The 57,671-nt window shown below is 39.2% G+C and carries 47 protein-coding genes (2 of these 47 running past the window's edge); 21 read left to right on the top strand and 26 right to left on the bottom strand.

The genetic code is table 11. The features are described from left to right. The 3 genes from EL17_RS17615 to EL17_RS17605 form a co-directional block, all read left to right on the top strand. Positions 1-464 carry the 3' portion of an ABC transporter ATP-binding protein gene (locus EL17_RS17615; protein WP_035077058.1) on the top strand. Its footprint begins 166 nt before the window's first position, so 464 of the gene's 630 nt are visible here — the last part of the coding sequence; the start codon falls outside the window, past its left edge; the stop codon is at positions 462-464. Then, on the top strand, positions 461-1,534 hold the full coding sequence (locus tag EL17_RS17610; RefSeq protein ID WP_035077056.1) for a hypothetical protein: 1,074 nt from the start codon (positions 461-463) through the stop codon (positions 1,532-1,534). The genes EL17_RS17615 and EL17_RS17610 overlap by 4 nt, the downstream gene beginning before the upstream one ends. Before the next feature lie 382 nt (positions 1,535-1,916). Continuing rightward, positions 1,917-2,705 carry a tetratricopeptide repeat protein gene (locus EL17_RS17605; protein ID WP_035077054.1) on the top strand — a complete coding sequence of 263 codons (789 nt, stop codon included), beginning with the start codon at positions 1,917-1,919 and terminating at the stop codon, positions 2,703-2,705. Here the strand turns inward: EL17_RS17605 and EL17_RS17600 are convergent. Then, positions 2,702-3,580, bottom strand: a complete 879-nt coding sequence (locus EL17_RS17600; protein ID WP_035077052.1) for an ATP-grasp domain-containing protein — start codon at positions 3,578-3,580, stop codon at positions 2,702-2,704. The genes EL17_RS17605 and EL17_RS17600 overlap by 4 nt on opposite strands. A 95-nt stretch (positions 3,581-3,675) precedes the next feature. Between EL17_RS17600 and EL17_RS17595 the strand changes: the two genes are divergently transcribed. Further along, positions 3,676-4,416 (top strand): polyprenol monophosphomannose synthase, encoded by a 741-nt coding sequence (locus EL17_RS17595; protein WP_035077050.1) that lies wholly within the window; start codon positions 3,676-3,678, stop codon positions 4,414-4,416. Here EL17_RS17595 and EL17_RS17590 read toward each other — a convergent pair. Then, a complete protein-coding gene (locus EL17_RS17590) occupies positions 4,403-5,620 on the bottom strand; it encodes an ABC transporter permease (protein ID WP_035077048.1) in 1,218 nt (405 codons plus the stop codon). The genes EL17_RS17595 and EL17_RS17590 overlap by 14 nt on opposite strands. A gap of 41 nt (positions 5,621-5,661) precedes the next feature. On the opposite strand from EL17_RS17590, the gene EL17_RS17585 reads away from it, so the two are divergent. The 5 genes from EL17_RS17585 (at position 5,662) to EL17_RS17565 (ending at position 11,684) form a co-directional block, all read left to right on the top strand. Continuing rightward, a complete protein-coding gene (locus EL17_RS17585; RefSeq protein ID WP_035077046.1) occupies positions 5,662-6,855 on the top strand; it encodes an exo-beta-N-acetylmuramidase NamZ family protein in 1,194 nt (397 codons plus the stop codon). An 84-nt stretch (positions 6,856-6,939) separates the two neighbouring features. Next, positions 6,940-7,860, top strand: coding sequence for a methionyl-tRNA formyltransferase (gene fmt, locus EL17_RS17580; RefSeq protein WP_035077045.1), 921 nt, complete (start codon positions 6,940-6,942; stop codon positions 7,858-7,860). 650 nt (positions 7,861-8,510) lie between these two features. Beyond that, complete coding sequence (locus EL17_RS17575; protein WP_035077043.1) at positions 8,511-9,005, top strand: dihydrofolate reductase; 495 nt, start codon at positions 8,511-8,513, stop codon at positions 9,003-9,005. Positions 9,006-9,036: 31 nt separating this feature from the next. Continuing rightward, entirely contained in the window at positions 9,037-10,293 is a 1,257-nt protein-coding gene (locus EL17_RS17570; protein WP_035077041.1) for a competence/damage-inducible protein A, read from the top strand. A gap of 83 nt (positions 10,294-10,376) precedes the next feature. Next, positions 10,377-11,684: a dihydrolipoamide acetyltransferase family protein gene (locus EL17_RS17565; protein ID WP_035077039.1), complete on the top strand. Its 1,308-nt coding sequence runs from the start codon at positions 10,377-10,379 to the stop codon at positions 11,682-11,684. 38 nt (positions 11,685-11,722) lie between these two features. On the opposite strand, the gene EL17_RS17560 is transcribed toward EL17_RS17565, so the two are convergent. From EL17_RS17560 to EL17_RS17540, 5 genes are all read right to left on the bottom strand, one after another. Next, positions 11,723-14,575, bottom strand: a complete 2,853-nt coding sequence (locus tag EL17_RS17560; RefSeq protein WP_164675140.1) for a PAS domain-containing hybrid sensor histidine kinase/response regulator — start codon at positions 14,573-14,575, stop codon at positions 11,723-11,725. A 22-nt stretch (positions 14,576-14,597) separates the two neighbouring features. Continuing rightward, complete coding sequence (locus tag EL17_RS17555; RefSeq protein WP_035077037.1) at positions 14,598-15,602, bottom strand: cache domain-containing protein; 1,005 nt, start codon at positions 15,600-15,602, stop codon at positions 14,598-14,600. A gap of 27 nt (positions 15,603-15,629) precedes the next feature. Further along, positions 15,630-15,869 (bottom strand): hypothetical protein, encoded by a 240-nt coding sequence (locus tag EL17_RS17550; RefSeq protein ID WP_035077035.1) that lies wholly within the window; start codon positions 15,867-15,869, stop codon positions 15,630-15,632. Then, positions 15,866-16,279: an OsmC family protein gene (locus EL17_RS17545; RefSeq protein WP_035077032.1), complete on the bottom strand. Its 414-nt coding sequence runs from the start codon at positions 16,277-16,279 to the stop codon at positions 15,866-15,868. The genes EL17_RS17550 and EL17_RS17545 overlap by 4 nt, the downstream gene beginning before the upstream one ends. An 87-nt stretch (positions 16,280-16,366) precedes the next feature. Further along, positions 16,367-19,747, bottom strand: coding sequence for a methylmalonyl-CoA mutase family protein (locus EL17_RS17540; protein ID WP_035077023.1), 3,381 nt, complete (start codon positions 19,745-19,747; stop codon positions 16,367-16,369). Positions 19,748-20,305: 558 nt separating this feature from the next. On the opposite strand from EL17_RS17540, the gene EL17_RS17535 reads away from it, so the two are divergent. From EL17_RS17535 to EL17_RS17525, 3 genes are all read left to right on the top strand, one after another. Continuing rightward, positions 20,306-21,388 (top strand): site-2 protease family protein, encoded by a 1,083-nt coding sequence (locus EL17_RS17535; RefSeq protein ID WP_035077021.1) that lies wholly within the window; start codon positions 20,306-20,308, stop codon positions 21,386-21,388. A gap of 73 nt (positions 21,389-21,461) precedes the next feature. Then, positions 21,462-22,751 (top strand): acetyl-CoA hydrolase/transferase family protein, encoded by a 1,290-nt coding sequence (locus EL17_RS17530; protein WP_035077019.1) that lies wholly within the window; start codon positions 21,462-21,464, stop codon positions 22,749-22,751. Positions 22,752-23,260: 509 nt separating this feature from the next. Beyond that, positions 23,261-23,938 carry a PAS domain-containing protein gene (locus EL17_RS17525; protein WP_205623576.1) on the top strand — a complete coding sequence of 226 codons (678 nt, stop codon included), beginning with the start codon at positions 23,261-23,263 and terminating at the stop codon, positions 23,936-23,938. Positions 23,939-24,056: 118 nt separating this feature from the next. Here the strand turns inward: EL17_RS17525 and EL17_RS22750 are convergent, their stop codons facing one another. From EL17_RS22750 to EL17_RS17495, 6 genes are all read right to left on the bottom strand, one after another. Beyond that, on the bottom strand, positions 24,057-24,644 hold the full coding sequence (locus tag EL17_RS22750; protein WP_051720094.1) for a DUF3347 domain-containing protein: 588 nt from the start codon (positions 24,642-24,644) through the stop codon (positions 24,057-24,059). Between the two features lie 102 nt (positions 24,645-24,746). Then, positions 24,747-26,513, bottom strand: coding sequence for an efflux RND transporter periplasmic adaptor subunit (locus tag EL17_RS17515; RefSeq protein ID WP_035077015.1), 1,767 nt, complete (start codon positions 26,511-26,513; stop codon positions 24,747-24,749). A gap of 30 nt (positions 26,514-26,543) precedes the next feature. Further along, on the bottom strand, positions 26,544-28,022 hold the full coding sequence (locus EL17_RS17510; protein WP_240486014.1) for a TolC family protein: 1,479 nt from the start codon (positions 28,020-28,022) through the stop codon (positions 26,544-26,546). Between the two features lie 24 nt (positions 28,023-28,046). Next, a complete protein-coding gene (locus tag EL17_RS17505) occupies positions 28,047-31,919 on the bottom strand; it encodes an efflux RND transporter permease subunit (RefSeq protein WP_035077013.1) in 3,873 nt (1,290 codons plus the stop codon). Between the two features lie 94 nt (positions 31,920-32,013). Continuing rightward, positions 32,014-32,400, bottom strand: coding sequence for an HYC_CC_PP family protein (locus EL17_RS22745; RefSeq protein WP_051720091.1), 387 nt, complete (start codon positions 32,398-32,400; stop codon positions 32,014-32,016). A gap of 170 nt (positions 32,401-32,570) precedes the next feature. Then, positions 32,571-33,404, bottom strand: coding sequence for a 1,4-dihydroxy-2-naphthoyl-CoA synthase (locus EL17_RS17495; RefSeq protein ID WP_035077011.1), 834 nt, complete (start codon positions 33,402-33,404; stop codon positions 32,571-32,573). Between the two features lie 189 nt (positions 33,405-33,593). Between EL17_RS17495 and EL17_RS17490 the strand changes: the two genes are divergently transcribed. The 3 genes from EL17_RS17490 to EL17_RS17480 all read left to right on the top strand — a co-directional run bounded on the left by EL17_RS17490 (position 33,594) and on the right by EL17_RS17480 (position 35,966). Next, the gene (locus tag EL17_RS17490; protein WP_035077658.1) at positions 33,594-34,676 is read left to right on the top strand and encodes an AMP-binding protein; all 1,083 of its coding nucleotides are present in this window, start codon (positions 33,594-33,596) and stop codon (positions 34,674-34,676) included. Then, positions 34,673-35,092, top strand: a complete 420-nt coding sequence (locus tag EL17_RS17485; protein WP_035077009.1) for a DUF2141 domain-containing protein — start codon at positions 34,673-34,675, stop codon at positions 35,090-35,092. Before EL17_RS17490 ends, EL17_RS17485 begins: the two co-directional genes overlap by 4 nt. 355 nt (positions 35,093-35,447) lie before the next feature. Next, positions 35,448-35,966, top strand: coding sequence for a hypothetical protein (locus tag EL17_RS17480; protein ID WP_051720089.1), 519 nt, complete (start codon positions 35,448-35,450; stop codon positions 35,964-35,966). Between the two features lie 22 nt (positions 35,967-35,988). Here EL17_RS17480 and EL17_RS17475 read toward each other — a convergent pair whose 3' ends face one another. Beyond that, on the bottom strand, positions 35,989-36,861 hold the full coding sequence (locus EL17_RS17475) for an SDR family oxidoreductase (protein ID WP_035077007.1): 873 nt from the start codon (positions 36,859-36,861) through the stop codon (positions 35,989-35,991). 147 nt (positions 36,862-37,008) lie between these two features. On the opposite strand from EL17_RS17475, the gene EL17_RS17470 reads away from it, so the two are divergent. Next, positions 37,009-37,776 (top strand): hypothetical protein, encoded by a 768-nt coding sequence (locus tag EL17_RS17470; RefSeq protein WP_035077005.1) that lies wholly within the window; start codon positions 37,009-37,011, stop codon positions 37,774-37,776. Between the two features lie 54 nt (positions 37,777-37,830). Here EL17_RS17470 and EL17_RS17465 read toward each other — a convergent pair whose 3' ends face one another. The 6 genes from EL17_RS17465 to EL17_RS17440 form a co-directional block, all read right to left on the bottom strand. After that, positions 37,831-39,234 (bottom strand): TolC family protein, encoded by a 1,404-nt coding sequence (locus tag EL17_RS17465; RefSeq protein ID WP_035077003.1) that lies wholly within the window; start codon positions 39,232-39,234, stop codon positions 37,831-37,833. Positions 39,235-39,236: 2 nt separating this feature from the next. Then, a complete protein-coding gene (locus EL17_RS17460; RefSeq protein WP_035077001.1) occupies positions 39,237-40,589 on the bottom strand; it encodes an HlyD family secretion protein in 1,353 nt (450 codons plus the stop codon). A gap of 7 nt (positions 40,590-40,596) precedes the next feature. Next, positions 40,597-42,300, bottom strand: coding sequence for a peptidase domain-containing ABC transporter (locus EL17_RS17455; RefSeq protein WP_035076999.1), 1,704 nt, complete (start codon positions 42,298-42,300; stop codon positions 40,597-40,599). Between the two features lie 5 nt (positions 42,301-42,305). After that, positions 42,306-42,977 (bottom strand): TetR/AcrR family transcriptional regulator, encoded by a 672-nt coding sequence (locus tag EL17_RS17450; RefSeq protein ID WP_035076988.1) that lies wholly within the window; start codon positions 42,975-42,977, stop codon positions 42,306-42,308. A gap of 263 nt (positions 42,978-43,240) precedes the next feature. After that, complete coding sequence (gene ahcY / locus EL17_RS17445) at positions 43,241-44,560, bottom strand: adenosylhomocysteinase (protein ID WP_035076986.1); 1,320 nt, start codon at positions 44,558-44,560, stop codon at positions 43,241-43,243. A gap of 74 nt (positions 44,561-44,634) precedes the next feature. Continuing rightward, a complete protein-coding gene (locus tag EL17_RS17440) occupies positions 44,635-45,393 on the bottom strand; it encodes a biotin--[acetyl-CoA-carboxylase] ligase (protein WP_035076984.1) in 759 nt (252 codons plus the stop codon). Positions 45,394-45,486: 93 nt separating this feature from the next. Between EL17_RS17440 and rsfS the strand changes: the two genes are divergently transcribed. The 3 genes from rsfS to EL17_RS17425 all read left to right on the top strand — a co-directional run bounded on the left by rsfS (position 45,487) and on the right by EL17_RS17425 (position 49,370). Further along, positions 45,487-45,834, top strand: coding sequence for a ribosome silencing factor (gene rsfS, locus EL17_RS17435; protein WP_035076982.1), 348 nt, complete (start codon positions 45,487-45,489; stop codon positions 45,832-45,834). A gap of 63 nt (positions 45,835-45,897) precedes the next feature. After that, on the top strand, positions 45,898-47,940 hold the full coding sequence (ftsH, locus tag EL17_RS17430; RefSeq protein WP_035076980.1) for an ATP-dependent zinc metalloprotease FtsH: 2,043 nt from the start codon (positions 45,898-45,900) through the stop codon (positions 47,938-47,940). 176 nt (positions 47,941-48,116) lie between these two features. After that, on the top strand, positions 48,117-49,370 hold the full coding sequence (locus tag EL17_RS17425; protein WP_035076978.1) for a metallophosphoesterase: 1,254 nt from the start codon (positions 48,117-48,119) through the stop codon (positions 49,368-49,370). Positions 49,371-50,209: 839 nt separating this feature from the next. On the opposite strand, the gene EL17_RS17420 is transcribed toward EL17_RS17425, so the two are convergent. Then, positions 50,210-51,352 carry a DEAD/DEAH box helicase gene (locus EL17_RS17420; protein ID WP_035076976.1) on the bottom strand — a complete coding sequence of 381 codons (1,143 nt, stop codon included), beginning with the start codon at positions 51,350-51,352 and terminating at the stop codon, positions 50,210-50,212. Positions 51,353-51,545: 193 nt separating this feature from the next. Here EL17_RS17420 and EL17_RS17415 point away from each other — a divergent pair, with 193 nt between their 5' ends. After that, entirely contained in the window at positions 51,546-52,019 is a 474-nt protein-coding gene (locus EL17_RS17415; protein ID WP_035076974.1) for a hypothetical protein, read from the top strand. Here the strand turns inward: EL17_RS17415 and EL17_RS17410 are convergent. The 5 genes from EL17_RS17410 to EL17_RS17390 all read right to left on the bottom strand — a co-directional run bounded on the left by EL17_RS17410 (position 52,016) and on the right by EL17_RS17390 (position 57,253). Next, positions 52,016-52,234, bottom strand: coding sequence for a hypothetical protein (locus tag EL17_RS17410; protein ID WP_035076972.1), 219 nt, complete (start codon positions 52,232-52,234; stop codon positions 52,016-52,018). The two genes, EL17_RS17415 and EL17_RS17410, sit on opposite strands and share 4 nt — an antisense overlap. A 162-nt stretch (positions 52,235-52,396) precedes the next feature. Further along, positions 52,397-54,457 carry a methionine--tRNA ligase gene (metG, locus tag EL17_RS17405; RefSeq protein WP_035076970.1) on the bottom strand — a complete coding sequence of 687 codons (2,061 nt, stop codon included), beginning with the start codon at positions 54,455-54,457 and terminating at the stop codon, positions 52,397-52,399. 97 nt (positions 54,458-54,554) lie between these two features. Next, complete coding sequence (locus tag EL17_RS17400) at positions 54,555-55,268, bottom strand: hypothetical protein (RefSeq protein WP_164675138.1); 714 nt, start codon at positions 55,266-55,268, stop codon at positions 54,555-54,557. 325 nt (positions 55,269-55,593) lie between these two features. Continuing rightward, positions 55,594-56,142, bottom strand: coding sequence for a hypothetical protein (locus EL17_RS17395; protein WP_035076966.1), 549 nt, complete (start codon positions 56,140-56,142; stop codon positions 55,594-55,596). 277 nt (positions 56,143-56,419) lie between these two features. Then, complete coding sequence (locus tag EL17_RS17390; RefSeq protein WP_051720087.1) at positions 56,420-57,253, bottom strand: mechanosensitive ion channel family protein; 834 nt, start codon at positions 57,251-57,253, stop codon at positions 56,420-56,422. Between the two features lie 169 nt (positions 57,254-57,422). On the opposite strand from EL17_RS17390, the gene EL17_RS17385 reads away from it, so the two are divergent. Beyond that, on the top strand, positions 57,423-57,671 hold the beginning of the coding sequence (locus tag EL17_RS17385) for a DUF4394 domain-containing protein (protein ID WP_035076964.1). 1,275 nt of this gene lie beyond the right edge of the window; 249 of the gene's 1,524 nt are visible here — the first part of the coding sequence; its start codon is at positions 57,423-57,425; its stop codon lies beyond the right edge, outside the window.

The following is a 57,671-nucleotide window of genomic DNA, read 5'->3' as shown; positions in this document are numbered from 1 at the left end:
TAATCTTAGATCATATAGATCTTAAAAAACATCCTCTACCCTATCGGCAACAGGTAAATTTTTCCGAAGCTGAACCTCTTTTTCCAGGTTTCCTGAGTCTTGACGATTTGATTATATTTGTTTCTAAAGCTAAAAAAGCTACTGAAAATCAAATTAAAGTGCTAAAAGAAACCTTTCAGGTCTCCTCTTTCTCGGCTAATCCTATATCAACATATTCTTCAGGAATGCTTAAAAAGACCTCTCTTTTACTGGCATTTTTGGGCGAACCGAAACTGATTATTTTGGATGAACCATTTACTACAATAGACACTGGATCTCAAGATTTTCTCATAAGGCTAATCGAACAGAAATCTGCAGATGGGGTCAGCTTTTTACTTTCCACTCATCAAAAAGCATTTGTCGATTTATTGTCCTTTAAATCAGTGCATCGGCTTTTACATGGGACGATGATATCACACCAATGAGAAACCTATTGATTAGGGCATTTGTAGCACCTTACTATAAAGCATTTTTAGGATTTTTTATCCTGATCTTTATTGCTTTTGGGCTGCTGATGGAAGTGCGCCAACACATCATCATTGGAACAAGAATCTTGGAGCATCCGCTAGCCTTTTTGACATTGCTTTTTATGTTTTTAATATATGGCTGGGTACAATTCAGGTTCCATATACATCTTATCAAGCATGGCGCATATCAAGTTTTTCATCAGATGGCACTATTTAAATCATCCGATTTTTCCAGTTATCAGCTGGTGATATGGGTATATAATCACCTGCTATTAATAATATATGTTATATTTTTATCATTCCTATCTGTGAAGATTGGATATTGGTTTCAGCCTGTCCTGCTATGGGTTACTTTATCCGGAATGGCTTCCGCCCACAGGATTTTTCTATATTATGCTTTAGCTAGGCCGCTTCCGGATCATGGAAGTAACCTATTGAAGAAATTCACGCGGAAAAGCTACTCCATCAGTAGCGTGTATTGGCTAATCATGCATTTAAAAGAAAACAGGCTATGGCTCCTGTTAGCTTGTAAACTTATGGTGCTCATTTTACTGAAAATGTTTTATTATTCTTATTCCACCGGTGCCTACGATGCACGGTGGATACATTTCAGTGTACTTTGTGCGGCCTTTATCAATTTGCCCATATGGCTGGAAAAAAAGGAGTTTGAAAGGTCTCCATTAAAAATATTTCTAAACCTTCCCCGCCCCATCTTTATCAAAGCTGGGGTCCACTTGGTAAGTACACTCCTGATCATTGCTCCTGAAATAATGTATGTAATCTTTCAATATCCTTACCTCTCTAATATACAGCAGTTATTGTCCATACTCCTCCTTAGTCTTTCATTAAATCTTGGGATTATAGCCCTCATTAACTTCACAAAAGAAGCATCACATTTATCCAGAAATGTAACCATAAAATTTTTTACCCTGTTTTTATTAATCATCTTCGGATTTCCTGTAATTTTTGTTTCGCTGATGGCTATAGTTATATTCATTTTTTCCATACGGTCTCCCTATGTCTATTAAGTAGTATAAATATTAATTTTAGTAGATGACAATTTTATAAAGTTAAAACTGCAAATCTTTCACCCAATTGGTAATGGTGTATTTAGGCCCATCATTTATATCATAAGCCTGCATGATTGTTACTGGGTCTTTTCTGAAAAAATGACCGAATCATGGAAAGACAGTGATTTCCTTTTGGGAACTGATTAACTGATCTACTTCTCCTATGGCATAAACATAGTGATATCCAGATTTTCAAATAGAAGTTCAAAGTTTCTCCTTTATTCAAAAGAAATTAACGTTAATGAACTCATTACACCTGACCATAATTTTTTTAATAAAATCAGGTTTAAACTTTTAATTTAAAAACTTATTCATTAGTTTTATAGACAACCTATAGACTATGAGACATTTATTCATTTGCTTAGCGGTAATGCTATCCTTGTCCTGCTCGACTTCTTTTGAAAATGGAGAAGTATATTATAAAAACGGTGATTTTGAAAAAGCCATCTCTACCTTCAATAAGGTCCTGTTTATAAATGTAACCGATGTAAAATCGCTCCACCTCCGCGCCAGATCGTATGAGGAAATGGAGGAGTACGACAAAGCTTTACAAGATTATAAAACAATCATCAAATACAAACCTACCTATGCCCAGGCCCATGCCGGTATAGGAATGGTAGCTTTTAAATTAAAAGATTATCAAACAGCTGAAAAGCATTTACTCCTAGCGTCACTGCATGATTATAAAGACTTTGATATCCTTTTTTACTTGGGTAGGGCCATGGTCATGAATGAAAATTATCAGTCAGCCGATGAATTTTTCCAACTTGCCAGAGAGCTGAAGCCGGATGAACCAATGACTTATTATTACCAGGGCATAGCCAGGGCAAAATTAGGCGATCCTCTGGGTACAGCGGGATCTTTTAATATGTATGTCACTTTAAGTCCCGATAAAATAGAAGGCTTGTACAACCGTGGATTTGCTTTTATGATTATTGGATATACTGATTGGGCTATTGAGGATTTTGATTCTGTATTGAAAAAAAATCCCACACACTATGAAGCCATGGCAAGAAGGGCCGCATGTCTCTTAAAAACCGACCCAGGAAAATCCTGCCATGACCTCAGGCTTGCAGCACAACATGGCAGCAAGTATGGTAAAGAAAAATTAGCACAGTTCTGCAACTAAGCCAGTTTTTCCAATATAGCAGTCATATAATTATGTTTAGCCTTCGGATGGGTAAACAAAAATAGATAAGGTTCTATAAGTTCCAGCTCCATAAGGTAAAATACTCCTTCAATCAATACACCATCCACACGGGCATATAAACAGCCAGCGGCAAAATCATTTATAATTCGTTGGGCATCTGCCAATATTCCGGGCTCAGGCTTAATAGAAGTGATCCTGCCCCCAAAAAAATGCTGAACACGGAAATCCCCTGCCCTAGGTTGTTTCAATACGGCATGGGAAAATTTCCCTCCAAAAAATATAAAGCTGTATTCCCCTTCTTCCACTACCTCTTTGATAAATGGCTGAAGAAGAAAATCCTCCTCTTGGACAAGTTCTTTTATTTGGTCTTCATATCTCTCCCAATTTGATTTTATTATGTGTAGCGTGTTCTTAGCCCCACCGCTTACGGAAGGTTTGAAGATAAGGGAATCTGTATCAAATTTTTCAAATGCATCATTTAAGGATACATTTTGGGATTTTGAAAGGTATTGAGTAGGAATCACCCGATGGCCTTTGGACTCAATATCAAACAGGTATTTTTTATCAGCATTCCAAATAACAGTACTTATGTCATTATATACGGGTATCCCGGTAAGGATGATATCGCTGCACCAAGTGGTAAATTCCTTATACCTATCAAAATAGTCCCAGGGTGATTTTATTATTATATGGGTGTACTGTAGCCAATTTACACTTTTATCAGACCAGATTTCAAATTTGAAAGATAATTGGTATTGGGTTAAAAGTGCAGCAAGTATCTGATCTTCACTTTCTGCATTATTATTATAATCACCCATGGACTCACAGGTGACAATGGCAAGTTTCTGAAGCATTCGAGAGAGTTTTATATTATAAATTTGGGGATTTTTTTAAATTAAAAGACATAAAATAATCATTAAGTTCTATTTTTGATCTTTTAATAAAGACTGTGAAGGACAAATTAGTAATAGTACCTACATATAATGAGATAGAAAACATCCAGGATTTGGTTTCCGAGGTCATGGCATTAACAGGTGAATTTCACCTTCTGATCATAGATGACGGAAGTCCTGATGGCACCGCTATGGAGGTAGAAAAGCTTCAACTGCTCTATCCTGATCGGCTTTTTTTGATTAACCGGGAAAAAAAACTTGGATTGGGTACTGCCTACATAGCCGGGTTTAAATTTGCTTTGGATGCTGGCTATAATTATATTTTTGAAATGGATGCCGATTTTTCACATGATCCAAAGGATTTGATAAAATTATATAATGCCTGCCTAAAAGAGGGATATGATATGGCTATAGGTTCCCGGTACATTAAAGGTGTCAATGTGGTAAATTGGCCCATGGGAAGAGTCCTGATGTCATTTTTTGCAAGTAAATACGTACAGTTTATCACAGGGCTTCCTGTCAAAGATACCACTGCCGGATTTAAATGCTATAACAGAAGGGTATTGGAAACTTTAGAATTGGATAAAATCAAATTTATAGGCTATGCATTTCAAATAGAAATGAAATTTACCGCTTGGAAACTGGGCTTTAAAATCATCGAAATTCCCATTATCTTCACTGACCGCACTAAAGGAAGCTCCAAGATGTCCAAAAACATATTCAAAGAGGCAGTTTTTGGGGTCATATACATGAAAGCCATCAGCCTCTTTAGAAAATACCCCACTAATCAAACTTAATGGCTTTGATGGGCTTTACATTACTGATCACCATGGCCGGTAAGAATAGCACCGTGATGGTGACAACCAAGATCAATAAGTTAATGCTGATGATAGCAATCCAATCCCAATGAATGGGAACTATGTCCATGTAATAGTTTTCCGGATCCAATGCAATGAGCCTGAAACGTTCTTGAATAAAACCGAAACCCAGTCCGAGAATATTACCAAACAACATTCCCCTTCCTATAATCCGTATCCCATTCCAGACAAAAATACGACGGATCAAGGCATTCTTAGCGCCCAACCCTTTTAATATGCCTATCATCTGGGTTCTTTCCATAATAAGGATGAACAGGATAGCCACCATATTAAATGCCGCTACAAACAGTATTAGGACCAAAAACACATAGACATTATTATTGAGCAACAGCAGCCAATCAAATATCTGTATATAACGGTCAGTTACCTTGATGACATTGAGGTCATAATCTACCAGATCATAAAGCTCCTCTTCATATTCATCTATTTTATCGGGATTCGTCAAAAAAACCTCAAAACCACCGACTTTATCACTTCCCCATCCATTTAAATTTCGGATAGTCTGAATATCTCCAACTATAATCCTCTCATCAAAGTCTTCCAAAAAAGTCTCATAGATGCCCACAATGTCAAACCTCCTAAACCTGGGCGGCTCTTGGACAAAATACATGGTTACCCTATCGCCTATGTCGAGCAGCAGTTTATTGGCTATGGTGCTGCTGAGAAGGATTTCATTAGAAGCTCCTTCTTCAGAAAAGGATATAAACCTACCCGATTTCATAGAAGCGGCGAATGCTAGTGTATCAAAACTTGGCCCTACTCCTTTTAATATCACCCCTTCCACTTCCTCGTCTCCTTTTAACAGGCCAGGCTTGTTAGCATATTCCTGGACATGGCTGATAAAGTCATAATCTTGGAAATTGGTATAAAACTGACTGTTTTTGGAAGCTGGGGATTCTTCTAACATGTTTCCAGCCGAAAATCGCTGCACCTGAAAATGACCTGTAAAGGAAAAAACTTTATCGGCAATTACGTTCTGAAAACCTCCAAGGATCAGAAAAGAAATAATCAGTATGGCCAAACCTATGGAAATACTCGCCACTGCTACTTTATGGATCGTCCCGGTAAAACCACCGGTTCTTTGAAAGCTAATTCTTTTGGCTATGAAATAGGAAAGGTTCAAGGAAGTATCTTATTTTTGTTTAAATTCTATCGCAAATTAACATGAAGCATTTGAAATTAATATTTATCCTTACTTTTTTCCTGCACTCCCTGGCGTTTTGCAAAGCTCCGGATGCTAATGCATTAAAGTCTACATCTGAACCTATAGCCAAAACCGGTGCAGATAGATCTGAAGCTTACCTGCATTTGGTAGAAGGAAAAAACATAGGGTTGGTGGTTAACCAAACTTCCATATTATCACAAAAAAACAATCTGCACCTCGTGGATTTCCTCCTTCAATCCCAGCAGAAGGTAAAGAAAGTATATGTGCCGGAGCATGGGTTTAGAGGGGATGCGGATGCTGGTGAAGTGGTCAATAATGAAATTGATAAAAAAACAGGCCTTCCCGTAATTTCTCTTTATGGTAATAATAAAAAACCCTCTAAAGAAGCACTTTCAGGTATAGATATCATGATATACGACCTGCAGGATGTAGGTGTAAGATTTTATACCTACATCAGTACACTCCACTATGTAATGGAAGCCTGTGCCGAAAATAATATTCCGCTTATAATCCTGGATCGACCAAACCCAAATGGTGATTATATAGATGGCCCCGTCTTGGAAAAAGGTTTTACCAGCTTTGTTGGCATGCACCCTATACCGGTAGTACACGGCCTCACAGTGGGTGAATTAGCTGGAATGATCAATGGGGAAGGCTGGCTGAAAAATCAGGTAAAAGCAGACATAACTGTAATCAAAACAGAAAACTGGAACCCTAAAATGGCTTATTCCCTACCCATCAAACCTTCTCCTAACCTGCCAAATGACGTATCCATAAGACTTTACCCTTCTTTATGTTTTTTTGAAGGTACAGACGTAAGTGTAGGCAGGGGTACCCTCTTCCCTTTTCAGGTTTATGGCTATCCGGATCAAGGGTTTGGTAATTTTAGCTTTACCCCAAAAAGCATTGAAGGAATGTCTAAAAACCCTCCCCACCAGAACAAAACCTGTTATGGCAGAGACCTCAGGGAAATTTCTTTGGACCACAGATTCAGCTTATCGTATCTGCTGGATGCCTTTCAGAAATCAGGTAAATCTGATAAATTTTTCAATAACTTCTTTGATAAACTGGCCGGTACGGATAAACTGAGAAAGGATATTTTGGCAGGAAAATCAGAAGAGGAAATAAGACAATCATGGCAAAATGATCTTACCGTTTATAAGACTATGCGTGAGCAATATTTAATTTATTAGATTTCAATTCAATTTAATTTACCTTCAAAATCAAATTTATCTTTTAGATTTTGTAGGCTTACTTTTATTAGACCAAAGACATTAATGGATAAAAACCTGAGAATTATATTTATGGGTACTCCAGAATTTGCTGTACCCTCACTTGAAGTTCTTGTAGAAAACGGATGGAATGTAGTCGCAGTGATTACCGCTCCGGATAAACCTAAAGGCAGGGGGAAAAAGATGATCCCCTCACCTGTAAAGGAAGCTGCTGCGAAGCAGGGGATACCGGTTCTTCAACCTGCCAATCTAAAAGACCCAGCGTTTATCGACGAACTGGCAGGATATAAAGCCGATATCCAGGTGGTGGTAGCCTTTAGAATGCTTCCTGAGGCAGTGTGGAATATGCCTTCTAAAGGGACATTTAACCTTCACGCATCGCTGCTGCCCAACTATCGCGGTGCAGCACCTATCAACTGGGCCATCATTAACGGTGAGAAAGAAACAGGTATTACTACATTTTTTCTGAAACATCAAATAGATACCGGAAGTATTATTTTTCAGGAAAAAGAACCTATTCATCCTGATGATAATGTGGGTTCTCTCTATGAAAGATTGATGGCAAAAGGCGCAAAACTTGTAGTAAAGACTATCCAGGCCATAGATGAAGATCAGGTTCAGCCTATAGAGCAGGATGAAGGTAAGGCTATACATGAAGCTCCAAAGCTATTTAAAGAAACCTGTAAAATAGACTGGAGCAAACCTGCGGAAAGTATACATAATTTCATAAGAGGCCTTAGCCCTTACCCTGCTGCCTGGTGCATCATCGGTGACAGATTGCTGAAAATTTACAAAACCGAACCCGTTAAAGAAAATAAACACCTCCAAATAGGAGAATATGAAACTGACGGTAAATCTTATCTGCATTTTCAAACCGGAAATGGGGCCTTATCCATTTTAGAACTTCAGCTGGAAGGAAAAAAAAGAATGCAAATCGAAGATTTTTTGAGAGGAAATAAAATATAGTGAAGGAATCATTATATTTTTTTTGACAATAGTCAAAAGATGCATGTATAGATGTTTTAAATGATTTTAGAAAAAATTACAGATCGTATAGGTATCACGTGGATATAAGTGGTTAAGGTACCGAAATCCAAGGAGAAAGGTGGAACAATAAAGGGTTTTCCGGTTATTTACAGCAGATTTAAGTGCAATGAAAATGGCTGAGGTAGCGTGGCATTTACATAGGAGCTATTCCCAATAATTACAATATTGCCATTTTGATATTTCCAGAAATATAATGACATCACTGCCTCTCAATAGCTTACCGGAATACTGAAAATATCCTCCTAATGATCCAAAAACACAGGCAGTGGGAGATCAATAGTGGAAGCAAAACCAACACCTGGTTTTAAAAGTACCATCTTCTGTGGTAGAAGCTGATCATAATAATTTTCAATACCATCCATAAGGCTATGGTAAAATCAAAAACAATTGAGCCCAAATGGTAAATGTTCGACATCAGGTTTTTAAATCTCTGATAAAATTTGAACAGCTGCCGCATAATATACGGGGATAAGCAAATTAAACCACTAAATTTTCATTGTCCCTTTTACTTTGGGGATCTTTTTGTAGTAAAACCAAATCTTGGTATCTTGTAACGAAATAAAAAGATTTTGAAAATATCCTTAATAGTAGCAAAAGCTCAAAACAACGTAATCGGTAAAGACAACTCACTGGTATGGAAACTATCAGCTGATCTTCGCCACTTTAAAAGCACCACTACCGGCCACCACCTGATTATGGGCCGTAAAACTTTTGAATCCACTGAAAAGCCGCTACCGAATCGCACATCTGTGGTGATCACCAGAAACAAAAAGTATACTGTACCGGATGGACATCATGTGGTGACAGATTTAAAGGAGGCCATAGCAATCTGTAAAAAAAAGCAGCTGGAAAAGATATTTATATCAGGAGGAGGAGAAATCTATAAAATGGCTCTACCGCTGGTAGATGAGATGATCATCACTGAAGTCAATGCCCAGCCAGATGGCGACACCTATTTTCCGGAGATAAACTGGAGTGAATGGGATATTGTTTCCAGTGTCCACCATGATGCAGATGAAAAAAACGAATTTAGCTTTGACATCAATACCTATATAAGAAAATAAACCTATCCATACCAGAACGGTACTTTTACTTATGAAAGAAATCAAAGCAGAGATATTGGCTATAGGAGATGAACTCCTTTATGGTCAGATTATAGACACAAATAGTCTCTGGATCAGCCAAGTGCTAACACTGATCGGTGTAAGCGTCATACACAGGACTACCATAGGGGATGATGAAGCATCTATTCTTTCAGCTTTTAGGGCAGCAGAGCACCGGGCTGATATCATACTTATCACCGGAGGATTGGGACCTACCAGTGATGATCTTACCAAGCCATTACTTGCCAAATACTTCAACTGTGAATTGTCCCTAGTGCCTGAAGCTTTAGAAGCTGTTTCTGCTTTTTTTTCTAAAAGGGGAAGAGAACTTACTGAACTCAACAAGCTACAGGCACACCTACCCACCAAATGCCAATATGTACCCAACCTGATGGGCACAGCCCCCGGGATGTGGTTTGAAGAAAACGGTGCATTATGGATGTCTATGCCCGGCGTCCCCCATGAGATGAAGCACCTGATGGAATCCTTCGTACTACCTCAAATCAAAGAACGCTTTAAATTACCCGTAATTTATCATAAAATAATTCAGACAACAGGTATAGGTGAAAGCTGGCTCTCAGACTTGATACATGACTGGGAAAAAAGCCTACCTGCCCATATTAAATTGGCATACTTACCATCACTGGGACAGGTCAGGTTAAGACTTACTGCTTTCGGAAAAAATCTGGATACACTACAGGAGGAAGTAAATCATCTGATAACTAAATTATTGCCTTCAATAGAAAAATACGTATTTGGATATGATGACGAAACTTTAGAAGAGGCGGTAGGTAATTTATTATTAAACAGAAAATCCACACTGGCAATAGCAGAAAGCTGCACAGGAGGATATGTTTCTCACATGATTACCCGCATACCTGGGTCTAGTGCTTATTACCAAGGAAGTATCATTCCCTATCACAACGGGTTTAAGACTACTCTCTTGGAAGTGAACCAGCATACACTAGACCTATCTGGAGCAGTAAGTGAAGAAACTGTGATAGAAATGGCACAGAATGTAAGAATGAAATTCGGGGCAGATTTCGGGCTGGCCAGTAGCGGGATCGCCGGCCCTGATGGAGGTACCGCTGCCAAGCCAGTAGGAACTGTCTGGCTAGCCTGTGCATATAATGATAAAGTGGTCACTAAAAAACTACAACTGGCCAGTGACAGAATGCTGAACATACAGATTTCTGCACTTTCTGCATTAAATTTATTAAGAAACTGCATTTTGGAAATCAACGAATGAAAATTTTATTAAAATGATTTTGTAAACACCTAATTAAAATTTAATTTTAAATTTCGGAGATAAACCCAATTAAATAATAAATTATGGCAACTTTTGAAATGGTAATGCCCAAAATGGGGGAAAGCATCATAGAGGGAACTATCCTCACTTGGCTTAAAAGTGAAGGTGATGCTATAGAGCAGGATGAATCGGTACTGGAAGTTGCTACTGACAAAGTAGATACGGAAGTACCTGCCACCCATGCAGGGGTGCTCAAACAGATATTGGTAAAGGAAGGTGAAGTCGTAGCAGTAGGCACTCCTATAGCCATTATCGAAACAGAAGGATCAGTAGAAACTGAATCAGAACAGGCTGCCGCTACCGAAGAAAAGGAGGCGCTCATAGCATCTGCACCTTCGGGGACTGATTCACTACTATCCAATGTTGGAATACCATCATCGGAAGGAGACGACCGTTTTTATTCACCGCTCGTACTATCCATAGCTAAGCAGGAAGACATTGATAAATCAGAACTTGCACAGATTTCCGGCACAGGTAAAGATGGAAGGGTGACCAAAAATGATATGTTAGCCTATCTTAAAAATCGTGGATCACAGCCACAGAAAATTGATATGGATAAGCCTGCCACTTCAACTGCAGCTACTTCCTCCGCTCCGCAAAAAGTAAATGTAAGTGTAAATGCAGGGGATGAAATAATAGAAATGGACAGAATGAGAAAGATGATTTCTCAAAGAATGGTAGATTCTAAACGTATTTCTCCTCATGTTACCTCTTTCGTAGAAGCGGATGTCACCAATATAGTACTTTGGAGAAACAAAGTAAAGGAAAGCTATAAGCAAAAACATGGTGAAGCGCTTACTTTTACCCCTTTCTTCGTAGAAGCTGTATCCAAGGCAATACAGGATTTTCCGATGATAAATATCTCCGTTGATGGTGACAAAATCATTAAGAAAAAAAACATCAATATCGGAATTGCGGTAGCTTTACCTTCCGGTAACCTCATTGTTCCTGTCATACGAAATGCAGACCAGCTTAACCTTGCTGGTTTATCCAAAAAAGTAAATGACCTGGCCCAAAGAGCCAGAACCAACAAACTTTCACCAGATGAACTGAACGGTGGTACCTATACAGTATCTAACGTAGGGTCTTTTGGCAATGTAATGGGAACTCCTATCATTATGCAGCCTCAGGTGGCCATTTTAGCCGTAGGAGCTATCACTAAGAAGCCAGCTGTGGTAGAGACACCCACAGGTGATGTCATAGCTATAAGACATAAGATGTTTCTATCACATTCCTATGACCATCGTGTCGTAGATGGATCACTTGGTGGCATGTTTGTCAAGCGGGTAGCAGAATATTTGGAAGGATATACTCTGGACTCCACTATCTGATTAAGATAAAAGCCGAAGAATATTCTTCGGCTTTTATCTTAATCAGGATAATTTTTTAGATAACTTGATTTGATCTTGTTTGATATCTGATTCAGGTTTATGGGTTTGGTAAGGTAATCATCCATACCTGCTTCATATGCTTTATCGATCTCTTCCTGAAAGATATTGGCAGATAAGCCAATAATAACCGGCCTATGGCCATCAGGTAATTTCCTTATAGCTTTAGTAGCTTCGAGCCCGTTCATCTTAGGCATTTGATTATCCATAAAAATTAGGTCGTAGGATTTTGACCTGCACTTATCTACGGCCTCCATACCGTTTTTGGCAAGGTCAGGACGGTACCCCATCTGTCCAAAGATTATATTCATAAACTGAATATTGATCTCATTATCTTCAGCCATAAGTATTGATAAAGGGTATCTGTTAGATAGATTTTTCAATTCTTCTTCTGGCAATGCTAGGCTTGATGTGCTGGGTGAGGGCACCTCATCTACGATAGGTTCAGCTGCAGAAGTAACAAATAATGTAAAAGAAAAACAAGAACCTTGCCCTGGAGCACTTTCTATGTTCAAAGTACCCCCCATTAATTCTATGAGCTTATGGGCAATAGCAAGCCCCAGTCCAGTACCGGCATATTCCCTCGTATTGCTGCCATCCACCTGGGTAAATGGCTCAGTAAGGTTGGGTATTTTTTCTAAAGGTATACCTATTCCATTATCCTTTACTGTAAAGTAAAGCATAAAGTTTTTATTCAAAATGGCTTCAGCCTTTATATTAACTGAGATATCACCTTCCTCCGGTGTGAACTTAACGGCATTCCCCACTAGGTTGAACAATATCTGAAACAACTTATCCCTATCCAGTAATAGCCACCTAGGCGTATCATTATCAATATCTAATGACAAATGAATTTTTTTCTCATTTACTAATCCAGAAAAAATATTTATTATTTTATAAATCTGGTCCCTGAAATTAACGATTTTAAGGTCCAATTCCAGTTTACCTGCTTCTATCTTACTGTAATCCAATATATCCTTTATAATGGTCAGCAATGATTCTCCAGAATCCTGAATGACCTGTATATAATTCTTTTGCTGTTGATTTAGTGCTGTCTTAGACAATAAGCCTATCATTCCCAACAGACCATTCATCGGTGTACGGATTTCATGACTCATATTGGCTAAAAATTCACTTTTGGCCCTACTTGCAGATTCAGCTGCATCTTTTGATTCCCGTAAACCATTTTCCAACAGTTTTTGGCTAGTGGTATCCCTGGCCAAGGACATGACTTTATTATGGTCCAGTTTTATAAACCTTACTTCAAAAGTCTTTTTGCCACTCCGAAGCATTAGCTCCAGTTCTTCTGTCTGCATCCTATTGGTATGCACAGCCCTTTCAAATGCCTTCATCATCACCACGTTCATGGGTGAGGGTATTACTTCCATGATAGTCTTACCAATCGAATTCTGGGGAGGTTCCAGAAGTAATATTTCCTCTTTAACATGATAATCAATATATACACCTGTAAGGTCATATATAAAAATGATATCCGGCAAACTGTCCAAGACCAGTCTGAGTGTATTTTCACTGTTTATCAAAGATTTTTCTGCTGAATATTTATCCTGGATATCTGTACATATGCCCACTCTGCCTGAAAATTCACCCTCTTCTGTATAATATAGCTTCTCAAAATTTTTTGTCCTGATAACTTCCCCTGATTTTTTTATCAGATCCAGTTCAAATGTCTCATTGTCTTTTTTGGGTAAATCAGTTTGAGAGGATTTTTCATTATCCACTTCTTGCCTCTCCCCTTTTATAATTGTTTCTACATTTTCGATAAACTCTTCTTGAGAGTAGCCCAGGACTGATGATATGTTATCACTTACTCTAATATATCTTCCATCCTGGTCTAAATAGTAAACAAAACTATTTGATTCCTGTAACAGCATAGTCTGCTGCCTGAAAAGCCTATCCAGTTCTTGAGAAGCATCCGATAGCATTTGATTATTGGTAGCATTTTGCTTAGAAAATTTAAATAATAGGATCAGAACTATACATAATAATAGGAATAGAAATCCAAACAGGTAAAAATAGGCACTGTATATCCCTGAGATTATCTGGCTCTTTTCCAAGGTAAAAATAAAAGCCATTTGATTGTTCAATTGTCTTACTTTAAATGGGTACTGAGCTATAATCACTTGGGATTTTTCTCCATCCTGAAAGAATGAACCTTCATAATTACCTTTTAGCCCAGCTGCAATGTCCTGATTTATCTGTTCTAAGATAGCGGCTGAAAAAACAACCTCCCCATCTCCACCATCAGATAAGTATAATAGCTCATTCTGGTTAAATAGCAGTTTATTCCCATAGGGACCTATATAATAATCCCGTACATGGACAGAGAGGTATTCTTGAAGATTCAGATGAATGGATACCCGCACTTGTTTATTGGGACCATATACGGCAAAATTAGTTTGGGGATTAAAGTCCATATGATCATTCACTACAATCCTTTCAAAATCATCCTGATTTACCAGATTATAAACTATCATACCATTCTCTCCCGGGTGCTGAATGATGAGTCTTTTTATAATGGGGGCATAGGTGTTTAAAAGCCTCTTAGTCCTGATATCATTGGCCGGGCTGTGAATCATTGCATCGGAAGAGGCCTCCATGACCCCTGTAAAATATATCAGGTCCTCTTCCAAAGAATTCAGCCTTCTTTGGGCTTCATTTGCTGCCAGTTCAGTTTGCTTGGCCAGCTCGTGGGTTCGGGTGGTGATGAGGTTATCTGAAAGTGCAGTATAAAATAAAAAACCCAAAAACACTAACATGAGCACAAAGACCAAAGATAGCCCTGTCAACATCCAATAAGTGTTGGACTTTTGCACTATACCTCCACTTTTTCCCACCTTATATTTTATCTAATGCTATCAAATACCAATTCATCAACGTCATTTTTTTACAATGCACGGTATGGTTTTCGCCATTCACATTGAGTATATATTTATTATCCTGCTCTAAAAGAAACTTGGACACCATTCGCCTTACTTCCCTGTTTTTAGATCTAAAAAGATTGAATTCCTGAGTTTGAAAATTATCAGCCTGAATGGTTTTATTATAGGTATATTTATTAATAGGGGGCATATCCAATGTTTCCATTGCCCTGGCTTTGCTTGCTACGATCATACCATCAGAATTTACTATTAAAAGGTCTTTATCCGACTTATCAAGAAAGGTGGATATCAGATCTTCTACTGTTATATCTATTCCCACTACACCCTCTAATACATCTTCATGATAAACTGGATATATCAGTGATAGGACCCAGCCTCTACCTGCTGGATCAAGGTAAATTTCTTCCACCCATTTAGGTCCTCTGTCTGGATTCCTTACACCATCTGCCAGATAGTAGAAATTAAAGGCAGTGACATCCAAGTCAGGTTTCAAAATGTTCAGCACATCATAATTGGGATATAATCTGGAAAATTGGGCCTTTGAATTGAAATAAGCCTGAGTGATGATAGGATTGTTATTTATTAAATTAGAAAAAGCAGAATCCAATGGTCCTGTTGCATATACCTGATTAATGGCAGCTTTCATATCTGCCGTTCTGGTAGAGATATAAATGGAGGATTCGTGATGTAGGGGGTTAGGATTATAAAATACACCCTCTTCACTTATCTGGAATTTATGATGGTCTACTATATTGATAAAATTATCCTGGTGTCGTAAAAGATCAGCCGATAAATCGGATAATTCTTTAATTTCTGTTTCCAACGGCAATAGGTTCATTTCAAATTCCCTTATCAGAGTATCTAATTCGGCAAATTCTGAATAACCATCGTTTATATTTTCATTAGTACAACTATACAAACATACCAACAAAAAAACTACACCAAAATATTTATAAATCATCTTTAAATAACAATATAAAATGCAAATTTAAAGATTTTCTATCTTATTTCTAAGTAATATTTGCATATCATCAAAATTATTTTTCACCTTATCAAAAAACTCCCCCTCGAAAAATGAATCCAGATATCGCTCTTCTAAAATTTCAGTTTCGTTAACCTTATAAGTCTGCTCCACCATACCCTGCTCAAATTTGAGTAGAAATTTATTGTTCCATGAAAATACGGTAATACGCACTCCATCTACTGAAAGTTCCTTTACTATCCTCATACCTTGTTTACTACTGAAGAAAACGTAACATTGGATTTCAGTGAAGCTGATACAGAACAATATTTCTCTACGGATAATCGGGTGACTTTTTCAAATTCCTCTGTAGTCGCATCGGGAGAAATCAATGTAAAGGTAAGATGGATATCGGTATAAAATGCAGGTATTCCTTCTTGCCGTTGGCCTTCTACTTCCACTAAAAATCCCTGTATAGTCCTGCGCTTTTTTTTCATCATCTGTACAGCATCTACAGCTGCACAGCTTCCTAACGCAGAAAGTAGAAGCTCCATAGGAGACTGGCTCTGCTTCTCAGCGTCATCGTACATATCTATAGTCACTTTGTTCCCTACTGTATTTACGGATTCGTATTCATAGTCAGCATTCATGCTTACTGTTACTTTTTTCTTAGCCATGATTGTTATATATGGATGAATAATCTGAATATTTTGCGCTTGATTTCAAGTGCGAAGTTTCTATATTTTGTTGGTTTATCTATTCGATTACATATTTCTTCTATATTGCCCCCCTACTTCATATAAAGCATGGGTTATTTGTCCTAATGAACAATGTTTAGCAGCCTCCATCAGTTTCTCAAAAATATTTTCATTTTTAATAGCTGTAGCCTGCAAAATGTTTATCCATTCACCGGATAAAGTGGCAGATTTTTTATGAAGATGCTGCAAGGTTTGTATCTGTGCTTCTTTTTCTTCTGGTGTAGCCCTGATCACCTCTCCCGGTGTCACTGTGGGGGATCCTTCTGATGATAAGAATGTATTGACCCCAATGATCGGAAACTCCCCGGTATGCTTAAGCATTTCGTAATGCAAACTCTCTTCCTGGATTTTTCCTCGCTGGTACATGGTTTCCATTGCACCCAGAACTCCTCCACGTTCGGTAATCCGGTCAAATTCAGCATATACAGCTTCTTCTACCAAGTCTGTCAGTTCCTCTATTATAAATGCTCCCTGTATAGGGTTTTCGTTTTTTGTCAGTCCAAGCTCTTTATTTATAATAAGCTGTATGGCCATAGCCCTTCTTACTGAAGCTTCGGTAGGTGTGGTGATGGCTTCATCATAAGCGTTTGTATGAAGGGAATTACAGTTGTCATATATAGCATAAAGTGCCTGAAGAGTAGTCCTGATATCATTAAAATCTATCTCTTGAGCGTGTAATGATCTTCCTGAAGTTTGGATATGATACTTCAGCATCTGAGACCGTTCATCGGCTCCATATTTAAGTTTCATTGCTTTAGCCCATACCCTTCTAGCTACCCGGCCTATCACGGCGTATTCTGGATCTATACCGTTTGAGAAAAAGAAAGATAAATTTGGCGCAAATTTATTGATATCCATACCCCTTGAAACATAGTATTCCACATAGGTAAACCCATTGGACAAGGTCAAAGCCAACTGCGTAATCGGATTGGCTCCTGCTTCTGCTATATGGTATCCGGATATAGATACCGAATAGAAATTTCTGATGTTATGCTCAATGAAATATTGCTGCACATCTCCCATAAGCCTTAAAGAGAATTCTGTAGAGAATATACAGGTATTCTGCGCCTGGTCTTCTTTAAGTATATCCGCCTGGACAGTACCCCTTACTTTGGCTATGGTATCCTTCTTAATTTTTTCATATACATCAGCAGGCAGTACCTGATCTCCTGTTACACCTAAAAGCATCAGGCCCAACCCATCATTACCCTCTGGGATCTGCCCCAGATAAGAAGGCTTTACCACCCCTTTATCCTTATAAATCTGATCTATTTTCGACGAAATTTCTTCTTCAAGTCCGCTTGCTTTGATATAGAGCTCACACTGCTGATCAATGGCTGCATTCATAAAAAAAGCGGTCATCGTAGCGGCAGGACCATTGATGGTCATGGAGACAGAAGTCATAGGGTCTGAGAGATTGAAGCCGGAGTACAGTTTTTTGGCATCATCCAGACAGCATATGTTTACTCCTGAGTTACCTATCTTACCAAATATATCAGGACGGTAGTCAGGATCTTCTCCATATAAAGTTACCGAATCAAAAGCAGTAGAAAGCCGTTTAGCCAGCATCCCTTTAGATACATAATGGAACCTTTTATTGGTTCTTTCAGGCCCTCCTTCTCCTGCAAACATTCGGGTGGGATCTTCACCCTCTCTTTTAAATGGGAAAACACCGGCTGTATAAGGGAATTCACCAGGCACATTCTCCTTTAAGCCCCATTTGAGCAGGTCTCCCCACGCTTCATACCTAGGCAAGGATACTTTGGGTATCTTGGTACTGGATAAAGATAGGCTATGTGTTTTGACTTTAATTTCCTTATCCCTTACTTTAAATATATAGTATTCCTGAGCATACCTGTCTTTTCTGGAAGGCCACTCTTCTATCCATTTTTTGTTTTTTGGATCTAGGTCCAATTCCACTAATTGGTAGACTTCCGTCAATTCTTTAATAAGCCTGTCTGCGTCTGAGATACCAGCTGTGCGGATAGCTTCTAAAGATTTATTTATACTATAGAGCTTTTGGGCCACTTCCCTTTGGGCTTCCACCCAATTATCATATTGGCGATTGTTTTCAGAAATTTCTGACAGGTATCTCGTCCTGGCAGGTGGTATGATGAATATCTTTTCTGACATTTCCCCGGTGATCTTAAAACTGGAAGGAAGATCCACCGAGGTCTTTTCTTGTATCTTGGAGATGATTGCCTTATAAAGATTGTTCATTCCCGGATCATTAAACTGGGAAGCGATCGTCCCAAAAACAGGAATATCTTCATCGGAAATATCCCATAAGTTATGGTTACGCTTATATTGTTTTTTGACGTCCCTTAATGCATCCTGTGCGCCCCTCTTATCAAATTTATTTAATGCTATGATATCGGCGAAATCAAGCATATCGATTTTTTCTAGCTGGGTGGCAGCACCGTATTCTGGCGTCATGACGTATAAAGAAGCATCGGAGTGCTCTATGATCTCCGTATCAGATTGGCCGATACCGGATGTTTCCAAGATAATCAGATCAAAATCAGCCGCCTTTACTATATCAACAGCATCTTGTACATACTTAGAAAGCGCTAGATTGGATTGTCTGGTCGCCAATGACCGCATATATACCCTAGGATGATTTATGGCGTTCATTCTTATCCTATCCCCCAACAGTGCACCTCCGGTTTTTCTTTTGGAAGGATCCACTGAGATAATAGCTAAATTTTTGTCCTCAAAATCCAATAAAAACCTTCTTACCAGTTCATCTACCAAGGAAGATTTACCGGCACCGCCGGTACCGGTGATACCCAAGACAGGCACTTTACTATCTATTGCCTCTTGTCTCACCCTGGATAATAATTGCTGGGATTTTTCAGGGTAGTTTTCTGCTGCTGAAATCAGCTTGGCTATGGACTGTTTATTTACTTTGTCTATAATATAATCCTCATCTAAATCAGCCCCTAACGGAAAATCTGCCTGCTGAACCAAATCATTAATCATTCCCTGCAGGCCCAAAGACCGTCCATCATCAGGTGAATAGATCCTGGTGATGCCATAAGCGTGAAGTTCCCGGATTTCATCAGGCAAAATGGTCCCACCTCCTCCACCAAAAATTTTGATATGGCCAGCCCCTTTCTCTTGGAGCAAATCATACATGTATTTAAAAAATTCGTCATGCCCGCCCTGATAAGAAGTAATAGCTATGGCCTGGACATCCTCCTGTACAGCACAGTCCACTATTTCCTGCACTGATCTATTGTGACCTAAATGAATGACTTCACATCCCGTAGCCTGTATGATTCTTCTCATGATATTGATAGCCGCATCATGTCCATCAAAAAGTGAGGCTGCTGTTACCAGCCGGATATGGTTTTTGGGTTTATATAGTTCTTGTTTAATTGACATATACTTGGGTTTAAGCCATTCTTATATAAAATTGTACAGGACCTATATAGGTTATCCTGCCACAGGGGCGAATATACTAAATTAAATATAGAGATAATACGACATCAGTATTACAATTTCGAAATATAGTTTTGTATAAAGATTTTAATACTCAAAAACACCACATGATATTATAGCAGATGATCATTTAAAAGAATAATCCATCACAGAAGGTGAATCAATCAACTCCAGTAATAATCATAATATAAGGTGACATATATCATCAATTGTGCAGATTAATGACCGTTTCTTTGCATCATTAAATAAAACAATGGTTCTAAAATATTGATTTAAACAATAGAAAGAAAATGTCTTTTATTTATAATATACCCAGCAATCAAATCTAGTAAATGAAGGAGGTTTTGGAGCAGTTTGGTAAATTACATTCTGATGAAGCCCTGCATACAGAAAACTACTGGACGGTAAATTAACCCTCGCCAAGTATCGAGGCTTCAGGCAAAACTATGTAGACATGGGGCACAATATTCATTATGACCTTTAAAAAATAAATATCCGATCATGAAATTTTCTTTATATCTGGGGAGGTATAGTGGCATTAAAGTTTTTATTCACTGGACATTTAGCCTTATCCTTATTTGGATTTTTTTTACCAGTATGAGGTCTGGGCTTTCACTAATAGATACTGCCTGGTCGCTAATATTTGTTCTTTCTATTTTTTTATGTGTGATTTTACATGAATTCGGACATGCACTGACGGCCAAAAAATACGGAATCCAAACCAAGGATATCATACTGCTTCCTATAGGGGGTCTCGCCAGACTTGAAAAATTACCTGAAGACCCAAAGCAAGAACTATGGGTGGCTCTGGCCGGACCATTAGTGAACGTGGTGATCTTTCTTGTTTTTTCTACCATCATATCTTTATCAGGAATTCAATTGGTAGAAATGGAATACATCCAATTAAGAGGCAGTACGCTTTTGCTCTATATAGCATCTGCTAATTTAATTTTGGCTATTTTTAATATGATCCCAGCTTTTCCTATGGATGGTGGTAGGGTCCTAAGGGCATTGCTTTCTTTAAAAATGCCAAGGGTAAAAGCTACAGCCATAGCGGGAGGTATAGGCCAGGCCCTGGCTATAGGATTTATTTTAACCGGGATTTTTTATAATCCTATACTGGTGATAATTGGAATTTTCATATTTCTGGGTGCTCAGGCAGAAGTTACCCATACTAAGCAAAATTCACTTCTAAAAGGCTTTACCATCAGTGATGCCATGATGACCAGATTTCAGGTGTTACCTTTTGATGCGCCGCTCAGCAAAGCTATTAAAAATCTGCTCGACGGACAGGCCACTCATTTCGTAGTCGTAAAAGACGATCAGCCGTATGGAACGCTCAGCCGAGAAGAGATTATTAAAGGGCTTAATGAACAAAATGAGCATATTTCCATTGAAAAAGTAGCTAATCTCCATCCATTAAAGCTTGATTTATACCTTCCATTGGAAAAAGCATTTAAAACAATGGCTACCCAAAAAAACAAAGTGGCCCTTATCTACGAACAAAATCATTTCTTGGGTATCCTAGATCAGGAAAACATCTCAGAATTTATAATGGTCCAAAAAGCCAAATCTGGATTATGAAAAATATTTAATAACTTGAACTTTCCCCAATATGCCCATTTAAATAAATGTAAAATTTTAAATCAACCTATATATGCTTAACTATAGTAGTGCAGAAGAAGCTGTAAAAGTCATCAAAAGTCATCAAAGAATATTTGTACATGGAAGCGCAGCCACGCCGGGTATACTTTTAAAAGCTTTGGCAGCTCGTAAACATGATCTTTCACAAGTAGAAGTGGTTTCTATATCTACTTTAGGAGATATGCCCCTGGCAAATCCTGATTGCAAAGGAAGCTTTTATATTAACTCCCTATTTGTATCTGAAAATGTAAGGCAAGCCGTCAATTCAGAACAAGGGGGGTATGTACCTATTTTCTTGAGTGAGATAGGACATCTCTTTAGGCGGGATATATTGCCTATCGATGTGGCTATCCTTCACGTATCGCCACCTGATAGCCATGGATTTTGCTCTATGGGTGTATCTGTGGACATAGCCAAACCTGCCATTGAAAAAGCCAAATTCATAATAGCCCAGGTCAATAAGCAAATGCCCCGTACCCATGGAGATGGGCTCATCCATTGTAGCAGATTTCACTCAGCTATAGAAGTAGATGAACAATTACCGCAGGTAAATTACAGTTCAAAACTTGGTGAATCCGAATATAAAATAGGCAATTATATAGCCGAAATGATTGAAGACAGATCTACTTTACAAATGGGAATAGGTGCTATCCCCGATGCTGTCCTGAGTGTTCTGGGAAACCACAAAGACCTGGGCATTCATACCGAGATGTTTTCTGATGGGGTAATAGATTTATTGGATACCGGAGCAATTACTAATAGGTATAAAAACAAGCACCCCGGCAAAATAGTGTCTTCTTTTGCCATAGGTACTGATAAATTATATAAAAGAGTCCATGATAACCCTGAATTTTCATTTCATGAAGCTGCTTATGTGAATGATACTGCCGTTATACGGAGAAATCCCAAGGTAGTCTCTATAAATAGTTGTCTTGAAATAGATCTTACTGGACAGGTTTGTGCTGATTCGATAGGAAGTTACCACTATTCCGGTGTGGGGGGGCAAATGGACTTTATGAGGGGAGCTGCTCTTTCCGAAGGCGGTAAACCTATCATGGCACTCAATGCTGCGACAAAAAAAGGCCATTCAAAAATCGTCCCTTTCTTAAAGCAAAGTGCTGGTGTAGTCACCACCCGAGCCCATATGCATTATGTAGTTACCGAATACGGTGTCGCATACCTTTATGGAAAAAACCTCAGACAAAGAGCATATGAGCTAATGAAAATAGCAGCCCCCGAACATCGAGAGGAATTAGACAAAGCAATCAGAGAGCGCTTTGGAAGTTTTGTTTATGCATTCTAATATTTTCATCTGCAATTTAGATGTGTTCAACCATTCCTCCGAGATTATCATATCTCACTGAACTTATTGATTAAATAGTAATAAAGAGCCTAAACATAATTATAAATTAATTTTTGTTTAGGCTTTTTTGCATTTCACATTATGTTTTTTGCTTTATATTTATGATCTTTGCTCCCATATTTAATATGGAGCGCTTAGAAAACATTTTTAAAATTTCGGATAGTCTGTGGGGATCTAACCAATATTTTGTGGTGATTACTGACAGAAGTGGAAACATATTGGCTTTTAATAATGGGTATAAAGGATGTATACAACATACCTCAGATAATATTTTTGATAACCTACTGGAAAGCGATAAAGTAATTCTCAGTGTAACCCTGAATAATTTAAAACCTAAAGTCACCCGAACCCTTACACTTAAAAATCTGGTAAAAAACAAACTTATATTAACTTCATGGGATTTCTGTTTGGACATGGATCAGGGCCACATTACTTTTATAGGCCATGATGTGACCGAAGTGTTTCATATTAAAAACGCACTTAAAAAAGCCAACAATAAGCTAGAGTCTGAAAAAGAATTGTTCAGTGTCCTTCTTGAAAAGAATAAAGCAGGATTTTGGTATTGGGATCTGGAAAAAAATAAACAGCGTTTAAGTTCAGAAATTAAGGCCATGCTCAGTTTGGAGGATCAAGACAGTTCAACTGTTTCTTGGCAATCCCGAATCTCTCCTAAGGAACTGAAAATTATTAAATCCAACTTAAATGAACACTTTAGTAGTCAAGGAAGCGTTCCATTCTATCAAGAAATAAAAAATATTCTTCCAAATGGAAGCCCGCTTTGGGTAATCTGTTTTGGGAAAGTATTTAGATGGAACAGAGGAAAACCTCAGCGTATGATAGGCTGCTTTATTGATATCACCAAAAATAAGACATCTGAAGAAATTATTATAAAACAAAATGAATCATTAAGAAAAATATCTTTCAATCAATCTCACCATATGAGAGCTAAAGTTGCCAATATTTTAGGGCTTTTAAATATTCTTGATGATAAAAAAATAACAGATGACAATAAAGAATATTTAAAATTACTTAAATATGAAACTGAAAAACTGGATAAAATTATCAGAGAAAACGTAAGTGATGCACAGGAAACTGACTTGAATATTTCCAGCCCTCTTTTCAGATAATATTTTAATAATAAATCCTTAGCTATACACACACCAGCGTGACAGCTAAGGATTTTAATTTGAAAGTAAATATTAAACCTTAATGCCTACTTTAATAAAGTCTTATGGTTATATTTTTTTATAAAGTCTCTCTTACTGATCCACACTTCAGCATTCTATCACCATAGTATGGATTTCTTATCTCTTCCTTATCACTTACCCAATAAGCTCCCTGGTTATCAAAAGCCATCGGACAATGCTGCAAATAAGCTTCAGTCTGTATATCCCCTGCTTTTAACATAGTAAAAAGAGAGGTAGATAGGGAATTCAAATAATTTCTCTGCTCTTCTACATCAGAATGCTCTACCATTCGGATCACATCTCTTCCCATCTGTGCTATGTGGTCATGGGCTTCACCTTCCAGTTCATTGAAGGATGCATCTGTAATGATGGTACGCATTTCTTTAGCAGCCCTATCTGTACGCTGGTTATCTGCTGCTACCAATCCTTCTTTTAAATTTATATAAGCTGTATAAAAATCTCTTAAAAGCTGTTGGTGGGCAGCACTTTCAATCGTAAAATCAGGATCAGTACTCATCGCAGTCCTAGTATCTGCTTCCATAACATGGGTACTGCCATCATCGTGAGCTGTCTCTTCCTGAGTTTCAGTCTGGTTATTGCAGGCTACTGCGAATGTCAATGCGAATGCAATCATTAAATTTCTCATAGTTTCTATTATTTTTTGTTATAATTAAATTAAAGTTTCAAGTAGCAAGATGCTAGTATAAAGTTTTTCGGTCTCCGACATCCGACAACCATCATCCTATAATCAATGTCTATGGCCTCCACTGTCACCGGCAGCAGCTCCACTTCCATTTACTGTAGTAGGTTTGCCTTTCTCGTAAACATTCCTTACTTCTCCACAGGTCAACATCATATCGCCATAATAGGGATTACGGATTTCCCTTTCTCCGCTAAGCCAGAAGGCTCCCTTATTATCAAATGCCATGGGGCAAAACTGCTTAAATACCCGGTCTTTTTCAGTTCCAAAATACTCTACAGCTTCTATCATATGGTTTGAAAGTACTTCAAAAGCATTGCGTTGAATCTGAACATCTGTCGATTTTTCCATTGAAGATATGCTTCTCTCTATAGGAGTAAATAGTTCCATCCAGGTATTATGGGCATTTGGGTCCAAAAGGGACATGTCTACCCTAGATAAAGATTCCCGCATATTTGATGCCTTTTTCCGGGCATCTGCCGGATCCGTCTCCACTAATTGATCTTTCAGTGCTAGATAATCACCGAGCAGGTTTGTAAACTGTCGCCTGAAAGCCTCAGGAACATCCAGAGTTTTAATTTCAGGCCTATTCATCATGCTGTAATTTCCAGTCAACTGGGCAGCGGCATCTATGGCAAATACCCCATTGGATACCACCTGATCTCCCCCCTCCAATCCTGAAAGCACCTGATACTGATCTCCGACCCGGGGACCTAATTCTACCTCCACCATTTCAAATGCCGGAGCAGTTCTATCCCCACGCTGGACATAGACTACTGATCTTTTACCTGTCCAAAGCAGTGCTGTTTTAGGTATCATTAAGGCCGTTTCTGATATTTGGGCACTGCTTTTCACATTAGCGGTGACAAACATTTCCGGTTTTAAAACCCCTCCTGGATTAGGCACTTCTGCGCGCACAGTCAGTGTCCTGGTATCGGGGTTTATGACCGGGTCTATAAAATCTACCGTCCCGGTAAAATCCCTTCCTGGATAAGCATTCACTGAAAATGTCAATTGGTCTCCCCTATTGATAAATCCGAGATCCGACTCATATGCATCCAGCATCACCCATACCCTGCTAAGATCTACTATGTCAAATAGGACAGTTCCTCTGCTGATAAAATCACCTACTGATACATTTCTCGCCGTGACTATACCACTGGCATCTGCAAAAACATCAAATTGGGTAGCTACCTCCCCGCGATCTTCTATAGCCTGAATCTGTTCCTCAGGTACATTCCATAACCTTAGTCTTTCTCTGGCAGCATTGTATAGCTGCGGATTGGTATCTCTCATACGGGCTGTTTCCAATAGCTCCTTTTGAGCATTGATCAGGTCGGGAGAATAGATAGTGGCTAACCTTTCGCCTCTCCTCACTTCCTGTCCCGTAAAGCTTACGTATAGGCGGTCTATACGCCCACCATAATTAGCTGCTAAACTATTGACCCTTTGCTCATCAGGTTGGATCTTACCGCTAAGTCTTATCTCCTGAGCTCCTACACCAGATCCCACTCGGGTGAGCATCACATTGGACAGCGCCATAGCTTCAGGTGTCATTTCCAATACATATGGATCAGATACTCCTGAGCCCCTCGCCTGAAGCGGAGTAAGCGCCATACCGCAAAGCGGACATTGGCCGGGCTCGTCCTGCCGGATCTGCGGGTGCATCGAGCAAGTAAAGATGGTACCATCTCCTGCTTCATGCCCATGACCTTCGTGTCCATCTCCAGAGGAGGAACTTATGCTCCAGCCAATAATAGCTCCAAAGAACAAGCAGCCCAGTGCTATGATTAGTATTTGTTTTGTATTTCTCATTGCTGTTATTATTAAAATCCCGTAAGGATATTAAATATCTTCATTTACATTCCTAGCCAAAACCATATCTAACATAGCGTAGGCTTCATATTGGCCTATGATGGTATTTAGCAATTCTAATCTATAGTCCAATAATTCTCTCTGTACTGACAAAAGCTCTTCAAAAGAGGATCCTTCTGAAGCATAGGAGGTGATCATCAGATCCAAAGTTTGTTGGGTCAATCTCACCTGTTCTTCATATAACCTTACCTTTCGCTCGGTATCCCTGATTTCATTAATAGTTTCATCTAATTGTGTGATTAGACTGTTGGCTGCATTTTCTCTTTGCAGCTCCATAGCTTCCCTATTATATCTGGACTCGGTCTGCATGGCTTTATATCTTTTCCTGTATATAGGTAGAGAAAGGGATACCATAGGCATCACCATATTATTACCCATGCCGGCTGGCATATATTCCATCCCCATACCCGGCATTCCGTTTTCACCTCTGGGAGAGAACACCATATAGTTTAAGCCTACCCCTATCATAGGCCTTCCTTCCAATTTCGCCATTTCTCCCTGTATAGTATAGGCCTGTGCTTCTGCTTCATACATTTTCAGCATAGGATTATCCAAAAGTAGACTGTCGATATAACTCTCTTCATCATAAACCAAAGCTCTCGGCTGCAGGTTATTCTCTAAATCTATGTGTTGGTCTTTTGGTCTTCCCAGGAGATAATTAAATCTGGTAATGAGAGGTGTTTTTCTATCTGCAAGTGTGGCCAGCTGGCTTTCCATAGCTTTTATTTGGATCTGTATCCTTAGCACATCTGTCAGTTTACCTCCGGATCCACCCGCACCTGCGCCCATGCCTCCCATACCTGTGCCACCTGTAGGAGGGGACTGTCTGGTAGTAGGTGCAGGGCTGGAGGCTCCGCCCATCGCCATAGACGAAGCTCCAGGGCTACTTACCCCGGTACCCGCTGACCTTACGGCTCCAGATGCGCTGGACGCTGCCTCACCTGTGCCTCCCCCCTGGTAGCGGACCAAAGCGAGTCTCTCCATGGATCTTAGTATATCGAGGTTTTGCTGCATGATTTCAATTTCATTTTGCAACTGATGAAGTGAATAATAAGTGCTTTTTACCTGATAGTACAATTGGTTTTTAGACTCTCTAAACCGCTCATAGGATGCCTGTGCCATTAGGCTGGCTTCATCTCTTTGGGTCCTGAGCATCCCAAACCAGGGGAACATCTGCATTAAAGATATATCAGCCCTTTGGTTTCCCATTAGCCGCTCCATAGGACGAAGAAATACACCCATGGTAAGCTCCGGGTCTGGTAGTGAACCCACCTGTGGTACCCTTTCCATTGCTGCCATATACTGACTGAAAGTGGCCCGTACCTCTGGGTTGTTTTCACCTGCCTCTACGAGATAAGTATCTAATACTTGGGCTTTGACTCGTCCATGAGATATAGTGAACACCAGACTTAGTATAGTGATGTATATGATATTTTTTGCTTTCATCATTGCCTATCTTGACTTGCGAAATTCCTATTCATTTAATTTTGTAATTTTTCTTTCTTCATTCCAGGAATAAAGCACCGGTACTATAAAAAGGGATATCAATGCTACCGCCATACCTCCAAATGCAGGTATCGCCATCGGTATCATTATATCTGCTCCTCTTCCGGTAGAAGTAAGGATAGGAAGTAGGGCTAAAAGTGTAGTGGCTGTGGTCATCAGACAGGGACGAATTCTTTTCAGTCCTGCCTCTAATACTGCCCTTCTCACTTCTTTTACATTATCAGGCTTAGACCTATCAAAACTCTGCGTCAGATAAGTCCCCATCACTACACCATCATCCGTAGCTATTCCAAATAAGGCTATAAAACCTACCCAGACAGCCACACTCAAATTAATGGTCCCCATCTGGAACAGACCTCTCATATTAGTCCCGAATATATCCATATCAAAAAACCAGGTCTGACCCCAAAGCCATAGCATCAGAAAACCGCCAGCAAATGCCATGGCAATAGCACTGAATATCATAAAGGCAACAGCGGTAGATCTAAACTGGAAATAAAGAATCAGAAATATGACAGTTAAACTCAATGGGATAACTATAGCCAGGCGTTTTTCTGCTCTAACTTGGTTTTCATAGTTACCACTAAATGTATAGCTTACACCTGATGGAATTACCAGCTCACCGGAGGATATCATCGATCGCAAATACCTATCTGCATCTTCTACTGCTGTGACTTCTGCAAATCCCTCTCTCTTATCAAAGAGTACATAACCCACCAGGAAAGTATCTTCCCCTCTGATCATCATAGGCCCAGGGCGATAGGTGATATCCGCGATCTGACCCAATGGTATCTGACCTCCGGTAGCAGTATTTACCAAGATATTTCTAAGTGCATCCGGATCATCTCTAAATTCCCGCGCGAACCTGGCTCTGATGGCATATCTCTCCCTGCCTTCTACGGTAGTGGATAACTCCATGCCCCCTACTGCTACTTCTATAAATTCCTGCACATCTGCTACATTCAGACCAAATCTTCCAAGAGCCACTCTATCCAGATCGATTTCCAGATATGGTTTACCCAGGGATCGGTCAGCAAATACGGCTTCACTTTTTACAGAAGGAACATCTTTAAGTGCCTGTTCGATTTTTAAACTAAATTGCTCTATGGTTTGAAGGTCAGGCCCATACACTTTGATGCCCATGGGAGCTCTCATGCCGGTCTGCAGCATGACCAGTCTGGTTTCGATCGGCTGCAGCTTTGGTGCGGAGGTAACTCCGGGTATACTGTTAGTCCGTAATTGGATTTCGTCCCAGATATCATTCGGGGATCGTATTACATCCCGCCACTGTCGGAAATGCTGTCCACGAGGATGTTCGATCAGATACCTGCTGATATTGCGCCTATAGGGAATTGCTTCCGTTCCAGCTATTTCTTCATTTTGGTCATCCACGATCAAATCCGTAGATCTGTCAAAGTACCAATCCCTATCCTGAATATTCAACCTATACTGTCCTCGGGCATTAGTTTCAAATCTTAGCTTATTGGCCTGATCATCCTGGAGAAATTCAGTTTTGTAATTGATGATGTTTTCATACATGGACATAGGGGCAGGATCAAGGGGGCTCTCTGCCCTCCCTGCTTTTCCTACTACCATATCCACTTCCGGGATAGCCTGCACCAGCATATCAAGCTGCTTTACTATCTCCATATTAGCTGCTACACCGGAGTGGGGCATCGAGGTGGGCATCAGGAGAAATGATCCCTCATTAAGAGCAGGCATAAATTCCTTTCCCATACCTGGGAAAGTATGGGCCATACCTGTCCATACATTATTGGTCCGTACATTCCAGCCTACCCGATCAAAGCCTGTAGCCACAAATCCAAAAACTCTCGCAAAACCCATCCATGCCATAAGGGCAATAAGAATTATAGTCAAAGGCAGCGTCAGGAAAAGCTTTTTATTATCCAGACACCATACTAAAATACCCCTATAGAATCTGATGAAGAGCCTGAAACTACCCAATACAACTCCTATCACCAGTATAATAAAGATGAAATTGATAATGGCGGGCTGTCCCAGTCCCAATGGCCTCCATTCATAAGCCAGTAGAAAGGAAACAGCTATTACTGTGATAGCTATCGTGATTAATTCTTTAAACCTACCATTTGCTGTCCTATCTGGAAACTGGGCATGCAAAAGGTTATTTAAAGCAAACGCGGTAAGAACTAATCCTGCCCAGGGAAAGACAAAGATTATAGCTAAGCCTACTATCAGCATGATATAATCGGCATTCTTTCGAAGTTTTTCCGATTTAAACTGGGCTCCAAACATCCAGTGAGCGAATGTGGGCATGATAATCAAAGTGAAAATAAGCGCGGCTATCAAGGCAAACGTTTTAGTGTAAGCCAAGGGACCGAATAGTTTACCCTCTGCTGCCTGGAGTGTAAATACCGGTAGAAAACTCACTATAGTAGTCAGGACAGCTGTCAGAATAGCAGAAGCCACTTCTGTAGTCGCTTCATAGATGACTACTAGCTTTGATTTTCTATCGCCTGCTTCACCTATATGCCTGAGTATATTCTCACTCAAGATAATACCCAGATCCACCATGGTACCTATAGCGATCGCGATACCGGACAAAGCGACAATATTGGCATCTACCCCAACATACTTCATCATGATAAAGCACATCAGCACTGCCAGGGGGAGTAAGGCAGATATAAGCAGACTTGCCCTAAGGTTTACCACCATGACTATGATTACGATGATGGTAATCAGTATCTGGAGACTGATGGCTTCATTTAGGGTATTGAGAGTTTCATTGATCAGACCCGACCTATCATAGAAGGGGACTATCGTCACTTTAGAGACTGTACCGTCTTCTAAAGTTTTGCTCGGAAGACCGGGGGATATTTCTTCTATCTTTCTTTTTATCTCTTCTATTACCTGGAGTGGATTATCCCCGTACCGGGCCACTACTACCCCTCCTACAGCTTCTGCTCCACCTTTGTCCAAAATAGCCCTTTCAGCCCTACTGGCTGGTCCTATGTTGACTTTCGCTATATCACGGATGCGCAGCGGGACGTTATTATTCATCGACACTACGGCCTGCTCTATATCTTCTATCGATTTTACATAACCCAGTCCACGAACGATGTATTCCACCTTGTTAACTTCCATGGTATTGGCACCCACATCGAGATTGGACTGCCTGACCGCGGTCATTACATCCATGAGCGTCACATTATTTGCCCTCATGGCATCCGGATCCATATCCACTTGATACTCTTTCACGTGCCCCCCGATGCTGGCTACTTCCGCTACTCCGGAGGCACCAGCGAGACCATACCGCACGTAGAAATCCTGTATACTTCTGAGTTCGTGGAGATCCCATCCTCCGGCAGGATTACCCTGCTCATCACGCCCTTCTAAAGTGTAAAAGTAGACTTGCCCCAGTCCTGTAGCATCAGGACCCAGCTGGGGTTGTACCCCTTCGGGCAAAAGCTGAGATGGAAGAGAATTGAGTTTTTCCAATATCCTGCTACGGCTCCAGTAAAACTCCACATCCTCTTCAAAAATGATGTAGATACTACTAAACCCAAACATAGAAGTACTACGGATGGATCTGACACCGGGCATACCTAGCAGTGAAGTAGTCAGGGGATAAGTGATCTGGTCCTCCACATCCTGCGGGGATCTGCCCATCCAGTCCGTGAATACGATCTGCTGGTTTTCCCCTATATCGGGAATCGCATCTACCGGTACGGGATCATTGGGTAGGAAGCCCGTGTCCCATTTAAAGGGTGCCACCACTATACCCCATCCTACGATTAGGATTAACAGCAATACGGTGACAAGCTTATTGTCAAGAAAGAATTTGATGATACTGTTGAGCATTGTATATAATGATCAAATAAATACTAGTAAAGAGTAGATGTAGCCCACAGGCAATGAAAAGAAATCGGAAAGCGGTCGCATTCCGTACAGAAGCTTATATTAAAAAAGTCTGGTGCTTGATAAATATCGGGAGGTCGGGAATAAATGAAAGCTCCTTATCGCAGAGCTTATAATCATTACTATCAGAAGATATAAGCGTGCTCAATAAGGCTGAAAACTCCATCAAAGCCACTGTACTATCTGTACGGAGAAATTGAATATCTGACAAATACGCAATAGTCTGCTCTGTATTGGCCTGATCCAAAGAAAATACATCTTCGCAGCAATCAGATTCTTCCTCAGTAGCAGAACAGCATTTTTTTTGTTCAGTATAAAAATTAATCGCCTCAAGCTTTTCGCTGCAGAAATGCAGGGAATAACTCATACCTGCATTACAAACCAGGTAAATGAAAAACAGCGATATTTTTATAAGCTGACGCATAAGTCTTTATACTTACAAATATAAGAAAGGTTTTATGAAAACAACTTATATATTTTTTGCAATGATTTATAACTGAAAATTTTTATGATTTCGGAAGGATGATTGTAGGTATTTATGATTTCAGATTCAGAATATTACTCAACCAAAAATCATAAATCCTCCATTGGATCCTAAGGGATCCATTTGATGTTTTTAAAATCAGGCTTCCTTTTTTCTAAAAACGCGTTTCTTCCTTCTTTGGCTTCATCGGTCATATAGGCTAACCTGGTGGCTTCTCCTGCAAAAACCTGCTGCCCTACCATACCGTCATCGGTGAGATTAAAAGCAAATTTAAGCATTTTGATAGAAGTAGGTGATTTTTGAAGAATTTCCTGTGCCCACTCAAAGGCTGTAGCTTCAAGTTCTTCATGTGGAATAACTGCATTGACCATACCCATCTCATAGGCTTCCTGTGCTGAATAGTTTCTTCCAAGGAAGAATATTTCACGTGCCCTTTTCTGACCTACCATTTTGGCCAAATAAGCAGATCCGTAACCGCCATCAAAGCTGGTAACATCTGCATCTGTCTGCTTAAAGATGGCGTGCTCCTGGCTTGCAAGGGTAAGATCACATACCGTATGAAGACTGTGCCCCCCACCTACTGCCCATCCAGGGACTACTGCTATCACTACTTTAGGCATGAACCTGATCAGCCGCTGTACTTCCAGGATATTAAGCCTAGGCATCCCGGAGTCATCCACATATCCCTGGTGACCACGGGCATTCTGATCCCCTCCACTGCAAAAAGAATAAACACCATCTTTAGTGGAAGGACCTTCTGCAGATAAGAGCACTACCCCTATGGCCGTATCTTCACGGGCATCAAGCAAGGCTTCAAATAATTCACCAACTGTTTTTGGGCGGAAGGCATTCCTTACATTTGGACGGTTGAATGCTATCCGGGCCACTCCATCACTTTTTTTATAGGTGATGTCTTCATATTCTTTGACTGTCTTCCAGTTCATATCGCTAAATTTATATCATGCTATTAAACCTGCAAGATAATAGGACTAAGGTTAATTTACCTCTTATCGGTGCAATAATATCCATTTGGCAAATGACTATTCATAATATTTTCATTTGGTATGTTAAATGGACATAAGTTTATAGGATGGATACCTCTATATTTTATTAAATTTGGGAAACAGCATGCCATGAGTAAAATTTTTGTTGGAAATCATATTTTCACATTTGACCAAATACATATAGGCGATTGGCCTTCATTATCTGCTTATATTGATGAAGCTTTGGGTTTTTGCAGAGAATGGCTTTTAGGGACAGATTATTTTTGGCTTCAGACATCAGGTTCCACAGGTATTCCAAAGAAAATCAAAGTGCACCGTGAACAAATGACAATAAGTGCAAATGCCACCCGAAACTTTTTTAAGATTCAAGAAGAGGCCGATTTGCTATGCTGCCTTAATACCCAAATGATAGGAGGAAAAATGATGCTGGTAAGGGCGATGGAATGGAAATCAAACCTATATTTAGTGGAGCCTACTTCTGATCCTCTGGCCGCTTTTGGAATGAGTCAACCATTTGATTTCGCAGCCATGGTTCCTTTTCAGGTCGAAACCAGTCTGGATAATTCACATTCTTCCCAGATGCTGACCCATATCAAAAACTTAATCATCGGAGGAGCACCTATAAAAAATGATTTAATGGCAAGAGTGGCAAAACTGCCTATCAATGTTTACCAGACTTTTGGGATGACTGAAACCGTCAGTCATGTGGCATTGGCAAAAATATCTACAGATGGGGAATTAATTTATCATGCCCTGCCGGGCGTTCATCTCAGCATAGGTGCGAATAGTAATCTTATCATTTCTGCTCCAATGGCCATAGAAAAAACCATCCACACAAATGATATCGTTTCGCTTATAAATGATCATTCTTTCAAATGGAAAGGTAGATCAGATTTTACCATCAACAGCGGTGGTATAAAAATTCAACCGGAAGAAGTTGAAAAAACAATAAGTAAAGAATTGGGTGAATACCTACAGGGAAAACGATTTTTTATATTTGGAGAAAAAAATGAAAACTTTGGACAGATTATTTGTTTATTAGTGGAAGATGCTTCTGTAAGCGACAGACAGTCTGAATTTCTAATCCAGAAAATGAAAGAAAAGATGTCCAGGTATCAGGTACCTAAAAAGGTCTTCTTCCTGAATTCATTTGAAATTACAGCTTCGGGCAAAATCAACAGACCTGCTACTTTAGAAAAATTATCATTATGAAAATCATATTAACCATCATAATCCTATTGTTTATGATCAACCCAGACTCAACTGATCTAACAGTTACCATTACGAATCTAAAAGAAGATACCGGAGTGGTTAGACTCGCCATTTTTGATAAATCCTCGGCATTCCCTGACAAAGCTCATCAGGCTTATGATAAAGTGATAGCGCAGGTACAAGGAGGAAAGGCTACAGCGGTTTTTAAAAATATCAAGCCTGGAAAATACGCAATATCAGCATTTCATGATGCCAATAATGACGGGGTGATTAATAAGAACGCATTTGGCATTCCCAAAGAAGGATATGGATTTTCAAATGATGCTATGGGTAGCTTTGGTCCACCTTCATTTAGTGCTGCATCTTTTGAAGTGGACGAAAATAAAAATACCCATAGCTTTAAATTAAGGCATTAAAAAGACAGTACTATTCTATAAGCGTTCTAGATAACCTAAATGATTTCTGAATATAATAGAAATCCATGGTATTATTTACCGCTTATTTTTCCTTGAATTAAGGTGGATATATTATTAAAAAGAATATTTTTTTATGATACAAACTTGTAACAAATGACATCTGGTAACTTCAGAGTCATGATATTTGCAATTATATGTATATCAAATTTAATTTACCGCAGTTTATAAATGGTTTCATTTAGTCAGTATGACAAAGCAATTATTACAGATAATTGACGTTGGAAAAACAGCTTTTTATTTATAGAAATTTTCCATTATTTGCATCATGAAATTTATAGGCTATTATTAATCCCATATGTTTAAACAAGTTTTTCTCGTCAAGCTATTGATATTAGGATGTACTTTTATGGCTCAGGCCCAGCTCGCAGAAGACATACGAGAAGCAGCCCAGATGTATGCTCAGGCAAACCTCAACGAAGATTATGAGCTTTTACTTGATTTCACCTATCCCAGTGTTATAGAACATGCTGGTGGAAGAGATGCATACAAAAAAACCTTGATCCAGCTAAATGAAATACAAAAAAGCAGAGGGATGAAACTCAATGAGTTTATCATAAAAGAACCTATGGAACATGTCAAAGCAGGTAATGAATATCATGCCATCGTGCCATATAAGATGATTTCACAAGTAAAAGGGGGTAAATTGTCTTCAGAAAACACGCTAATAGCGGTCATAGCTGAAGGCAAAGACAAGTGGTATTTTATAGAGACCACCTCACTTACCGAAAAAAATCTGGTAAAGGTCCTTCCCACATGGGACCATACCTTAACCTTACCGCTAAAAAAAGCTCCCATATATCAAGAAGATAAGTAAAAGCCCTTCTTTGGGCTTTTACTTATGCCTTTTTACCCCGTGAAGCATCCATCATGTCCCACATCTGATCAGGAATCTGATCCAAATGGCTAAACTCACCCGCACCTTTAAGCCATTCACCTCCATCTATGGTCATCACTTCTCCATTTACATAGGCTGAATAATCAGAGACCAGATATGCGGCGAGATTGGCTAATTCCTGATGTACACCTACCCTTCCTACAGGCACTTTCTTTGAGGGATCAAACTTTTTGACCAGCTCTCCAGGTAACAACCTGCTCCATGCACCTTCCGTAGGGAAAGGCCCTGGCGCAATGGCATTGGACCTGATTTTATACTTGGCCCATTCTACAGCGAGTGATCGGGTGAGCGCCAGTACCCCGGCTTTAGCAGCAGCACTAGGAACCACATATCCCGATCCTGTCCAGGCATATGTGGTGACAATATTTAAAAAGGTACCAGCCTGCCCCTCCTTGATCCAATGCTTGCCAGCAGTAAGCGTTACGTTGGAAGTCCCTTTAAGTACGATATCCAGCACTGTATTGAAAGCATTGCTGGAAAGCCTTTCCGTAGGGCTGATAAAATTTCCAGCGGCGTTGTTTAAAACCACATCTACCTTTCCGAAATGAGAAATGGCAATCCTAAACATATTTTCTACCTGATCCACTTCCCTCACATCACAAGCCAGGGGTAACACTTCACCTCCACATTCATTTTCCATCTCTTTGGCAGTGACTTCTAATACATCCAGTTTCCTACTGGTTATGACTAGTTTAGCCCCTAATTTTAAAAAATATTCACCCATAGACCTACCTAAGCCTGTACCTCCACCTGTGATCAATATTACTTTATTGACCAGAGCACCGTCCCTGAGCATTCCTTCTTCGTATTGCATATAGTTATTTTTTTATTGGAATTTAATAAATTGCCCATTCAAATGAAAAAATATCAGATAAATTTGTACAATAATTGATCTGTATCACCTATGGCATATTTTTCTAGAATCATTATAATTGTGTGCGCTTTCATTACAGTCAGCTGTATGGATGATGAAATAGTCAGGCTTCCAACGGATGTGTCTGTAGAAGGACAAGAAATGTTTAATGCTTCTTTTTCAATAGCCGAAAACCTCCATTACCTTCTCCGCCCATTTGAGTACTATATAGAACCCCCTGAGGATCCGCTCACGCTATTGCCTGGATGCACGAATGTAGAGATAAGCCAGGAGGATCGTAAGGTACTTCTATCCTACCATGTTATAAAAGATTCTGTATGCCAGAAGACTAATCTTAGAAGATCAGGAAAAATCTCCCTAGAATACACCAATTCTTTTATCAATAATGAAGAGATCATTTTAGTAAACTATCAGGATTATAGCGTAAACAATGTCCGGTTAAACGGAATAAGATACCTGACCAAAAAATCAGATTCCACTTTTAAGGACAATATGGTTCGCATGATGATATATGATGAGCATGGCTCCAGTACTAGGATGACGGCAGAATATGACCATTACCTGCAGGTGACGTCAGATTCCACCCTTATGATCAATACTACCGGGGCTGGAGGAGGACGCAATATGGCTGGCCGGACCTTTAATTTTACCCTCAATACGCCTAGAGTTCAGTCCATAGATTGCATAGAACAGGGAATATTTGTTCCTACATCAGGGGAAGAAACATGGACTTTCGAACGTACCGTCTCATCTGCAGTTACCCATCGACTGAATTTTGGCGATGCCAGCAGCGGGTGTGATAGGAATGTATCTATAAGCCTTTCAAATGGTGAAACCTTACTTTTACGACCTTAATATAAATTACATAAATTAAGGTAGGCCAGGTTAATTTCTCATCACATCAGTTAACTAATCCAGAAACTGAAGTTCCGAAAACCCCACACCGGCGGCAAACATCAATCGGGCATATGCAATGTTTCTTCTGGCGATAACGTCATTTAAGATCAGTTCCCCTTCTATTCTACTGACTTCCCGTGCATTGATGAGAAACAAAGAACTCTCTCCCAGATCAAACCTGGTCTGTTCGCCTTCCAATAACCTCTGCAATCCTACTACATTTTCACCAAATACCCTGTACTGTCCCTGTAAAGTTTCGACATTGTTCACTTCTGTTTCCAGGCGGGCCCTCAGGTTAGCAAATCTCATATCCCGATCGCGTAAAGTAAAATCTATACGAGACCTCACTAAACCCAAAGCTCCCCGCTCTCTTCTCAAAAACAAGGGCGTCCTCACTGTAGCTCCAAATTTATAGTTGTTTTCAAAAAACATATGGTTCCCAGGCTCTAACCCATTAGTAGGAGCTAGGTAGTTATAGTGGAGTTGCGCTACTGGTAACAGCTGGTTCATCCTCCACCGCCTGTCAAGATCCAGGTTAGCCAGATCAAAGTCTATTCTTTGCAATCTAGGATGGTTTTCTAAGTTCAATCTAAGCACAGTGAGATCATAGGAAAGATCAATCTGTTCAAACAATGGCTGCGGCACAGCCATTTCCGATAAATACATAGGACTTCCAGTATCATCCCATAGGTACAGATTCAATGTTTGGGTGCGCTGAAAGAAATCCATTTCCTTACCCTGTAAACGATATTCCCTGTTTAAAACCTGCGTATATGCTTCCAGTGTATCAATGGCTGGAAGGTCTCCATACAAAAAACTCCCTTTTATCGCTTCAAATCTTACTATAGCGAGATCTAGGGCCTCCCTCATTACGATCACATCCTGATAAGCTGCGGCCCAGTTCCAATATGCCTCAGAGGCATCAAGGTATAACTCATTCAGCATGATCTGTCGGTCCACAAAAGCGGCATCCCTGAATATTTCCGCCTGCTGTATGGCCCTTCTTCTTCCATCTATCATTAATCCCTGGCCTAAATTAATAGCAGCTCCTATAGACATCAAACCTTCCCGAGGTACCCTTTCTTCAGGATTGAGGTATTGACCGGTGTTTTGTTCTACCCTACCTCTAAGCTCTATCCCAGCTATGGTAGGAATCACCAATCCGGCTTCTCTTTTATTGTAGTATCCAACTTCATTAAACTCTTTTTGATCTAAATTCCCATAGATATATGGGTCAAATCCTCCACGTGCCATTCTCATCTCCTGCCTTCCCATTTCTATGGTGATATCAGCCTGATTGACTACCGGATGAAACTGGCCTACCCATTCTATATACGTATAATAAGAAAGCGTATCCTGTGCATTAGCCTGATACCCCATACTACATATGATCGCTATTATCAGTAAACTCCTCATACTTATTTATTGACCTTCATGTTTCTTCTTTCGTCCTGGGTATAATAATCTGCGGGGAATCCGTTTAGCTGTCTCCAGATCTCGTACCATAATGGGACATCCTGTAAAAGGGCAATCCCATCTGCTGCTGAACCTATCTGAAGACCGTCAGGCCAGGGCACCTCTTCAGGATCCTGGGCCACTACTACCCTGTATTTATTATTAGGACCGGTGAATTTGTCTATAGCTACTACTATGCCTCCAAAGGTACCATTGGAGATCTGAGGCCATCCTGAAAATACAATAGCAGGCCAGCCATCGAAAATAAACCTGACTTTATTTCCATGCCTTACCAATGGCAAATCTATGGGATCTACGTACATCTCTACCGCCAAAGTGGCATTGGCAGGCATGATGCTGAGTATTTCCATGCCTTCTTTGACCGTTTCTCCTATACCCACTTGGAGGGCTCTGGCTATATATCCATCCTGAGGCGCCAGTATGTACCTCATCCCGCTCCTTACTGAGTAATTTGAAAACTGATTTTCTAATTTAGTGGCAGAAGCTTCAGCATCAAACTGAGATGACATCGCACTGAACATATCGGCCTGGGTTCTAGCCAAACGGTCCCTGTAATCATTATCCACCGCATTTAATTCTATAGAGGCTGCTATACGCTCATTTTGACTACTTAGGAGTGTATTTTCTGCCGCTATTAAATTTGCCTGAACTTCCTGAAATCTAAGTTGTCTAGTTTCAAAATCTGTAAGCGACCTGAGCCCTTCTTCATACAGCCTTCTGGCCCTTTCTAACTGATCCTGGCCAACTTCAAAATTAACTTTTGCCTGTTCAAACCGAATACTGTCCGATATGACCCTCAACTCCGTCATCCTAAGTCTATTTTCAGCCTGCTCCCTTCTCAAGATAGCATTTGCTCTTAAAGCTTCCATCTGTGCTTCCTGAGCTTTGACTCTTTCCCCATATGAGCTTGCCGATAGTGTCTTGGCTTCTACCTGCTTCATGGTTCTTTCCAAAAGTTGAGGATCAAAATAGTCATCCTTTATCTCTGATATCAGCATGAGGGTGTCTCCCCGCTGTACATAATCCCCTTCGGCTACATACCACCCTTCTATCCTTCCTGCAATCATGGTCTGTATCGTCTGGGGTCTCTGATCCTGTCTCAGGGCGTTTACCATTCCTTTTGACCGGATGGTCTGTGTCCATGGAAGAAACATAAATAAAAGAAGTACGAGGAAGATCCAAAGCAGAATTTTAACCCTCTTTCTACTTTCGCTCGCGGGTATGGTCATGTCCAGACTTTTAAATTCAGCAAAAGTCACTTTACCTGTTAATTTATTAGTTGATATATTTAACATAACCGTTTTAGTTACCGTTTTTAAAATCCTTGTATTGGGCAGAGGAACCGATAAAGTTGATTTTACCTTTATCCATAACTATGATCTTATCCGCCCTCATCATTAATTCTTCGTCATTTGATATAAAAAAGGTGGTCCAGTCTCCTTTGAATATGTAATCTATGATAGGGTCTGCCTGGACATTTAAAGCAGACCAGAGATCTTCAAGCAAAATCGCCCTTGGCATTCCTACCAAGCACCTTGATATGATGATCTTTCTAAGTAAGTTTTTACTTAACCCTCTGGCTTCAGGCATCAGTACAGTATCCATATCACCAGGTAAATGATAGATATAGTCTGTTAGTCCTACTATTTCCACGATTTCCCTTAGCTTACTCTCCGTAACCTCTTTTCCCAAGGTTATATTTTCCCGGATAGTCCCATGAAATATCGACTGGTGGTCAAAACTTTCTCCTATATACCCGCGGATTTTATTCACATCCAATACATCCAATGGAAGATCATTGATAATAATTTTTCCAGTATAATTTTCGAATAATCCAGATAGTAGGTGCAACAAGGTGCTTTTCCCGCTACCACTTTCTCCAGTAATGACGACCTTCTCTCCTGCATGTATTACAAAATTAAGGTTATCTAATATTTCAAGATTATTGTCATTAGATTTATAGGAAAGGTTTTTAGCTTCGAATTTAAGACCATGGTCCGTTTTGGTTATGGCTTTTTCTGTCCCGGTTTGCTTTTCAATAGGTATATCCATGATCAGCCCTACTTTCTCTACTGCGGTAAGGGTGTCATATACTACTTCCAAACTAAGTATAAGCTTTTCTACTGATCCTATCACTAATATGATGATGATCTCTGCTGCCACGAACTGCCCTATACTGATTTCTTCATTGATGAGCAATAGACTCCCTACCCCCAGAAGCGTGGTAACAATAAGCACCTTGAAAACAATCAAGACTTTATACTGAAACATCAACACCTTGAAATGCTTGTTTCTGAAATCCACGTATTTCTGTAATAAAAAGTCCACTTTCAGTAAGGGTAATTTAGAATTGCCCGATAATTTGAAACTGGGAAGGGCTCTGGCTATTTCTTCCAGCCAAAAGGCCACATTATATTTGGCCGAAGATTCCTTCAGGGCTGTCTCCATGCCTTTTGGACTGGTAAAATAGAAAACTATAAAAACCAGTAAAATCAATATAAAACCAAAAAGAATAAAATAGGGATGATAAAACGCCAACAAAATCAAGCCGAAGAATACCTGCAATAGGGCAGTCGGCAGATCTATTAATAACTTGGCGGTTCCTTTTTGTAAATTAAGTGTATCAAAAAATCTATTTACCAGTTCAGGTGGAAATTTATTCTGCAGCTCGTCCAGCTTTAAGCGGGGAAATCTATATGCAAAACTTAAAGCAGATTTAGTAAAGATCCTTTGTTGCAGTTTTTCAGTAAGATAAAGCTGGCTGATTTGTAGAAAACCGCTGAATGCGATACCCGCTGCGACTACAGCTACCAATATCATCCAGGAAGTACTCACCCTTCCTCCCAGTATAAAATTAAAGAGTGCCTGTATGCCTAATGGTAAAATCAGGGCTACAGCACCATTCAGTATAGCATAAAAATAAATAGCATATACATCCCTCTTTTCTTCTCGCAGCAATTTAGCGAACCTCCTCATCGGAGTCAATGCAGGGTTTACAATTTTCATGTTTTTCAGTTAATGGCTTTAGTGATCAATTCATTAAAAAATGCCAGTCTTTCTTCTTCAGTGGCAGGCGCTTCTGTAAGTGTGGGAAAATGGTTGGCATGAAATCGCTGAAGTAAGCTGGCTTCCATAATCATGGATACCAACGTTTTGGGATAGTTATAGTGAGGATTAATCTCTTTCAATATTTCAGTGATCCTCTCTCCCATATTGAGATACGTAGAGAAAAATCCTTTACTCCTGTCTTCGTCCACCTCTTTAGTCATGAAAGCTTTGATGGCCTCTTCTACTATCATATCATGTAACATCGCTGGATCTACATAATCATTTTTACTGCTAATAGGGCCGTTTACCAAGATCTTAAGTGCAATTTTCAATTTTTCTTTTGGATCGGTCAGATTAGTAGTTCCCATGACCAGGTTCAGTTCCAAAAACCCCCAATACCAAAGATTTAAAAACAACATGAGCTTATGTTTGTTTTCAAAATACCTATATATCGCAGCTTCTGTACTGCCCACTTCTATAGCCAGTTTTTTAAAATTAAAATGTTCAAGACCGTATTCTTTTATACACCATATGCTTTTAGCTATGATATCTTTTCCCAAATCTGAACTGAACGGATCTTTAAGATACAGATTTTTATTGATATCTACCCTGATCTTCTGTAGCAGCTGTTCCATCTTTTTTTATTTGATAACTTTATACTATCGTTTCCAAACATACGATAATATGTATGCAAATGTAACATAAAGTTAGTAAAACTTACAAAAGCAAAAGCAAATTATAAATATCAATAGTATTACTCCAACGACAGGCCAAAAAAAATAGCCATCAATAATGGCTATTTTAATTATTTTTAAGATTTATAAGTTCTTATCTTATATATTCTGACTCACGGTTTCATCATTTTAAATTCACTATACCGTAGAATATATTTAACTTATTAATATCTATAGTATTCAGGTTTAAAGGGACCTTCTACCTGCACCCCTATGTATTCAGCCTGGTCCTCGCTGAGACTATCCAGTTCAACCCCCAGCTTACCTAAGTGAAGGGCCGCTACTTTTTCATCCAAGTGCTTAGGAAGCACATAGACGCCGGGTTCATACTGGTCAGTATTGGTCCAAAGTTCCAACTGTGCCAATGTCTGGTTAGTAAATGAATTGGACATTACAAAAGAAGGGTGGCCGGTAGCACATCCAAGGTTTACCAATCTTCCTTCAGCCAACACTAAAATATCGTTACCATCAATATTATAAAGATCTACCTGTGGTTTGATGACATCCTTGGTTTTGCCATAGGTACCATTCAGCCAGGCCATGTCTATTTCATTGTCAAAATGTCCAATGTTACATACGATAGTTTTATCTTTCATGGCTCTGAAATGCTTTTCGCTGATGATATCCTTATTACCGGTAGCAGTTACCACGATATCAGCTTCTTTTACAGCATCTACCATTTTCTTTACCGCATATCCGTCCATGGCAGCCTGAAGGGCACATATAGGATCTATTTCAGTTACAATAACCCTTGCCCCTGCTCCTCTAAGAGAAGCAGCGGAACCTTTTCCTACATCACCATATCCTGCAACTACAGCTACCTTACCCGCCATCATGACATCTGTAGCCCTTCGTATAGCATCTACCAAAGATTCTTTACAGCCATATTTGTTATCAAATTTAGACTTAGTAACAGAATCATTCACATTGATAGCGGGCATAGGAAGGGTGCCTTTTTTCATACGCTCATAAAGCCTGTGTACACCAGTAGTGGTTTCTTCAGATAAACCTTTGATGCCTTCCACAAGCTCAGGATACTGATCCAATACCATATTGGTAAGGTCACCTCCATCATCCAGGATCATATTTAGCGGCTTCTGCTCTTCGCCGAAAAACAGGGTCTGTTCAATGCACCAATCAAATTCTTCTTCTGACAAACCTTTCCATGCATATACACTGATCCCGGCTGCAGCTATAGCCGCAGCAGCATGATCCTGGGTAGAGAATATATTACAGCTGGACCAGGTAACTTCTGCTCCCAAAGCTACAAGTGTTTCTATAAGCACGGCCGTTTGGATGGTCATATGAAGACAACCCGCAATTCTGGCGCCTGCAAGAGGCTGCGCAGCGCCATATTCTTCTCTCAATGCCATCAAACCAGGCATCTCAGACTCAGCAAGTCTTATTTCTTTTCGGCCCCATTCTGCTAAAGAGATATCTTTAACCTTGTACTTTACGTATTTTTTTGATGTAGTTTCTGACATGAAATATTTATTTGTGTTTATTTATCTCCGACTGTAAATTTACTAATAGTTTAGACAAAATAAAATTATGCATTTTATCGAAATTTAACTTGCTGAAAGGAATATTGATTTATAGAATCGTGTTCGTCTTTTATTATCAATTCCCCCTCCTCACTAATCCCCACTATTTTACCCTTGAAGACATGTTGTTTGTCTTCAAATAAAAACCATTCATCATAGCGGTATAAATGCCTGATATATTCAGCTCTCATTTGTTTTTTATATCCACGCTTGAGTTTTAAATAATATATTTCGATGCTTTTGATAATCAGTTTAAATACTTCGTCCTTATGGACCTCTCCTCCTGCCAATATGGCCAGGGATGTAGGCCCTTTGAAAGCAAAAGATAATTGATTTATATTAAGTCCTATACCTATAAAGGAGATGTCTATTCCTTTTTGACTGACGGTATTTTCTATAAGAACCCCACCCAATTTGCCGTCGCGTTCATGAAAGATATCATTTGGCCATTTTACTTTTATGCCAGTACTGTAATTTCCCAATACTTCCCTTATAGCCAGGGTAATCAATATATTCAAATCAAACTGTTCCGATGCATCTAAAAAAGAGGGTGAAAGTACCAAAGTGAATGTAAGGTTTTTAAAAGGCTCACTCAACCAATCATTTCCACGTTGACCTCTTCCTTTAGTTTGATTTTCTGTGATGATTATGGAACCTTCATGAGCCAAACCTTGCTTATATCTCTGCATGGCTAAATCATTGGTAGAATGACACTCTGGCAGACTAATGATGTCTTTGCCCAAAAATATGGTGTTGGCAAGGATTTTATGCATATTAAAATTAGTTATTTTGTCCCACAATAAAGATATTTAACGTTTTATTTAGGATGAAGAAAATCAACCAAAAAATAAATACAAATATATAATATGACAGCAGAAGAGCTGAGTAATGTGATTGTGAAAGGTATGGAAGGCAAAAAAGCTTCCGACATTGTAGTGATGGATCTTAGAGAGGTAAAAAATTCAGTTTCTGATTTTTTTGTCATATGTTCAGGAAATTCAGACACCCAAGTTGAGGCCATATCCACTTCTATAGAAGAAGAAGTAATTAAATATAACAAAGAAAGACCTTGGAAAAGTGAAGGTAGATCGAATTGCCAATGGATTTTGATAGACTATGTAAGTGTAGTAGCTCACGTTTTCCTTAAAGATAAGCGAGAATTCTACGCTTTGGAAGAACTTTGGGGTGATGCCAAGGTTACTACTATTGATTAATCATCCGAACTTTCATTTTTTAAATTCGTTCAACCTTAAGTTTATTGCCTTAATATTCAAACAATGAGTGAAAAAAACAAGAATAAAAAGTTTATTCCCAAGCCCCCTCAAAAACCTAGTTTCCAACTGTGGCTGATCATCACTGCAGTTATTGTATTAATAGGTGTATCATGGTTCAGTAATAGACATGCCGTGGTGGATGTCACTATGAAACGTTTTGAGGACATGGTGATGAGTAACGATGTAGCTAAAGTAGTGGTCGTTTATAATCAGAATTATGTAGATGTCACCCTTAGGGAAAGTGCGCTGGATAATCAGCGTTACAGAGACGAATTGGATCTGGAAAACAGATTTGCCAGTAATGCAGGCCCCCATTACAGAATACAAATTGCTTCTGTAGATAAGTTCATTGAAAACTTCAATGAACTTGAAAGCCAGGTTCCCGAAGATCAGCGTATTGGACATACAGCCAAAAAAGAAGAAAGCCTTTGGAATACTTTTGGCAGCTTTGGATTCCTGATCCTACTATTTTTCCTTTTCTGGTTTATGATGAGAAGGATGGCCGGACCTAGTGGGCCGGGTGGCCAGATATTCAATGTAGGCAAATCCAAAGCACAATTATTCGATGCCGAAAACAAAGTAAAGATCACCTTTGACAATGTGGCCGGTCTGGATGAAGCTAAAGAAGAAATTCAAGAAATAGTAGAATTCTTAAAAAACCCAGGCAAATTCACTAAATTAGGAGGTAAAATTCCAAAAGGGGCTTTGCTGGTAGGACCTCCAGGTACGGGTAAAACCTTACTGGCCAAAGCTGTGGCCGGTGAAGCTGGTGTACCTTTCTATACCCTTTCCGGATCTGACTTTGTCGAAATGTTTGTGGGTGTGGGAGCTGCAAGGGTCCGGGATTTATTTAAACAAGCCAAAGAAAAGGCCCCCTGTATCATATTTATAGATGAAATAGATGCCATAGGCCGTTCAAGGGGTAAAGGACAGATGCCTGGATCCAATGATGAGCGGGAAAACACACTTAATTCCCTTCTAGTGGAAATGGATGGATTTGGCACCGACCTCGGAGTTATCGTATTGGCAGCGACCAACCGTCCTGATGTATTGGACAGTGCACTGCTGAGACCTGGTAGATTTGATAGACAGATCAGTATAGATAAGCCGGATATAATAGGCAGGGAAGCTATTTTTAAAGTTCACTTGGAGCCTATTAAATCGGCAGATGACGTGGATGCTAAAAAACTAGCTGCACAGACACCGGGATTTGCCGGTGCAGAAATTGCCAATGTATGTAACGAAGCAGCTCTGATAGCAGCGAGACGAAATAAAACAGCTGTAGACATGCAGGATTTTCAGGATGCGGTAGACCGTGTCATTGGGGGCCTTGAAAAGAAAAACAAGATCATTTCGCCAAACGAGAAAAAAATAGTAGCTTATCATGAAGCCGGTCACGCAGTAGCAGGATGGTTTTTAGAACATGCCGATCCTTTAGTCAAAGTCAGTATCGTTCCTAGAGGAATAGCTGCTTTAGGTTATGCTCAATATCTTCCTAAAGAGCAGTTTCTGTATCAGACAGAGCAACTAGTAGATGAAATGACTATGGCCCTGGGAGGAAGAGCTGCCGAAGAAATCATTTTCGGTAAGATCTCCACAGGTGCACTAAGCGATCTGGAACGTGTCACCAAAATGGCTTATTCAATGGTGTCTGTATATGGTATGAATGATAAAATAGGCAATGTGTCCTTCTATGACAGTAAACAGACAGACAGGTTTAATAAGCCATATTCTGACTCCACTGCAGAGACCATAGACGAAGAGGTACGAAAGCTAATTCAGTACGCCTATGACAAGTCAATAAAACTTCTGACCGATAAGAAACCTGAACTAGAAATTCTTGCCAATGAACTTTTGGAAAAGGAGATACTGTTTCAAGCCGATCTTGAAAAACTTATAGGCAAGCGACCTTTTGCTTCCGAGACTACTTATGAAGCTTTTACCAGAAAAGTGGATGAAAAAGAAGCTAAAAAGGCAGAACAAGAAAAAGAGGCGATCAACACTTCTATCGCAAGCAAAATAAAAGATTCCGACGAAGACAAATAGTTCTTAAAAATGATAATTTAAAGCACGGTGTGAAAAGACCGTGCTTTTTTTGTATACTTTTTATTAATCCACAATCTGATATTAAGAAAAATTAACGGTTCAATTATTTAAAGTATGGATGGTTGGGCAAACTTTTTATCAGTCATTGGAATTGTAATATAAATTAAAATATCTCAATGAACAGTTTAGGTCCGATTATATTTCTGTGTGTATTTTTTTTTATTTCTCTATTACTTCATTGGTATGTATTTCAAGGATTTAAAGCGCTCCTGTCTGATTGGGAAAGCATAAAGCTTAAGACATATGCCTACTATCTATACTGGATCATCGCTACCGGTATTATTACAGCCATAATCTATGCTTTTTCTAGGATTATCATAGAGGGTGAAATTCGGCCTCAGATCCAATATTTCCTTAATGTTTTCCTGACCGTCACCACTACCCAGGTCGTTTTCATACTATTCATGCTTGGTGAAGATATGTACAGAGGAGTGATGGCAAGTGTCAATTACTTCTCAGGCGAATCAGCACCCTATTTACCCTCACGCAGAAAATTCATAACCCAGTTGGGCTTAGCCATAGCAGCAGTACCCTTTACCGGTTTTATTTATGGTATTCTTAGAGGAAAGTACAATTTCAAGGTTCATCGAGAGGTGGTTTATTTTCCAGATCTTCCAAATGATTTTGATGGTTTCACCATTGTACAGATTTCAGATATACATGCCGGAAGTTTCAGAGACTATCAGGAAGTGCAGCGGGGCATAGATCTGGCCAAAAATCAGCAGGCAGATATGTTTGTTTTTACAGGTGATCTTGTAAACCATAAAGCGGAAGAAATCGAACCTATGCTGAACCAATTTAAAGAAATAAATGCTCCTTATGGTCAATATTCTATCTTAGGAAACCATGATTATGGAGACTATGTTTCATGGCCCACAGAAGCTGCCAAAGCTGCTAATTTTGCAAAAGTAAAAAAACAACATGCCCTAATGGGATACAAACTATTGCTTGATGAGCATGTGACCATAAAAAAGGGAGATTCGGAAATTAAATTATTGGGCGTAGAAAACTGGGGTGTGGGGTTTAAATCCAAAGGGGACCTATCAAAGGCGTTAAAAGGGGTAGATGATAAAGATTTTAAAATTTTATTAAGCCATGACCCTTCACATTGGGATCAGGAAGTCAAAAGCCATACATCCAAAATTCACCTGACCTTATCCGGACATACCCATGGCATGCAGTTTGGAATAGAACTTCCCGGTATAAAATGGAGCCCTGCTCAATATAGATATCCAAATTGGGCCGGTTTAGCAAATTCTATGGGAAGATATTTATACGTCAACCGTGGATTTGGATTTCATGCCTTCTCGGGAAGGGTGGGTATATGGCCTGAAATTACTGTATTGGAACTTAGAAAAGAAAGGGGATAAGGAAGCTTTGAAGTAGGTAAAATAGGTAATAGCAATTTTTATATTCGTTGATGTATGGATGGGATAGATTTTAAACCCCTTTTATATCTATGGGTTTCTCTTATGCTTATGATCAACGCTTAATCCTGAGTCGTATGGCATACTATTTGGTTAAAATACAATAGTTTCCCTTGGCGGCAAATCAGGATATCTCGCTAAAATTCCTGTTAGATAATACTATTAGTTTCTATTTCATAATATTATCTATTTGAGGTTTCACCCCTGTATTTGCCGCCTCTTTATTCAATTATATTCATGGTAGATTCCATAGATGATCCCAAAAGTCAAACCATTGCGATTTAAAAGAGCTGGTTGCCCTGAAGAGAAGGGTATGAGAAAATGCAGCTGAACAAACAGATGTACCCACAGCAAAGAGTATTTTCTGTAAACTGGTACTTGAAAATGCCTCCTATATCACATAAACCCATAGGAAATTATATTATCAAAATGAATCCTAAAGATAGTCAAAGTGATGTACCAGGAGTTCTTCATAGAACCTAGCTATCAATTTACTCACCTTCTACTGGAGGTGAAAAAAATATGATGATGAATGAATGTATCAGCGGTGAAGAGCCCGCGATTATACTTTCATAAAGAAAAGTTTTCCTGAAATCTTATGATGGATCTACACGAGATCTATAAACCATCTGATATTGTAAATTCATTTTTCTCTATTAGAGCTTTTAAAGATAACCTGTAAAAATAAAAATGGCTTTTTATTGTAGTCGGCTTATGGTTCCCAAACAATTTAGATTTCATGTTATAGAATCCCCTCAAAAGAAGTATAGTTAGCATGTTTATCAATATCCATGAAGATCTAAATCTTTGGTATCCACAAATTCAACATATCGTTTCATTTTCTTCTGAATGACTTTCCAGTGATGCATATCTTCATCTTCTAGTAAAGTAATAGCTTCACCGGTAGCTTCTGCCCTGCCCGTCCGCCCTATTCGGTGCACAAATTCCAATGGCGACCTGGGCAATTCATAATTGATTACATATGGGAGTGCCAGAATGTCCAGGCCACGAGAGGCCAGGTCTGTTGCTACAAGTACCCGCAGTTTCCCTGCTTTGAATTGGTTGATAGCATCCAATCGTTGATTTTGAGATTTTTTTGCATGCATGGCCAAGGCCTCTATCCCGTTTTTATTTAATTTAGTAGTGACATTATCAGCCTTTTTGGTGGAAGAGGTAAATACCAGGACCTGCTTCATTTCCCGGGTTTTTATCAAATATCTCAGCAATACACCTTTTCTCTCTTCCGTTGTTTTAAAAGCTACTTGAGAAATACCGGAAACATCCTCTGCTTTTTCTTCCACCTCTACCATAAGTGGATCGTTGAGTACTAAGGCATTGATTTCTTTTAGACTTTCTTTTAGTGTAGCTGAAAAAAGCATAGTTTGCCTTTTCTGGGGAATCATGCCTAACAAGGCTTTCATTTCACCACTAAATCCCACATTAAGCATTTTGTCCGCTTCATCCAAAACCAAAAACAATAACCCCTCCATACTGATAGCATTATTTCCTATAAGCTCTAGGAGACGCCCCGGAGTAGCAACCAACACCTCTGTCCCATAAAGGTGTTTCATTTGTGGCTGTATAGAAACCCCACCATATACCGCCATTGACAGAACCGGAGGATTTAAAGCCCTTCCTAATTCTTTAAAAATTTCATTCACCTGAATAGCCAGTTCCCTAGAAGGCACCAGGACCAGTGCTTTTATATTTCTGCTTTTTACACGTTTCTGTTTGTTTAATAATTCAATGATGGGCAACGCATAACTAAGCGTTTTCCCTGACCCAGTCTTAGCTATTCCCAGCACATCCCTTCCTTTCAACAGTGCAGGTATAGCTTTTTCCTGTATAGGATAAGGCTGCGTAAGCGATCGCTTGTCCAGTGCGGAGACTAAAGGGCCCGAAAGACCCAGATCAGAAAATAACATAATGTATTTTTTTTTATCCTGTAAAGATACAATTTAAAGAACTACAAGCTACTTTACCCAATATATTTAAGGTTCTTTTAAAATGTTATTATTTTATGATTTAATATATTAAAACAAATAAAATAAATCGATTTCCTAAACTTTAACAACTTTTAACCGTATACATATAAAGAAATTAAATACGTACGAAGACATGAAAAGAGCCCTGATAATATTACTTAGTATAGGTATAAGCCATTTTTCTTATGGACAAATGACCCAGCCTACCTATAGAACCACTAATGGTGTACCTGATGCAGCAGGTTTTAAAGTCACCTTGCCTACTCCCAACGGTGGCTTATTAATCTTTCCAGATAAAAAAGGCAACCCTAGCGCAAGCGCAATGAAAATAAGGGAGTATCAGCCGGATAATATGACAGGAATGGTAAGTACCCCCAGTAGTAACCTTCCTTCCGAAATATATTTTAGCCCTGAATTATTACCTTCTCCAAGAACAACTGCACAATGGATAGCACCTATACCTTTAAAAGATAGAACCATGGAATGGGAAAAAGCCATAGAACCGGCATATCACCTCATGCCTTTTAATCTAAGTCCTGCAATAAATCAAAACCCTATTTTTGAAGATTATAGGTCACATGAATTTTATCCGCGACGTAAGGACTAGAAGAGCAGCACTTTTTCAGAAACTGATTTACAGCATACCGGGCAGCACACAGCCCTGGGTTCTGAAGTGAGTGCCCTTCTCAATGCTTCAGCGGAGTTGTTATATGGACCTAAATATTTTCTATTTAGCATATCCGGGATTATAGGGCAATCCTGATGATGTATCTCTTTATGCCCATGGGCAGATGGTGTTTCAGCTATGTAAAAGTATTTCATAACATAAAAGATTAAATAATTACCGCAATTTAGCCAATGTATAAACCTTAAAAAATACCTAGAACTAGGTATTTTTTAAGGTTTATCTCATTCAGGTATATGCTAAAAATTATACCTATAACTACATTCCATTAAAGGTACTACATTAAATTCTTGCTCCGATTAGCTGATGGATGCCCCTGGATGGGTAGATTTATCGGGCTGTAGGAGCCTGAGTGAACCATCCCTATCTTCGGCCATTAAAATCATACCTTCGGAATCAATTCCCATCATAGTCCGGGGAGCCAAGTTTAAAAGCATCGTGACCTCTTTTCCTATTAGTTCTTCGGGAGTAAAATGTTCCGCCACTCCACTGAGCACGGTCCTTTTGCCCATACCAGTATCTACCGTTAATTTTAAGAGTTTTTTTGATTTTTTTAGTTTTTCAGCTTCAAGTATCTTTACTACTCTCATATCTAGCTTTGTGAAATCTTCAAAACTGATTATTTCTTTCATGGCAGGGACTTTTACAGTATCCATTTCGTTTTGCTTTTTAGATTCCAATAATTTATTGATTTGCTGTTCCACAGTTTCATCTTCTATTTTTTCAAATAATAAGGCTACTTTTCCTATGTTAGATCCGCTGGTTAATAAAGATAGCTTACCTGCATCTTTCCACTTGAGTGATGGAAGATTTAGCATATCCTTCAGTTTCAATGAGGTAAAGGGCAAAAATGGTTCAGCGACGATGGCCAGATTTGCGCCAATGTTTAGAGCAATGTTCAGAATGGTGGCTGTTCTCTTTTCATCGTTCTTTATAACTTTCCATGGCTCAGTATCTGCCAGATATTTATTGCCCATTCTGGCAAAATCCATAACAAATGAAAGTGCTTCTCTGAATCTGTACTTTTCTATGGAGGCAGCAATTTTGGCAGGATATTCTTTCACCCCCTCCAAGATCTCCTGATCATACTCTGAGAATATGTCAGCAGCAGGCACTTTACCTTCAAAAAATTTATCCGTCAGCACTACTGCCCTGTTAATGAAATTACCTAAGACAGCTACCAGTTCTGAATTATTTCTTGACTGGAAATCCTTCCATGTAAAATCATTGTCCTTAGTTTCCGGAGCATTAGCCGTAAGTACATACCTTAGGACATCCTGTTTATCAGGAAATTCCTTTAAGTAATCATGGAGCCATACGGCCCAATTACGGGAAGTTGAAATTTTATCTCCTTCCAGATTTAAAAATTCATTTGCCGGCACATTTTCAGGCAAGATATATTCTCCATGGGTTTTTAATATAGCCGGAAATATGATACAGTGAAATACTATATTATCCTTTCCTATAAAATGAACAAGTTTGGTATCTTTATCTTTCCAGTATGGCTCCCAATCTATTCCTTTCTCTGCTGCCCACTCTTTTGTGGATGAAATATACCCTATAGGTGCATCAAACCATACATATAGGGCTTTACCTTCAGCTCCCTCTACCGGTACTGGCACTCCCCAATCCATATCTCTGGTCATGGACCTTGCCTGTAAACCTTCTCCGGCCTCTAACCATGATCTACACTGTCCCAATACATTGTTTTTCCAGTCATGCTGATGGTCTTCCAAAATCCATTTTTTCAGGAAATGAGTATATTTTCCAAGATCCAAAAACCAGTGTTTGGTTTCTTTCAGCACGGGTGTATTTCCACTTAGTTTTGATCTTGGATTTATTAGATCTGTAGGATTTAAAGAAGTACCACATTTCTCACATTGGTCTCCATATGCAGCTTCATAACCACATTTAGGACAGGTCCCTTCTATATATCGGTCTGCCAAAAACTGGTGAGCTTCTTCATCGTAATACTGCTCAGTAATCTGTTCGATAAATTCACCCCTATCATATAGTGTTCTGAAAAATTCAGAGGCGGTTTCATGGTGAATAGTCGATGAAGTGCGTGAATAATGGTCAAAGCTAATACCAAATTCAGAAAAACTCTGCTTCATCATGGCATCATAGCGATCCACTATTTCTTGGGGTGTCACACCTTCTTTTTTAGCTTTGATGGTAATAGCTACGCCATGTTCATCAGACCCACATATAAAGGCTACATCTCTTCCCTGTGATCGCAGGTAACGCACATATATATCTGAAGGTATATAACAGCCAGCCAGGTGTCCAATATGTAATGGTCCATTGGCATATGGCAAAGCTGCCGTAATGGTATATCTTTTAAATTCTTTATGGCTCATAGCGTGCAAAGATAATCAAAATTGAAGCTTCAATAAAGTTTCACCTATTAGTTAGTATGGAATTTTGCATACCGGACATTTATATAGCTACCATACTTTACCTATTTAGATATACCTTTGCGATAAATTGTACCTGAAAAAGCATATCCGCACCAATAAGCTTTTGTCTAATATTGTTACCATCTATAGCTGATCCCGTCGTAACTAAAGCGGAAAATTCTACACCTATATCATAATCTTTTTCCAAATTCGTACTTATACCGGCTCGCAGTGGAAAATATACAGCAGTAGTGGAGCGCCGCTCTTCCCTGATAACATATGCTGCCTCTCGGTCCTCATTTATACCTATAACTATTTTATCATTCCTGTTTACATGCATCACCCCAACTCCTGCTCCTACATAGTATAGCCAGGGATATCCCACCATATTGGATAGGACAGGTCTAAAGTTATATCCTGGCATGACATCAATATATGTAGCTACACCCAAAAAATCTTTTGCCTGTCCTGCCAAACCCCATTCCACGGCTTTAGCCAATACATCATCTTCTTGGTGATAAACTTTATTGCCACTATTTAAGGTTTGGAAACCAATAGTAGCCCTAATGTCCAAATGGTGGCTCAACTGTTCATTATATCCTAAACTCAATGATGGGTTTATTTTATAATCGTGCATAGGGTAATTGGCCGTATTGTCTCCATAAATAATAGATGGACCCATACCGATGGAGAAGTAATCTCTGCTACGTTGGGCTTTAATTTGTTGAGAAGAATATAGTAAAATAAGAATCAACAGGAATATACTTTTCATGGGAATATAACTTTGGGCAGATTTGGCATGTAATAGGCTTTTTAATTCTAAAATAAATGCCCATCTACTTACGATATTATAGAACAGTTCGGATTGATTAAAGAGGAATTATAGGATAAAAAATACAAAAAATTACATATTAATTACATCTAAAAAACAAATCAAAAGCAAAACAAAATTCGTTTGGAAGCCTTTGAATGATTATAATTTATACCCTAAGATTGAAGTGTATTAATAATACTCAAAAAAAATGATACTTAGGGGAGTAAAACTACGTCCCCTTAACATATGATCAACAATTTTGGAAACCAATCCGTTTTAAAGCTTAAAAAGCATATCCAAAACTGATGCCGACCCATAATGGCCAAAATCCATTATGATTAAAAATAGGTGTAAGATTGGTCCTGAAGGTAAATCCTCCATCTGTAGGAATTCGTCTATACCCCAGGTTTAACGTACCGATGATGGTGGGTGTTTCCCCCATATCTAAAATGAAGTTCCAGTTATTGGTTGTTTCCAGAGTACTACCGGACTGCCCCCACGGTGTATATGAATGCCTATATCTTACAAAAGTGGCACCCCCTCCCACTTCAAAATAATGCTTTTTCTTACCCAATAAGCGGGTCACCTGAACCGGAATGGTCAGAATATTGGTGGAAGAATAATTTCCGTCTTTTATAGCCCATCCCCCTGCTCCTGCCCTCAAACCCCACGAATCAATTTTAGACCGATCAAACCGAAAATCATAATTGATAGAATATGGCAAACCTGCTCCACCGAGTTCTACATATACAGATTGGGTAGCTACTTCCTGTGCGTGGGCTGCCAAAAAGTTCAGACTAAACAAAACGATAATTAATATAAAGCTTTTCATTTATTTTAAAATTCTTTTATAATGATCATAACCTATACCATATTCCTGGACGTACTCATGCAAAAACACTTACATCACTACCCTCTTTGTGTCATTTTAAATGGATGCGAATAGCGCATATTTAAAAGTCAACTAAAGATATATGGTTTTATAATAGGAAGGTAGAAATAAGAGAATTAAATTTTTAAATAAAAAAACCTCCCTTCATACCTCATAAATCAATATCACCCTCTTTATGGATAAAAAAATACCTACATCCATAACTGGATTTTTATTTTCATCTTTTTAAATTAAATCCGGCTTTCTCCAACGCTTGGACCACTTCCACAATGGCCTGGGATTTAACTCTGTTATAACCCGGCACTCGCGTAAAAGTATTCACCCAATAAAAGGTGGTAACGATAATGGCATTATTGGTTATCTCTTTTACCACTACCATTGGAGCCCTTTCTCCTTTAAGGACACCTTTGACCTGGAGCATGCTTTTTTCCATGAGTAAGATAGCTGCAGGGTAATCTGAGCCATGATCTAGACCTATGTCAAATTGATTTCTGATAAAACCGTCTATAGTGAAATTTATCAAGGGATTTTTAACTATGGAGCCGTTGGGCATATAGACATCTTTGCCATCTTCAGTTTTGATTTGGGTGTCCCTAAGATTCAGCTTTATTACCCTGCCTTTCATTCCGGTAATCTCTATAACATCCCCTATTTTAAACGGCCGTTTGAAAGCAAGTAAAATTCCAGCTAAAAAATTTTCCCCAATATCCTTTAAAGCAAAACCTATGATGAACGCCGATATACCTGCCCCCGTAAGTACGCTCGTCACCACACCGGTAAATCCCCAAAATCTCAATACGAACAAAATACCCAATAGTAAAATAACACCCCTGACTAAACCCGCCAGAAAATTGGCTAGGAGTGAATCATTCATGTTTTTTTCCAGCCGCTTATTGGCCAGCTTCTTTACATAATATCCTAAAAACCAAAATATCAGCAATAAAACCACAGCTATAATCAGTCGGGGGGTAATGGCTACTAATGTATCGTAATTGTCCAATACTTGAGATTGAATGTCTCCTACAAAAGATTCTATATCTGTGCCCTGCATATGGTGAAAAATGATAGGTGATGGTTATTTGGACATCCCACACAAAAAAAGCACCAGCATATTATAGCTTTATAGTTATATACTAAAACATTCAAAAAAAAATGTAAGCACTGCATCCACTTCAAAACTTTATACCGTATCTCCAAACATTCACAACCAACACATAATCATGAAAAACAAAAACAACTTTAAGCTGCCGGGGATCATTCTTTCATTGTACTTACTATTGGGAGCATCCTGTGATAATGCAGGAAATGAAATCCCCCCTTCTGAAATGCCTGGATTTGCTCCAGAAGTAATGTTTACCGGATTAACCAACGATAGTCGCATAGCAACATTTGATGCTAGAAATCTAAACCATCCTAAGGATGTTCGTACTTTAACAGGGTTGGTCGATGGAGACAAAATCATAAGTATA

It is taken from the genome of Anditalea andensis, assembly GCF_000714815.1.
Lineage (GTDB): Bacteria > Bacteroidota > Bacteroidia > Cytophagales > Cyclobacteriaceae > Anditalea > Anditalea andensis.
This window is presented reverse-complemented; position numbering and strand designations above follow the sequence as displayed.

Bases quoted from the DNA above. Each gene is read 5' to 3' on its own strand.
- EL17_RS17610 (WP_035077056.1), top strand. From the start codon at position 461: ATGAGAAACCTATTGATTAGGGCATTTGTAGCACCTTACTATAAAGCA.
- EL17_RS17605 (WP_035077054.1), top strand. From the start codon at position 1,917: ATGAGACATTTATTCATTTGCTTAGCGGTAATGCTATCCTTGTCCTGC.
- EL17_RS17600 (WP_035077052.1), bottom strand. From the start codon at position 3,580: ATGCTTCAGAAACTTGCCATTGTCACCTGTGAGTCCATGGGTGATTAT.
- EL17_RS17585 (WP_035077046.1), top strand. From the start codon at position 5,662: ATGAAGCATTTGAAATTAATATTTATCCTTACTTTTTTCCTGCACTCC.
- fmt (WP_035077045.1), top strand. From the start codon at position 6,940: ATGGATAAAAACCTGAGAATTATATTTATGGGTACTCCAGAATTTGCT.
- EL17_RS17570 (WP_035077041.1), top strand. From the start codon at position 9,037: ATGAAAGAAATCAAAGCAGAGATATTGGCTATAGGAGATGAACTCCTT.
- EL17_RS17565 (WP_035077039.1), top strand. From the start codon at position 10,377: ATGGCAACTTTTGAAATGGTAATGCCCAAAATGGGGGAAAGCATCATA.
- EL17_RS17555 (WP_035077037.1), bottom strand. From the start codon at position 15,602: ATGATTTATAAATATTTTGGTGTAGTTTTTTTGTTGGTATGTTTGTAT.
- EL17_RS17550 (WP_035077035.1), bottom strand. From the start codon at position 15,869: ATGAGGATAGTAAAGGAACTTTCAGTAGATGGAGTGCGTATTACCGTA.
- EL17_RS17545 (WP_035077032.1), bottom strand. From the start codon at position 16,279: ATGGCTAAGAAAAAAGTAACAGTAAGCATGAATGCTGACTATGAATAC.
- EL17_RS17540 (WP_035077023.1), bottom strand. From the start codon at position 19,747: ATGTCAATTAAACAAGAACTATATAAACCCAAAAACCATATCCGGCTG.
- EL17_RS17535 (WP_035077021.1), top strand. From the start codon at position 20,306: ATGAAATTTTCTTTATATCTGGGGAGGTATAGTGGCATTAAAGTTTTT.
- EL17_RS17530 (WP_035077019.1), top strand. From the start codon at position 21,462: ATGCTTAACTATAGTAGTGCAGAAGAAGCTGTAAAAGTCATCAAAAGT.
- EL17_RS22750 (WP_051720094.1), bottom strand. From the start codon at position 24,644: ATGAGAAATTTAATGATTGCATTCGCATTGACATTCGCAGTAGCCTGC.
- EL17_RS17515 (WP_035077015.1), bottom strand. From the start codon at position 26,513: ATGAGAAATACAAAACAAATACTAATCATAGCACTGGGCTGCTTGTTC.
- EL17_RS17510 (WP_240486014.1), bottom strand. From the start codon at position 28,022: ATGATGAAAGCAAAAAATATCATATACATCACTATACTAAGTCTGGTG.
- EL17_RS17505 (WP_035077013.1), bottom strand. From the start codon at position 31,919: ATGCTCAACAGTATCATCAAATTCTTTCTTGACAATAAGCTTGTCACC.
- EL17_RS22745 (WP_051720091.1), bottom strand. From the start codon at position 32,400: ATGCGTCAGCTTATAAAAATATCGCTGTTTTTCATTTACCTGGTTTGT.
- EL17_RS17495 (WP_035077011.1), bottom strand. From the start codon at position 33,404: ATGAACTGGAAGACAGTCAAAGAATATGAAGACATCACCTATAAAAAA.
- EL17_RS17490 (WP_035077658.1), top strand. From the start codon at position 33,594: ATGAGTAAAATTTTTGTTGGAAATCATATTTTCACATTTGACCAAATA.
- EL17_RS17485 (WP_035077009.1), top strand. From the start codon at position 34,673: ATGAAAATCATATTAACCATCATAATCCTATTGTTTATGATCAACCCA.
- EL17_RS17480 (WP_051720089.1), top strand. From the start codon at position 35,448: ATGTTTAAACAAGTTTTTCTCGTCAAGCTATTGATATTAGGATGTACT.
- EL17_RS17475 (WP_035077007.1), bottom strand. From the start codon at position 36,861: ATGCAATACGAAGAAGGAATGCTCAGGGACGGTGCTCTGGTCAATAAA.
- EL17_RS17470 (WP_035077005.1), top strand. From the start codon at position 37,009: ATGGATGATGAAATAGTCAGGCTTCCAACGGATGTGTCTGTAGAAGGA.
- EL17_RS17465 (WP_035077003.1), bottom strand. From the start codon at position 39,234: ATGAGGAGTTTACTGATAATAGCGATCATATGTAGTATGGGGTATCAG.
- EL17_RS17460 (WP_035077001.1), bottom strand. From the start codon at position 40,589: ATGTTAAATATATCAACTAATAAATTAACAGGTAAAGTGACTTTTGCT.
- EL17_RS17455 (WP_035076999.1), bottom strand. From the start codon at position 42,300: ATGAAAATTGTAAACCCTGCATTGACTCCGATGAGGAGGTTCGCTAAA.
- EL17_RS17450 (WP_035076988.1), bottom strand. From the start codon at position 42,977: ATGGAACAGCTGCTACAGAAGATCAGGGTAGATATCAATAAAAATCTG.
- ahcY (WP_035076986.1), bottom strand. From the start codon at position 44,560: ATGTCAGAAACTACATCAAAAAAATACGTAAAGTACAAGGTTAAAGAT.
- EL17_RS17440 (WP_035076984.1), bottom strand. From the start codon at position 45,393: ATGCATAAAATCCTTGCCAACACCATATTTTTGGGCAAAGACATCATT.
- rsfS (WP_035076982.1), top strand. From the start codon at position 45,487: ATGACAGCAGAAGAGCTGAGTAATGTGATTGTGAAAGGTATGGAAGGC.
- ftsH (WP_035076980.1), top strand. From the start codon at position 45,898: ATGAGTGAAAAAAACAAGAATAAAAAGTTTATTCCCAAGCCCCCTCAA.
- EL17_RS17425 (WP_035076978.1), top strand. From the start codon at position 48,117: ATGAACAGTTTAGGTCCGATTATATTTCTGTGTGTATTTTTTTTTATT.
- EL17_RS17420 (WP_035076976.1), bottom strand. From the start codon at position 51,352: ATGTTATTTTCTGATCTGGGTCTTTCGGGCCCTTTAGTCTCCGCACTG.
- EL17_RS17415 (WP_035076974.1), top strand. From the start codon at position 51,546: ATGAAAAGAGCCCTGATAATATTACTTAGTATAGGTATAAGCCATTTT.
- EL17_RS17410 (WP_035076972.1), bottom strand. From the start codon at position 52,234: ATGAAATACTTTTACATAGCTGAAACACCATCTGCCCATGGGCATAAA.
- metG (WP_035076970.1), bottom strand. From the start codon at position 54,457: ATGAGCCATAAAGAATTTAAAAGATATACCATTACGGCAGCTTTGCCA.
- EL17_RS17400 (WP_164675138.1), bottom strand. From the start codon at position 55,268: ATGAAAAGTATATTCCTGTTGATTCTTATTTTACTATATTCTTCTCAA.
- EL17_RS17395 (WP_035076966.1), bottom strand. From the start codon at position 56,142: ATGAAAAGCTTTATATTAATTATCGTTTTGTTTAGTCTGAACTTTTTG.
- EL17_RS17390 (WP_051720087.1), bottom strand. From the start codon at position 57,253: ATGCAGGGCACAGATATAGAATCTTTTGTAGGAGACATTCAATCTCAA.